The sequence below is a fragment of the Stenotrophomonas sp. MYb238 genome (assembly GCF_009496535.1).
In the GTDB taxonomy this organism is placed as follows: Bacteria; Pseudomonadota; Gammaproteobacteria; order Xanthomonadales; family Xanthomonadaceae; genus Stenotrophomonas.
Map to the genome: position 1 here is coordinate 56,561 of NZ_WIDL01000012.1, position 56,970 is coordinate 113,530.

The 56,970-nt window shown below is 70.7% G+C and carries 50 protein-coding genes and 1 pseudogene (2 of these 51 only partly in view); 17 read left to right on the forward strand and 34 right to left on the reverse strand.

Annotated features, from left to right (window positions below; genetic code table 11):
• Positions 1 to 498: the beginning of an ankyrin repeat domain-containing protein gene (locus CQ393_RS09785; protein ID WP_153191375.1), read on the reverse strand. Its footprint begins 2,832 nt before the window's first position; the window shows 498 of its 3,330 coding nt (coding positions 1-498); it begins with the start codon at positions 496 to 498; its stop codon lies beyond the left edge, outside the window.
• The gene (locus tag CQ393_RS09790) at positions 491 to 766 is read right to left on the reverse strand and encodes a YcgL domain-containing protein (protein ID WP_153191376.1); all 276 of its coding nucleotides are present in this window, start codon (positions 764 to 766) and stop codon (positions 491 to 493) included. Before CQ393_RS09790 ends, CQ393_RS09785 begins: the two co-directional genes overlap by 8 nt.
• A 237-nt stretch (positions 767 to 1,003) precedes the next feature.
• Between CQ393_RS09790 and CQ393_RS09795 the strand changes: the two genes are divergently transcribed.
• The 3 genes from CQ393_RS09795 to CQ393_RS09805 are packed head-to-tail and all read left to right on the forward strand — an operon-like array spanning position 1,004 to position 3,763.
• Positions 1,004 to 2,200 (forward strand): beta-ketoacyl-[acyl-carrier-protein] synthase family protein, encoded by a 1,197-nt coding sequence (locus CQ393_RS09795; RefSeq protein WP_228114427.1) that lies wholly within the window; start codon positions 1,004 to 1,006, stop codon positions 2,198 to 2,200.
• A gap of 5 nt (positions 2,201 to 2,205) precedes the next feature.
• Positions 2,206 to 2,994, forward strand: coding sequence for a beta-ketoacyl synthase chain length factor (locus tag CQ393_RS09800; RefSeq protein ID WP_153191378.1), 789 nt, complete (start codon positions 2,206 to 2,208; stop codon positions 2,992 to 2,994).
• Complete coding sequence (locus tag CQ393_RS09805; protein ID WP_153191379.1) at positions 2,987 to 3,763, forward strand: glycosyltransferase family 2 protein; 777 nt, start codon at positions 2,987 to 2,989, stop codon at positions 3,761 to 3,763. The genes CQ393_RS09800 and CQ393_RS09805 overlap by 8 nt, the downstream gene beginning before the upstream one ends.
• Before the next feature lie 221 nt (positions 3,764 to 3,984).
• On the opposite strand, the gene fabG is transcribed toward CQ393_RS09805, so the two are convergent.
• Genes fabG through CQ393_RS09845 form a run of 8 tightly spaced genes read right to left on the reverse strand, consistent with a single transcriptional unit; the run spans position 3,985 to position 10,434 of the window.
• Positions 3,985 to 4,713: a 3-oxoacyl-ACP reductase FabG gene (gene fabG / locus CQ393_RS09810; protein ID WP_153191380.1), complete on the reverse strand. Its 729-nt coding sequence runs from the start codon at positions 4,711 to 4,713 to the stop codon at positions 3,985 to 3,987.
• Entirely contained in the window at positions 4,710 to 5,174 is a 465-nt protein-coding gene (locus CQ393_RS09815; protein WP_153191381.1) for a phosphotransferase, read from the reverse strand. Before CQ393_RS09815 ends, fabG begins: the two co-directional genes overlap by 4 nt.
• Positions 5,161 to 7,455, reverse strand: coding sequence for an MMPL family transporter (locus CQ393_RS09820; protein WP_153191422.1), 2,295 nt, complete (start codon positions 7,453 to 7,455; stop codon positions 5,161 to 5,163). The genes CQ393_RS09815 and CQ393_RS09820 overlap by 14 nt, the downstream gene beginning before the upstream one ends.
• Before the next feature lie 41 nt (positions 7,456 to 7,496).
• A complete protein-coding gene (locus tag CQ393_RS09825; RefSeq protein ID WP_228114429.1) occupies positions 7,497 to 8,120 on the reverse strand; it encodes a LolA-related protein in 624 nt (207 codons plus the stop codon).
• Positions 8,104 to 9,084 (reverse strand): acyltransferase, encoded by a 981-nt coding sequence (locus CQ393_RS09830; RefSeq protein ID WP_153191383.1) that lies wholly within the window; start codon positions 9,082 to 9,084, stop codon positions 8,104 to 8,106. The genes CQ393_RS09825 and CQ393_RS09830 overlap by 17 nt, the downstream gene beginning before the upstream one ends.
• Positions 9,081 to 9,380: a beta-hydroxyacyl-ACP dehydratase gene (locus CQ393_RS09835; protein ID WP_153191423.1), complete on the reverse strand. Its 300-nt coding sequence runs from the start codon at positions 9,378 to 9,380 to the stop codon at positions 9,081 to 9,083. The genes CQ393_RS09830 and CQ393_RS09835 overlap by 4 nt, the downstream gene beginning before the upstream one ends.
• Before the next feature lie 56 nt (positions 9,381 to 9,436).
• Entirely contained in the window at positions 9,437 to 10,159 is a 723-nt protein-coding gene (locus CQ393_RS09840) for a ketosynthase (RefSeq protein WP_153191384.1), read from the reverse strand.
• A gap of 5 nt (positions 10,160 to 10,164) precedes the next feature.
• Positions 10,165 to 10,434 carry a phosphopantetheine-binding protein gene (locus tag CQ393_RS09845; RefSeq protein ID WP_153191385.1) on the reverse strand — a complete coding sequence of 90 codons (270 nt, stop codon included), beginning with the start codon at positions 10,432 to 10,434 and terminating at the stop codon, positions 10,165 to 10,167.
• A gap of 199 nt (positions 10,435 to 10,633) precedes the next feature.
• Here CQ393_RS09845 and CQ393_RS09850 point away from each other — a divergent pair, with 199 nt between their 5' ends.
• Positions 10,634 to 11,644: a pteridine-dependent deoxygenase gene (locus CQ393_RS09850; protein ID WP_306767957.1), complete on the forward strand. Its 1,011-nt coding sequence runs from the start codon at positions 10,634 to 10,636 to the stop codon at positions 11,642 to 11,644.
• A gap of 829 nt (positions 11,645 to 12,473) precedes the next feature.
• Here CQ393_RS09850 and CQ393_RS09860 read toward each other — a convergent pair.
• A complete protein-coding gene (locus tag CQ393_RS09860; RefSeq protein ID WP_343199915.1) occupies positions 12,474 to 13,820 on the reverse strand; it encodes an AMP-binding protein in 1,347 nt (448 codons plus the stop codon).
• 212 nt (positions 13,821 to 14,032) lie between these two features.
• Between CQ393_RS09860 and CQ393_RS09865 the strand changes: the two genes are divergently transcribed.
• The 4 genes and pseudogenes from CQ393_RS09865 (at position 14,033) to hemF (ending at position 18,966) form a co-directional block, all read left to right on the forward strand.
• On the forward strand, positions 14,033 to 16,396 hold the full coding sequence (locus CQ393_RS09865; RefSeq protein WP_153191387.1) for a S9 family peptidase: 2,364 nt from the start codon (positions 14,033 to 14,035) through the stop codon (positions 16,394 to 16,396).
• A gap of 506 nt (positions 16,397 to 16,902) precedes the next feature.
• Positions 16,903 to 17,286 (forward strand): annotated as a pseudogene (locus tag CQ393_RS09870) (NUDIX domain-containing protein); the annotation flags it as partial.
• A gap of 130 nt (positions 17,287 to 17,416) precedes the next feature.
• Positions 17,417 to 17,995, forward strand: coding sequence for a hypothetical protein (locus tag CQ393_RS09875; RefSeq protein ID WP_343199916.1), 579 nt, complete (start codon positions 17,417 to 17,419; stop codon positions 17,993 to 17,995).
• A gap of 23 nt (positions 17,996 to 18,018) precedes the next feature.
• Positions 18,019 to 18,966, forward strand: a complete 948-nt coding sequence (gene hemF / locus CQ393_RS09880; RefSeq protein ID WP_153191388.1) for an oxygen-dependent coproporphyrinogen oxidase — start codon at positions 18,019 to 18,021, stop codon at positions 18,964 to 18,966.
• A 75-nt stretch (positions 18,967 to 19,041) separates the two neighbouring features.
• Here the strand turns inward: hemF and CQ393_RS09885 are convergent, their stop codons facing one another.
• Positions 19,042 to 19,536 (reverse strand): YetF domain-containing protein, encoded by a 495-nt coding sequence (locus tag CQ393_RS09885; protein ID WP_153191389.1) that lies wholly within the window; start codon positions 19,534 to 19,536, stop codon positions 19,042 to 19,044.
• A 733-nt stretch (positions 19,537 to 20,269) separates the two neighbouring features.
• Positions 20,270 to 23,038 (reverse strand): DNA polymerase I, encoded by a 2,769-nt coding sequence (gene polA / locus CQ393_RS09890; RefSeq protein ID WP_153191390.1) that lies wholly within the window; start codon positions 23,036 to 23,038, stop codon positions 20,270 to 20,272.
• Positions 23,039 to 23,130: 92 nt separating this feature from the next.
• Between polA and CQ393_RS09895 the strand changes: the two genes are divergently transcribed.
• A complete protein-coding gene (locus CQ393_RS09895) occupies positions 23,131 to 23,418 on the forward strand; it encodes a DUF2782 domain-containing protein (RefSeq protein WP_153191391.1) in 288 nt (95 codons plus the stop codon).
• Between the two features lie 737 nt (positions 23,419 to 24,155).
• Here CQ393_RS09895 and CQ393_RS09900 read toward each other — a convergent pair.
• The 20 genes from CQ393_RS09900 to CQ393_RS09995 form a co-directional block, all read right to left on the reverse strand.
• Positions 24,156 to 24,605 (reverse strand): universal stress protein, encoded by a 450-nt coding sequence (locus CQ393_RS09900; protein ID WP_153191392.1) that lies wholly within the window; start codon positions 24,603 to 24,605, stop codon positions 24,156 to 24,158.
• Positions 24,606 to 24,721: 116 nt separating this feature from the next.
• Positions 24,722 to 26,911 (reverse strand): DNA helicase II, encoded by a 2,190-nt coding sequence (gene uvrD, locus CQ393_RS09905; RefSeq protein ID WP_153191393.1) that lies wholly within the window; start codon positions 26,909 to 26,911, stop codon positions 24,722 to 24,724.
• A 38-nt stretch (positions 26,912 to 26,949) separates the two neighbouring features.
• On the reverse strand, positions 26,950 to 28,341 hold the full coding sequence (locus tag CQ393_RS09910; RefSeq protein WP_153191394.1) for an FAD/NAD(P)-binding protein: 1,392 nt from the start codon (positions 28,339 to 28,341) through the stop codon (positions 26,950 to 26,952).
• Positions 28,342 to 28,494: 153 nt separating this feature from the next.
• The gene (rpmG, locus tag CQ393_RS09915) at positions 28,495 to 28,662 is read right to left on the reverse strand and encodes a 50S ribosomal protein L33 (RefSeq protein ID WP_169411268.1); all 168 of its coding nucleotides are present in this window, start codon (positions 28,660 to 28,662) and stop codon (positions 28,495 to 28,497) included.
• A gap of 10 nt (positions 28,663 to 28,672) precedes the next feature.
• Positions 28,673 to 28,909: a 50S ribosomal protein L28 gene (gene rpmB, locus CQ393_RS09920; protein WP_054668347.1), complete on the reverse strand. Its 237-nt coding sequence runs from the start codon at positions 28,907 to 28,909 to the stop codon at positions 28,673 to 28,675.
• A gap of 278 nt (positions 28,910 to 29,187) precedes the next feature.
• The gene (locus CQ393_RS18230; RefSeq protein ID WP_228114416.1) at positions 29,188 to 29,880 is read right to left on the reverse strand and encodes a hypothetical protein; all 693 of its coding nucleotides are present in this window, start codon (positions 29,878 to 29,880) and stop codon (positions 29,188 to 29,190) included.
• Positions 29,881 to 29,937: 57 nt separating this feature from the next.
• Positions 29,938 to 30,567 carry a cation transporter gene (locus CQ393_RS09930; protein ID WP_153191395.1) on the reverse strand — a complete coding sequence of 210 codons (630 nt, stop codon included), beginning with the start codon at positions 30,565 to 30,567 and terminating at the stop codon, positions 29,938 to 29,940.
• Positions 30,568 to 30,780: 213 nt separating this feature from the next.
• Entirely contained in the window at positions 30,781 to 33,954 is a 3,174-nt protein-coding gene (locus CQ393_RS09935; RefSeq protein ID WP_194269641.1) for a CusA/CzcA family heavy metal efflux RND transporter, read from the reverse strand.
• A gap of 19 nt (positions 33,955 to 33,973) precedes the next feature.
• On the reverse strand, positions 33,974 to 34,957 hold the full coding sequence (locus CQ393_RS09940; protein ID WP_228114418.1) for an efflux RND transporter periplasmic adaptor subunit: 984 nt from the start codon (positions 34,955 to 34,957) through the stop codon (positions 33,974 to 33,976).
• The gene (locus tag CQ393_RS09945) at positions 34,954 to 36,225 is read right to left on the reverse strand and encodes a TolC family protein (protein WP_153191397.1); all 1,272 of its coding nucleotides are present in this window, start codon (positions 36,223 to 36,225) and stop codon (positions 34,954 to 34,956) included. Before CQ393_RS09945 ends, CQ393_RS09940 begins: the two co-directional genes overlap by 4 nt.
• 55 nt (positions 36,226 to 36,280) lie before the next feature.
• Positions 36,281 to 36,661: a hypothetical protein gene (locus CQ393_RS09950; protein ID WP_153191398.1), complete on the reverse strand. Its 381-nt coding sequence runs from the start codon at positions 36,659 to 36,661 to the stop codon at positions 36,281 to 36,283.
• Between the two features lie 205 nt (positions 36,662 to 36,866).
• Positions 36,867 to 38,654 (reverse strand): DUF885 family protein, encoded by a 1,788-nt coding sequence (locus CQ393_RS09955; protein ID WP_343199917.1) that lies wholly within the window; start codon positions 38,652 to 38,654, stop codon positions 36,867 to 36,869.
• 157 nt (positions 38,655 to 38,811) lie between these two features.
• Positions 38,812 to 39,150, reverse strand: a complete 339-nt coding sequence (locus CQ393_RS09960) for a lipid-A-disaccharide synthase N-terminal domain-containing protein (RefSeq protein ID WP_153191429.1) — start codon at positions 39,148 to 39,150, stop codon at positions 38,812 to 38,814.
• On the reverse strand, positions 39,147 to 39,869 hold the full coding sequence (locus CQ393_RS09965) for a glycosyltransferase family 2 protein (protein ID WP_153191400.1): 723 nt from the start codon (positions 39,867 to 39,869) through the stop codon (positions 39,147 to 39,149). Before CQ393_RS09965 ends, CQ393_RS09960 begins: the two co-directional genes overlap by 4 nt.
• Before the next feature lie 70 nt (positions 39,870 to 39,939).
• Positions 39,940 to 40,905 carry an SDR family NAD(P)-dependent oxidoreductase gene (locus CQ393_RS09970; protein ID WP_153191401.1) on the reverse strand — a complete coding sequence of 322 codons (966 nt, stop codon included), beginning with the start codon at positions 40,903 to 40,905 and terminating at the stop codon, positions 39,940 to 39,942.
• A gap of 332 nt (positions 40,906 to 41,237) precedes the next feature.
• Complete coding sequence (locus CQ393_RS09975; protein WP_153191402.1) at positions 41,238 to 41,540, reverse strand: helix-hairpin-helix domain-containing protein; 303 nt, start codon at positions 41,538 to 41,540, stop codon at positions 41,238 to 41,240.
• 33 nt (positions 41,541 to 41,573) lie between these two features.
• On the reverse strand, positions 41,574 to 42,488 hold the full coding sequence (locus CQ393_RS09980) for a ParB/RepB/Spo0J family partition protein (protein WP_153191403.1): 915 nt from the start codon (positions 42,486 to 42,488) through the stop codon (positions 41,574 to 41,576).
• Positions 42,488 to 43,285 (reverse strand): ParA family protein, encoded by a 798-nt coding sequence (locus CQ393_RS09985; protein WP_153191404.1) that lies wholly within the window; start codon positions 43,283 to 43,285, stop codon positions 42,488 to 42,490. The genes CQ393_RS09980 and CQ393_RS09985 overlap by 1 nt, the downstream gene beginning before the upstream one ends.
• Positions 43,286 to 43,459: 174 nt before the next feature.
• Positions 43,460 to 44,098: a 16S rRNA (guanine(527)-N(7))-methyltransferase RsmG gene (gene rsmG / locus CQ393_RS09990; RefSeq protein ID WP_153191405.1), complete on the reverse strand. Its 639-nt coding sequence runs from the start codon at positions 44,096 to 44,098 to the stop codon at positions 43,460 to 43,462.
• Positions 44,099 to 44,192: 94 nt separating this feature from the next.
• On the reverse strand, positions 44,193 to 44,780 hold the full coding sequence (locus CQ393_RS09995) for a 4'-phosphopantetheinyl transferase superfamily protein (protein ID WP_153191406.1): 588 nt from the start codon (positions 44,778 to 44,780) through the stop codon (positions 44,193 to 44,195).
• A 96-nt stretch (positions 44,781 to 44,876) separates the two neighbouring features.
• Here CQ393_RS09995 and CQ393_RS10000 point away from each other — a divergent pair, with 96 nt between their 5' ends.
• Positions 44,877 to 45,131, forward strand: a complete 255-nt coding sequence (locus tag CQ393_RS10000; RefSeq protein ID WP_153191407.1) for a GlsB/YeaQ/YmgE family stress response membrane protein — start codon at positions 44,877 to 44,879, stop codon at positions 45,129 to 45,131.
• 55 nt (positions 45,132 to 45,186) lie between these two features.
• On the opposite strand, the gene xth is transcribed toward CQ393_RS10000, so the two are convergent.
• Positions 45,187 to 45,960 carry an exodeoxyribonuclease III gene (xth, locus tag CQ393_RS10005; RefSeq protein WP_153191408.1) on the reverse strand — a complete coding sequence of 258 codons (774 nt, stop codon included), beginning with the start codon at positions 45,958 to 45,960 and terminating at the stop codon, positions 45,187 to 45,189.
• A gap of 143 nt (positions 45,961 to 46,103) precedes the next feature.
• Here xth and CQ393_RS10010 point away from each other — a divergent pair, with 143 nt between their 5' ends.
• From CQ393_RS10010 to CQ393_RS10040, 7 genes are all read left to right on the forward strand, one after another.
• Positions 46,104 to 46,967, forward strand: a complete 864-nt coding sequence (locus CQ393_RS10010; protein ID WP_153191409.1) for a CoA ester lyase — start codon at positions 46,104 to 46,106, stop codon at positions 46,965 to 46,967.
• Between the two features lie 40 nt (positions 46,968 to 47,007).
• Positions 47,008 to 49,416: a sodium:solute symporter gene (locus tag CQ393_RS10015; RefSeq protein ID WP_343199918.1), complete on the forward strand. Its 2,409-nt coding sequence runs from the start codon at positions 47,008 to 47,010 to the stop codon at positions 49,414 to 49,416.
• 94 nt (positions 49,417 to 49,510) lie between these two features.
• Positions 49,511 to 50,392, forward strand: a complete 882-nt coding sequence (locus CQ393_RS10020; protein ID WP_343199919.1) for a LysR family transcriptional regulator — start codon at positions 49,511 to 49,513, stop codon at positions 50,390 to 50,392.
• Positions 50,393 to 50,637: 245 nt separating this feature from the next.
• Positions 50,638 to 52,809 carry a TonB-dependent receptor gene (locus CQ393_RS10025; protein ID WP_194269639.1) on the forward strand — a complete coding sequence of 724 codons (2,172 nt, stop codon included), beginning with the start codon at positions 50,638 to 50,640 and terminating at the stop codon, positions 52,807 to 52,809.
• A 344-nt stretch (positions 52,810 to 53,153) separates the two neighbouring features.
• Entirely contained in the window at positions 53,154 to 55,367 is a 2,214-nt protein-coding gene (locus CQ393_RS10030; RefSeq protein WP_153191412.1) for a TonB-dependent receptor, read from the forward strand.
• A gap of 113 nt (positions 55,368 to 55,480) precedes the next feature.
• The gene (locus CQ393_RS18235; RefSeq protein WP_228114419.1) at positions 55,481 to 56,719 is read left to right on the forward strand and encodes a serine hydrolase domain-containing protein; all 1,239 of its coding nucleotides are present in this window, start codon (positions 55,481 to 55,483) and stop codon (positions 56,717 to 56,719) included.
• Positions 56,716 to 56,970, forward strand: partial view of a ribokinase gene (locus tag CQ393_RS10040; protein ID WP_343199920.1) — the 5' portion only. The gene runs 693 nt beyond the window's last position; the window shows 255 of its 948 coding nt (coding positions 1-255); the start codon lies at positions 56,716 to 56,718; its stop codon lies off the right edge, out of view. The genes CQ393_RS18235 and CQ393_RS10040 overlap by 4 nt, the downstream gene beginning before the upstream one ends.

Below are 56,970 nucleotides of genomic sequence, written 5' to 3' on the forward strand. Positions count from 1 at the left end.
CCAGGCCGGCGCGATCACGGCCGCGCACAGCAGCCACAGCGCCAGCGCCGCGCCCACGCCATGCCAGGAATCCATGCCGCGCGCCGACAGCGCCTGCCAATGCGCGCGCAAGGTGCCGCCGCCGCGCTCCAGCGCCTGCCACAGCGGCCAGGTGCGCCACAGCGCGGCCACCGCGAGGCTTACTGCCACGCACAGCGCCAGCACCGCCTGCAGGCTGCCGCTGTCGTGCAGCGCCGCCAGCGGCCAGGCCACCAGCAGCGCCAGCGCCAGCGCGCCGCCGGCCCACACCGCCAGCAGGCCCGGCAGGTCCTGGCGGCACTGGACGGCCAGCGGCGCGGCGGCGCGCGTGCGCCGCCACCACGACACGCCCAGCGCGAACGCCGGCTGCGCCAGCAGGCCGCATACGGCCGCCGCGGCGCCGCCGGACGCGGTGGCGAGCGCGAGCAGCGCGCCGGCCGCCAGCGCGCCGAGGGCACGGGTACGCAGGACGTCAGTCATCGCGGCCGTCGATGCGGGCGATCTTCACCGGCGCCAGGGGCTGCGGCGGCAGCTGCAGGTGGAACCCGTGCGCGTCCAGGTTGGCGCGCACCAGCGCGGCGTCGGCCTGCGCCAGGCGCCGTTCCGGGGTCAGGGCGATTTCCAGCACGAACGCGAACGGCGCCAGGGCGGCGCCGAGCGTGGCCGGGATCGCGTCGAAGTCATCGCGCTTGGCAAGGTAGACATAGGTGTCCGGCTTGCGTTGGCTTTTGTATACGTAGGCTTGCATGCCCGCGGGCTTTGCCCTGCTTGGGAATGCAAGGGATTGTGTCGGAAACCCGACGCCGGTGAAAGGCATGGACTTACGCCGATGCCGGCTTTTTCGCCGGAGCTTCATTCATTTTCATCAAGAAACGCGCACGCCATCACCCTGGGCGAAAACCGTGCGCTGCGCGGCGCCCCGATATACTCGCGCCCCGTCCAAGCCCCGGAAGACCGCGTGACCGCCGCAACGCCACCGCGCCAGCTGCCGCTGAACATCCTCGCGCACAGCGCCACCACCGCGCTGGGCGCGGGGCTGGAGGCGCAGCGCCAGGCGCTGGCGCAACGCCGCAGCGGCCTGCGCCGCAACGATTTCGGCGCCGACCCGCTGGACTGCTGGATCGGCCGCGTCGACGGCGTGGAGGACGTGGCGCTGCCGCCGGCCCTGGCCGGGTTCGCCTGCCGCAACAACGCGCTGGCCTGGCTGGCGCTGCAGCAGGACGACCTGCTCGACGCGCTGGCCGGCGTCGTCGCCCGCCACGGCGCCGGCCGCGTGGCGGTGGTGATGGGCACTTCCACCTCGGCCATCGGCGCCACCGAGGAGGCCTACGCGCGCCTGCATGTCGACACCGAGGGCGTGGCGCATTTCCCGCCGGACCTGCAGCGCCCGCGCATCCATACCCCGCACGCGCTGGGCGATTTCGTCCAGGCCGCCACCGGCCTGCGCGGCCCCTGCGTGACCGTGGCCACGGCCTGTTCGTCCAGCGCCAAGGTGTTCGCGCAGGCCGCGCGGCTGATCCATGCCGGCTTCGCCGATGCCGCCCTGGTCGGCGGCGTCGATACGTTGTGCGGCAGCGTGCTGTTCGGCTTCCATTCGCTGCAGCTGGTCGCCAGCGCGCCGTGCCAGCCGTTCGACGCGCGCCGCAGCGGACTGTCGCTGGGCGAGGCCGGCGGCTACGCGGTGCTGGAGCGCGCCGGCGCCGGTCCACGGACCGCGCTGCAGCTGTGCGGCCATGGCGAATCCAGCGACGCCCACCACATGTCGGCCCCGCATCCGCAGGGACTGGGCGCGCGCCTGGCGATGCAGCAGGCGCTGCACGGCGCCGGGCTGGAACCGGCGCAACTGGGCTACCTCAACCTGCACGGCACCTCGACCCCGGCCAACGACAGCATCGAGGCCGCCGCGGTGGCCGCGCTGTTCCCGCCGTCGCTGCACGCCAGTTCAACCAAGGGCTGGACCGGGCACACCCTGGGCGCGGCCGGCATCGTCGAATCGGTGTTCGCGCTGCTGGCCTTGTCCGACGGGCTGCTGCCGGGCACGCTCAACAGCGAGGTACCCGACCCGGCCTGCGGCCCGCAGATCCGTTTCGACAACGCGCGGGCGGATATCCGCCATGCGATGAACAACTCCTTCGGCTTCGGCGGCAACAACTGTTCGCTGGTGTTCGGCAGGGCGGAATGAGGCATATGCGCGAAGCGATCGTCGAAGGCATCGGTTTCTGGGGCAGCGGCCTGCCCGACTGGGACGCGGCCTGCGCCTGGGCGCGCACCGGCCAGCGTCCGGCGCAGGCGCCGGCGCGCCCGGCGCCCACGCTGCTGGCCGCCAACGAGCGCCGCCGCGCCCCGGCCACCGTGGCGGTGGCGCTGGAAGCCGCGCAGGCCGCCTGCGAGGCGGCCGGGCGCGAGGCGACGGCGCTGCCGTCGGTGTTCGCGTCCACCCATGGCGAGATGTCGATCACCGACTACATGTGCGCGACGCTGGCCAGCGACCCGCGCGCGGTGTCGCCCACCCGCTTCCACAACTCGGTGCACAACGCCGCCGCCGGCTACTGGACCATCGGCACCGGCGCGCACGTGCCGGCCACCGCGATCAGCGCCGGTCCCGGCAGCTTCGCCCAGGGCCTGGTCGAAGCGATGGCGCAGCTGGCCGCCGGCAGCGAGGCGGTGCTGCTGGTCGCCTACGATGGCCCGTCCTGCGGGCCGCTGGGCGAGGTCGCGCCCAGCGAAGGCCTGCTCGGCGTCGCCCTGGTGCTGTCGCGCGTGCCCTGCCCCGGGCTGCCGGTGCTGCGCATGGAACTGGCGCCGTGCGCCGGCGCGGATGCCGGCGACGAGCCCGGGCCGCTGTCGCGGCTGCTGGCCGGCAACGCCATGCAGCCGGCGCTGCCGCTGCTCGAAGCGCTCGCGCTGGAACACGAACAGGTGCTGCTGCCGGCCGGCGCGGACCAGTGGCTGCGGATCGGCATCGGCCATGGCTGATCCGCGCATGCTGCGCCCGGACGACGTGGCGGTGGTGATCCCGGCGCTCAACGAAGCGCTGCGCATCCGCGAGGTGGTGAGCGGCGCGCTCGAATTCTTCCCGCACGTGATCGTGGTCGACGACGGTTCGGACGACGGCACCGCCGACCTCGTCGCCGACCTGCCGGTCACCGTGCTGCGCCATGCGCAGCGCAGCGGCAAGGGCCAGGCCCTGCGCAGCGGCTTCGCCGAAGCCGCGCGGCGCGGCCTGCACGGAGTGCTGACCATGGACGGCGACGGCCAGCATGCGGCCGCCGACCTGCCGCGGCTGCTGGCCAGCGCCAACCGCCACCCCGGCTGCATCGTCATCGGCGCGCGCCTGCGCAAGCGCGCCTCGCAGCCGCTGTTGCGGCGGCTGGCCAACGAGTTCGGCGACTGGGGCGTGGCCTGGGGCACGCATTACCAGGTCGCCGACAGCCAGAGCGGGCAGCGCTTCTACCCGGCCGACGTGATCGCGATGCGCGAGGTGCCCGGCGAGGATTTCGTGTTCGAGGCGCAGGTGCTGATCTCGGCCGCGCGGCAACTGGGCACGCGCTGCGTCTCGGTGCCGATCGAGTCGCGCTACCGCGCCCCCGGCAGCGACGAATGCTTCCGCCCCAGCCATTTCCGCCCGCTGCGCGACCTGACCCGCATCACCACGCACATCGTGCGGCTGGCGCTGCGCCACGGCCACGTGCGGCAGGTGCACCGTACGATCCGCGCGCATCCGCCGGTCATCGACGAACGGTAGGTGCGCTCTCCGGCGTACGAAGAAGCCCCGGCGGACTGACCCGCTGTTCGCTTCCCATTTCGGCAGCCCGGCAGGACTCTCGGCTGCACGGCGAAGCCGCCGCAGGAACGTGCCGTATGCGGGTGCCCTGGCCGACGAGGCGGATCAGGGCATGGGCGAAGCCCCATGCCCTCTCTCCCAATCCCGAGAGGGACTTTGAGGTCGCGCCGCAGGCGGCGTTCCTATCCCATGCCGCCGTTGATGCCGATCACCTGGCCGTTGATGTAGCCGGCGTCGTCGCCGCACAGGAAGGCGACCAGCGCCGCCACTTCCTCCGGCCGGCCGGCGCGCGCGGCGGGCACGGTCTGCTTGATCAGCTCCGGCGGGAACGCCTCGGCCGCCGTCCGTCCTTCGATCACGCCCGGCGCGACGACATTGACGCTGATGCCGCGGCTGGCCATTTCCCGCGCCAGCGATTTCGAGGCGCCGTGCAGCGCGGCCTTGGCGGCGGCGTAGTTGGTCTGGCCGCGGTTGCCGAGCACCGCCGCCACCGACGAGACGCTGACGATGCGGCCCCAGCGCGTGCGCGCCATCGGCAGCAGCAGCGGCTGGGTGACGTGGAAGAAGCCGTGCAGCGATACGTCGATCACCCGCCGCCACCGCGCCGCGTCCATGCCGGCCATCGGCGCGTCGTCGTGCACGCCGGCGTTGTTGACCACGATCTGGATCGGGCCGTCGGCCAGCAGTCCGTCCAGCGCCGCGGCGGTCGCCTCGCCGTCGGCCACGTCGAACGCCACCGCCTGCGCGCTGCCGCCGGCGGCGATGATGTCCGCGGCCACCGCCTGCGCACGGGCCAGGTTGCCGTTGGCATGCACGATCACGTGCGCGCCGCCGGCAGCCAGGCGCCGGCAGATCGCCCCGCCCAGGTCGCCGCTGCCGCCGGTGACCAATGCGCGTCGTTTCGTATTCATTGCCGGTCTCCCTGCATGTCGTCTCCATCGCTGTCCGGTTGCAGCATCACCGCCGCCCGGCCTTCGGCCAGCACGCGCGCGCCATGGGTGATGCGGAAGCTGTACTGCTGGCTGGTCTCCGCTTCGGCCAGCACCTGCGCGGTCGCCTCGATGGCGCCGTCCAGATCGTCGATGCGCGCGACATGCAGCCGCACGTCGCGCAGCGCCACCAGCACGCCGGGCACCACCGCGCCGCCGCGTTGCTGCACGCGCAGGCCGCCGTGCACCGCCATCGCCTGCGCGCCGTATTCGCACAGGTGGATGGCGCGCAGCTGCCCGTCGCCGCGCAGCGGATGCGCCGGGTCGCGATGGCTGAACGCGCGCAGCGCGATGTCCGTCGCGCTCCAGGCGCTCACCTCGTCCCACAGGCACATGCCGCCCTGGTGCGGCACCAGCCGCAGGATGTCCTCACGCGCCAGCATCGGCGGCCTCCCGCCAGGGATGGCGCGAGACCAGCAGCGCCAGCACGAAGTTGCACACCACGCCCAGCGCCACCGTGCCGCCGATCGCGCGCAGCACCGGGATCGACGACAGCCCCAGCAGGCTGAACACCAGCAGCGTCATCGCGCTGCACACCAGCAGGCCGTGCAGGGTCCGCAGCTGGTCGGCATGGCTGTCGCCGGCATGCTCGAAGAACAGGCCGTAGTCCAGGCCCAGGCCGGCGGCGAGGATCAGCCCGATCAGGTGGAACAGGTTCAGCTCCACGCTGCTGGCGCGGAGCAGCGCCAGCACCACCAGCGTGGTCAGCGCCATCGGCAGCAGCACGCGCAGCACCCGGCGCGGCGAGCGCAGCGCCGCCCACACCGTGGCCGACAGCAGCAGCACCGCCACCGCCAGCGCCAGCAGCACGCGGCCGCGGTACTCGGCCACCAGCGATTCGGACGCGTGCTTGAGGTCCAGCAGCTCGGCGCCGTGCAGGCGCGCGCTGGTCGCCACCGCGGCCACGTCGTGCAGGCCGCTTAACGACACCAGCGCCGTGGCATGGCCGGCGCCCTGCAGCAGCAGGCCGCCAACCGCGGTCGCCAGCGGCGTGCCGTGCAGGTCCTGCGGCTGCAGCGCGGGCGCGCCGCGGGCGCGCTGCACGTCGGCGACGAAGGGTTCGAAGGCGTCGTCGCGGAACGGCGTCCGCGCCACCGCCGCGGCCAGCGCGTCGCGCAGCGTGGCCTCGTCCGGCAGCCGCTGCTGGCGCTGGCGCTGCAGCGCCGCGCTGGGCAGGTAGCGCGCGGCCATGTCGTAGCGGTCCAGCGCGCCGTCGGCGACGAGCTGGTCCAGTACCGGCCGCAACCGTTCGCTCGCGGCCAGCGCCGCCTGCGCGTCGCCGCCGCGCACGGTGATGACGTAACGCACGTCCGGCGCGCCGAGTTCGCTGCGCAGCTGCGCGTCGCGCTGCAGGTCGGCCGGGTCCACCGGCGTCAGCTTGCCCAGGTCGTTCTGCCAGAACGGCCCCGGCGCCCACACCAACACCGCCAGCGCGGCGGCCGCCAGCGCCGCCAGCGACCAGCGCGGGCGCGGCAGCCGCCGGGTGTGGCGCCACAGCCGGGCCAGCCATGCCGAATCGGCGAAGTCGCGGGTCGCCGGGTCCACCAGCGCCGGCAGCAGGTAGCGCGTGGCCAGCGCCGCGGTCGCCAGCGCGGTGATGGTGAACACCGACAGCTGCTTCAGCCCGTCCACGCCGGAGAACAGGAAGGTGAGGTAGGCGATGCAGGTGGCGACCACGCCGGTGCCCAGCGTCGGCCACAGCGCGCGCACGTTGTCCCACGGCGAGCGGCCGGGGCGTTCGTGGCTGAAGAAGTGGATCGGGTAGTCCTGCACCACGCCGATCAGGGTGAAACCGAAGGCGATGGTGATGCCGTGCACGCCGTCGAAGGCCAGCGCCACCGCCGACAGCCCGGCCAGCCCCGCGCTGGCCAGCGGCAGGAAGCCCAGGATCGGCATCTTCCAGCTGCGGTAGGCGATCCACAGCAGCAGGATCATGCCGATCGTGTCGATGGTGCCGATGGTGCCGGCCTCGCGCGCGGTGCGGTTGCCGATCTTCACCGAGAACGCGCCCGGCCCGCTCATCTCCAGGCGGCTGCCGCTGTCGCCGGCGACGCGTGCGAACGCGGCTGCGATGGTGTCCACCGCCTGCTGCTGCGCGCCGGGATCGAAGCCGGCCGCGCGGGTCTGCACCAGCAGCAGCGCCTGCCGTCCGCCGCGGTCGAACCAGACCTCGTCGATGCGCTGCGGCGCATCGGCCGGCTGCAGCGCATCGGCCACGCGCAGCACCTGCAGGGTGGGATCGGACGGCAGCAACGGCTCGACCAGCGCGCCGGCGGGCGAGCCCAGGTCCTGCAGCCGCGCCTGCAGTTCGTCGTGCAGGTTGGCGGCGCTGAACGCATCGCCGGGCAGGTCGTCGATCAGGTAGCGGTAGGGCAACAGGCGTTCGGGGAATGCGTCCAGCCCGGCCTGCCCGCCATTGGCGACCAGTTCGAACTGCGGATCGGCCGCCAGCGCGTCGTGCAGTTGCCGCGACTGTTCGGCCAGCCGCTCCGGCGCCGCGCCGGACAGCGCCAGCAGCAACAGCCGCGCGCCGGGGCCTTCGCCCAGTTCGTCGAGCAGCAGCTTCTGCGCCGGGGTGCGCGCGTCGGGCATGAACCTGCGCAGGTCGCCGCTGACCTGCATGCGCGCGCTTACCCAGGCGGTGAGCAGGCCCAGCAGCAGCATCCAGCCGATCGCCAGGCCGATGCGCCGGCGCGGGGTGAGCTTCAACGGCGGCTCCCGTCCTGGCCTGGCCTGGACGGCGCGGAACCAGCGCGCGCGCCGTCATGGCACAGCGCGGCCAGGGCATCGGCCTGGCGCACGCCGCTGGCGGCGCCGGCCGCGCCACCGAGCAGGGTGCGCTGCAGGTCGCCGCGCGCCGGCTGCGTCTCGATGCAGCGCAGCTCGCCCTCGCGCCCGCGCAACGTCACCGCGCGCACCCGCGCGGCCAGCGCCTGCGCCTTGGGCGTGAGCACCAGCTGCCAGCGCTGCGCGGTGCCGGACGCCTGCAGGCGATAGGCCTGTTCCAGCGCCGCCAGGTCGCCGGACAGCAGCGCGCCGAAGCTGGCCTGCAGGTCCGACAGCTCGGGCACGCGCTGCAGCGCGAACACGCGCGGCGGCTTGCCGGCGCGGGCGATGCTGACCTTGCCGTCGGCGATCGTGGTGGTTTCGGCATAGGGCGCGCGCACCTCGCGCACCAGCGTGGCCGTGTCCGGGCGGCGGTACTGCCCTTCCACCCGCAGCGGTTCCTTCAGCAGCGCCGAGCCGCGCAGTTCGACGAAGCCGGTCTGGCTCGGCGCCGGCTGCGCCAGCTGGCGCAGGATCCACGCCGCATCAACGTCGGCCGCCATCGCCGGCGCGCTGCCGCAGGCGGCCAGGCATGCCGCCAGCATCCAGCGGCGCGGGGAGGGAAGCTTCGGAATGCCAGAAATCATAGAAATTGAACCAGTTCCAGGGAGCGTCGCGCAGATGGTGTTCCAGCCTGGCGGCATAACGGTGAACCAGCGCCGACAAGGCCTCGGCGCGCTGCGCGCGCGGCACCTCGAGCGCCGGCGCGAACGGCTCGAACAGCAGATCGTAGCGGTTGCCGCCGCGGTACAGGCCGAAGGCCAGCATCACCGGCGCCTTCAGCACGCTGGCGATCAGCCACGGCGCGGTGGGAAACGGCGCCGGCGCGCCGAGCAGCGGCGCCTGCAGCGCGGTTTCGCCCGGCCGCGCGCGGTCCACCAGCAGCGCCACCATCGCGCCTTCCTCCAGCGCCTGCTGGATGGCCAGCACGACCGCCGGCCCGCCCTGCCCGGCATCGATGATGCCCGCGGCCAGGCCCGGGTCGAGCTCGGCCAGCAGGTCGGTGATGGCGGCGTTGTGGGCGCGGTCCAGCAGCACCCGCAGCTTCAGGTCCGGCCGCTGCCGGCCCAGCGCGCGCAACGCGTCGAAGCTGCCCAGGTGCGAGCCGAACAGCAGCACGCCGCGGCCTTCGTCCAGCTGGGCGAGCAGCTGCTGCGTGCCGTCGGTGCGGATGTCGAACAGGCCCATGCGCCCGCCGAGCAGGAACACCCGGTCCAGGATGGTCGCGGCGAAGGTGTGGATGTGGCGCGCCACGTCCCACAGGCCGGCGCGGCGGCCCAGCGCGCGGCCGAGGTAGGCGCGCGAGGCGCGGCGCTCGGCCCCGCGCACCAGCAGGAAGTAGGCGGTGATCGGATACAGGCAGAGCCGGGCGATGCCGCGCCCGCCGTGGTGGGCGATGCCGGCGATCAGGCGGATCGCGGCGCGGCCGCCGCCTTCGGGCCGGCGCTTCCAGTCGGCCTCGCTCATGCCGCCGCGCCTTCGGCATCGGCCACCAGTTCGCCGCGCGCCAGCAGTTCGTCGCCGCGCCATACCCGGAATTTCCAGCGCGGCGCCTGGCCGTCCAGTTCGACACTCGCGGTCTGCCCGGGCAGCAGCGGCGCCATGAACTTCACCTGCGGCAGGCGCAGCGCCGCCAACGGCATGCCGGCCTGCGCCTCGGCGGCGCGCAGCACCTGCTCGAGCACCACCACGCCCGGCACCAGCGGCCGTCCCGGGAAATGGCCGGGCAGGCAGGGATGGTCGTGGGCAACGGTGAACTGCATGGCGTGGCGGGCGGCGGCGGCGGCGGCGGCCACAGGATACCCGCGGCCCACGGCATTCAGCGCAGCAGGTCGCGCCAGAACGCCGGGCCGAGCTGGCCCATCTGCCGCACGAACTGGCCGGCGCTGCGGTACGGGCGCTGCGGGAACAGCCGGCAGCGCAGGGCGTATTCGGCGACGAGGAAGCCGCCGATCAGGCCCCAGTCGGCGACGTTCGCGCACCACGACCACTGCGTGTGGCTCAGCGGCCAGCGCGGTTGCCAGCCGAACGCGGCCAGCAGGCCGTCGGGCACCGCGCTCATCGCCAGCGCCAGGTTGATCGCCGCCAGCAGCGCCAGCAGCAGTGCCCAGGCCGCGGTCAGGCGCCGCGTATAACGTTCCAGCCGCGCGTCGACCGGCACCCCGGCGCGCGCGTGCAGGGCCTGCACGATGCGCGTGATCAGCGCGGTGCGGCCCGGCCGCAGCGAGCGCGCGAAGCCCCAGGCCACCAGCAGCGGGAACACCACCGGCGGCGCCAGCAGCAGCATCCACGCCCACGGCGAGCGCCCCAGCCAGGCCAGCAGCAGCGCCGACGCCAGCAGCGCGGCCCAGGCCGCGGTGCGGCGCCGCGCCAGCGCGTCGAGCAGGCACAGCAGCACCAGCCCGAACAGCGCCAGCGCCGCCCAGCCGCCCTCGTTGCGCACGCTGGCCACGTGCGAAAGCACCGGATAGGCCAGCAGCAGCGCGATCCGCAGGACGCTCGCCGCCGATCCGTGGCCGGGCGCGTGGCCGGCCTCGTCCATGGCGGTCAGGCGGTCCGGTTGGCCTGCACGTGCGCCGACAGCGCGCGCAGCGAGGCGAAGATGCGGCGGTTTTCGTCGTTGTCCGAACGCAGCTGGAAGCCGTAGCGCTTGCCGATGGCCAGGGCCAGTTCCAGCGCGTCGATCGAATCCAGGCCCAGCCCGTCGTTGAACAGCGCCGCCTCCGGGTCGATCGCCGCCGGGTCCACGTCTTCCAGGTTCAGGCTCTGGACCAGCAGTTGCGCCAGCTCACGCTCGGCCTCGGTTTGTTGCGACATTGCCACTTCCATGAAGAGAGGATGCGCAACGATCCGGCATCGCCGCCCGCGGCGCAACCGTGGTCTCCACGGCGCGCGCGGTATCATGCCGCTTTCTGCAGCACCGATCCGCCCGCGCGATGACGTTCCCGTTCCCCAGTCTTCCCTCCGTCTCCCCGCTTCCGTCCCCTGCCGGCCGCCGCGCCTGCGGGAGCGCGCGATGAACGCGGTTTCCGGGTTCGCGCCCGCCGCCGGGCTGGAGGTGGACTACGCCGATCCGGCGCGGCTGCCGGCCCTGCTGGCCGATCCGCAGGTGCTGGCGGTGATCGGTTTCCAGGCCGGCGACGCGGCCCCCGCCAGCGACGACCCGCGCTACCTGCAGGTCGGGCTGCAGCCGGAAGGCGAGCCGCGGCTGGAAGTCTGGCGCGGCACCGGCACAGTGCGCAGCGGCCGCGAGGCCGACGGCCTGGCCTGGGCCTGCGACGGCGCGCTGATGTTCGGCGCGCTGCAGATCGACGAATCCCGCCACGGCGGCATCCTGGAGGCCGCCGCCCACGCCTATGCGCGGCTGCTGGCGGCGCTGCCGCGGCAGGGCTATCCGCACCTGCTGCGGATCTGGAACTACCTGGACGCGATCACCGAGGGCGAAGGCGACGACGAGCGCTACCGCCAGTTCTGCATCGGCCGCGCGCGCGGCATCGGCACCATCGACGCCGGCACCCTGCCCGCGGCCACCGCCATCGGCCGCCTGGATGGCGTGCGCGTGCTGCAGGTCTACTGGCTGGCCGCGCGCGAGCCCGGCACGCCGCTGGAAAATCCCCGCCAGGTCAGCGCCTGGCGGTATCCGCGCCAGTACGGCCCGCAGTCGCCCAGCTTCGCCCGCGGCATGCTCGCCGCGCCGGGCAGCGCGCTGCCGCTGCTGCTGTCGGGCACGGCCAGCGTGGTCGGCCACGCCACGCTGCATGGCGAGGACACGCTGCGCCAGCTGGAGGAAACCTTCGCCAACCTCGACGCGCTGGTGGGCACGGCGCGCGCGCGCCTGCCGGCGCTGCCGGCGCATTTCGGCGCGGGTAGCCGGCTGAAGGTCTACGTGCGCGACGCGGCGGATATCCCGGCGATACGGCAGGCGCTGGCGCGGCATCTGCCGCCGGAGGTGCCTTATATCGTGCTGCACGCGGAAGTGTGCCGGCGCGATCTGCGGGTGGAGATCGACGGGGTGCACGGCGCCTGACTGCGGTTGCGGTTGCGGTTGCGGTTGCGGTTGCGGTTGCGGTTGCGGTTGCGGTTGCGGTTGCGGTTGCCCGTGATTTTGCCGTTGCTCCTGATTCTGCTGTTGCCCTGGCTTTTGACTTCCGGGGTCCCCTTCCGCAGCGACGGAGCCGGCGGGGAAAACCCGAAGGGCGGCGTGCATGGATGCACGCCGTTTTTCTACGCGACATGGATGTCGCGTAGAAAAATCCCGTCGGCGGAGTGGACCCGGAGTGCCGCAGGCACGGAGGGCGCGGAGGCAGGGGCGTGCTTTCTCTTGGTTACTTCTCTTTGCACGAGCAAAGAGAAGTAACTCGCTCCTACGAAGCAGGGGCGAAAGCTCTGCTTTCAAACTTCCGCTTTCATGCTTGGCCTCTGCCTCGGTCTCTGCCGACCTGCCATACCGGCAGCACCAGTTGTTTCGGCGACGCGCCGGGACATTTCCTGGCCCTTTGCCTATCGCTTTGGCACAAACATTTAGGAGAAGCCAGAGCAAGGGCAGAAACAGGATCAAAGGCTTTCGCTCCCCCTTCGGGGGCGCGAGCCACCTTTCTTTGCTCGTGCAAAGAAACGTGGCCCAAAGAAACACGCCCCTGCCTACGCGCCCAGCCCGCTGCGCGGGCTGGGTCCACTCCGCCGCCGGGATTTTTCGACACGACATCCCTGTCGTGTCGAAAAACGACGTGCGTCCCTGCACGTCGCCCCTGCGGGGTCTTGTCCGTCGGCTCCGTCGCTGCGGAAGGGGACACGGAAGTCAAAAGCCAGGGCAAAAGCAAAATCACTGCAACAGCAACAGCAACGGAACGGCTGGGTTAGCCCTCGCCCCGCAACAACGCCAACACCGCATCCCTCGGCAACTTCCCCGTCTCATTGCGCGGCAGGCATTCCACCCTGCGCAACGGACGCGGCAGGAACACCGGGTCCATGCCCGCGCGCAGTTCGCGCAGGATGTCCGCCTCCTCGCGCTCCGGCGCCACCACCAGCGCCGCGATGCGGCCCACCGCCTGGCCCGGCTCCGGGTCCAGCTGCACCATCACCGCGTCGCGCACGCCGGGCACCGCCAGCAGGCGCCGCGTCAGGTCGCCCAGCGAGGCGCGCTTGCCGGCGATCTCCAGCAGGTCGGCGCGGCGGCCGCGCAGCAGGAAACGGCCTTCCGGCAACAGCTCGACCAGGTCGGCCAGCAGCACCGCCTCGGGCAGGTGCGGCGCGTGGACCAGGGTGCCGTCTTCCTGCGGTTCCAGGCGCACGCCCGGCAGCAGCGTCCAGGCCTGCTCGCAGGCAGTGCGGCGGCGGGCGAAGATGCAGGTCTCGGTGGAACCGAACACCTCGCGCACTTCCGTGGCGAAACGCGCTTCGGCCGCTTCGGCCAGCGGCGGCGGCAGCGGCGCGGTGGCGGTGACGATGCCGGCCAGCGATGGCAATGCCACGCCCGATTCCACCAGCGCCTTCAGGTGCACCGGCGTGGTGACCAGCAGCCGCGGCGCGGGCACGTCGGCCAGCGCCTGCGCCACGTCCTGCGGGAAGAACGGCCGGCCGGCATGCAGCACCGCCGGCGCCAGCAGCGGCAGCAGCACCGACATCTCCATGCCGTACATGTGCTGCGGCGGCACCGTGGCGACCACCGAGGGCGTGCGCTCGCCCCACAGGTCGGCCAGCGCCTGCAGGTTCTGCGCGGTGCTGGTCACGAACGCGCCCCAGGTCTTGGGATTGGCCGCCGGCGCGCCGGTGCTGCCGGAGGTGAAGCCGATGGCGACCAGCTGCGCCGCATCGAGCGCCGGGATTTCACCCGGCAGCCGCGGCAGTTCCTCCGGCAGCGCGAACCAGCCGGCCGGCAGCGGATCGGGCGCGGTGTCGCCCAGGCACCACGCCTGCGCATGGCGCTGCTGCACCTCGGCCACCACCGCCGGCGCGCGCGAGGGCGGCAGCAGGTTCACCTGGCCGCGCAGGGCGACCGCGCAGAAGCCGACCAGGAAGCGGTAGCGGTCCTCGCACAGGTTGACCGCGTGGCGGCCCGGCGGCAGCAGCGCCGCCACGCCGCGCACGTGCTCCACGAAGGTGGCCAGGTCCACCCGCCACGCGGCCGATGCTGCCAGCGGGCGCGCGGGTGCGCCGACGGCCAGGGGATGCAGGGAAGAAGAAAGCGGATGGACGGCGGGCACGCGGGACGACCTTCAGGGAAAACCGCCGCGGTACGAAGGCGCGGCCGGCGCCCAGCATAGCCGCTGGCGGAAGCCCGGCAACGCCGCGGCGGCACCGGGCACCCGCGCGCCACGCCTTGCCAGCGCTTTGCCGGCCTGCCCATGACCAGTGGCCCAGCCGTTCGCGGGAGCGGGCTGCTAGGCTTTGCCGGTTTTCTCCACCGGTGCCCGCGATGTCCAGACTCCTGCCCCTGTCCCTGCTGCTGTTGACCGCCGTCGGCGGCGTCCATGCCGCGCCCACGCCGATCACCATCGAACAGGCGATGGCCGACCCGGACTGGATCGGGCCGCCGGTGGAGTCGGCCTGGTGGTCGTGGAACGGCCAGCAGGTCGAGTACACGCTCAAGCGCAAGGGCAGCCCGGTGCGCGACACCTTCCGCCAGCCGGTGGCCGGCGGCGCGGCCGCGCAGGTCGCCGACGACCAGCGCGGCACCCTGGACGCGGCCAACCGCGTCTACGACCGGCAGCGCCAGCGCATGGCCTTCGTGCGCAACGGCGACGTGTTCGTGCGCGACCTGCGCAGCGGCGCGCTGACCCAGCTCACCCGCGGCAACGAGCGCGCCACCGGCGTGGATTTCGCCACCGACGGCGGCCTGGTCTGGAACGTCGGCAACAACTGGTACCACTGGAACGCCGACAGCGGCGCGATCGCCCTGGTCGCCCAGCTCAAGGCCGAGAAGAACCCCGCGGAGGCGCCCAAGGCCGACGTGCTGCGCGACCAGCAGATGCGCACGCTGGAAACCCTGCGTCGCGATCGCGCCCAGCGCGAGGCGCTGCGCGAGCAGGGCGAGCGCTGGCGCCAGGCCGACCCGACCCGCGCGCCGGGCCCGGTCTACCTGGGCGCGGACGTGGAGATCGTGGACAGCGCGCTCTCGCCCGACGCCACCCACCTGATCGTGGCGACCAAGCCGAAGAACTTCGAGGACGGCCGCGGCGGCAAGATGCCGCTGTACGTGACCGAGTCCGGCTACGAGGAAACCGAGGACACCCGCACCCGCGTCGGCCGCAACGGTTCGGCGCCGCATGCGCTGTGGTTCGTCGACGCGGCCAGCGGCCAGGTGCGCCCGCTGGCGCTGGATGCCCTGCCCGGTATCGGCGCCGACCCGCTGGCTGCGCTGCGCAAGGCCGCCGGCAAGGAACCGCTCAAGGGCGACCGCACCGTGCAGGTGATGAGCGACTTCATGGGCGGCGGCATCCGCTGGAGCGCCGACGGCAAACAGGCGGCGGTGATGCTGCGCGCCAACGACAACAAGGACCGCTGGATCGTCAGCGTCGGCGACGACGGCCGCATGCAGAACCGCCACCGCCTCACCGATCCGGGCTGGATCAACTGGGGCTTCAACGATTTCGGCTGGATGGCCGACGGCCGCACGCTGTGGCTGCTGTCCGAGGAATCGGGCTTCTCGCACCTGTATACCCAGGCCGGCACCGGCAAGCCGCGCGCGCTGACCAGCGGCAGGTGGGAGACCTCCGCGCCGGTGCCCTCGGCCGACGGCAAGGGCTTCTACGTGCTGTGCAACCAGCAGGCGCCGCACGACTACGAGGTCTGCGGCGTGGATGCCGCCAGCGGCCAGGTGCGCGAGCTGACCGACCTCAACGGCGTGGAGGATTTCTCGCTCTCGCCCGACGGCAGCCAGCTGCTGGTGCGTTATTCCGGCGCCTACCTGCCGCCGCAGCTGGCGGTGGTGCCGGCCACCGGCGGCAGCGCGCGCGTGCTCACCGACACCCGCAGCGCCGAATTCAAGGCGCGCGAATGGATCCAGCCGCAACTCGTCGCGGTGCCCTCCAAACACGGCGCCGGCGTGATCTGGGCCAAGTTCTACGGCCCCGCGCAGAAGGAGCCGGGCAGGAAGTATCCGGTGGTGATGTTCGTGCACGGCGCCGGCTACCTGCAGAACGTGCACCAGCGCTACCCCACCTACTTCCGCGAGCAGATGTTCCACAACCTGCTGGTGCAGAAGGGCTACATCGTGCTGGACATGGACTACCGCGGCAGCGAGGGCTACGGCCGCGACTGGCGCACGGCCATCTACCGCAACATGGGCCACCCGGAGCTTGAGGACTACCAGGACGGCCTGGAATGGCTGGTGCGCGAGCAGCAGGGCGACCGCGACCACGCAGGCATCTACGGCGGCTCCTACGGCGGCTTCATGACCTACATGGCGCTGTACCGCGCGCCGGGCACGTTCAAGGCCGGCGCCGCGCTGCGTCCGGTCGGCGACTGGCACCAGTACAACCACGGCTACACCAGCAACATCCTCAACACCCCGGACATCGACCCGGAGGCCTATCGCGTGTCCTCGCCCATCGAGTACGCCGACGGCCTGCAGGACCACCTGCTGATCGCCCACGGCATGATGGACGACAACGTGTTCTTCCAGGACTCGGTCAACATGACCCAGCGCCTGATCGAACTGCACAAGGACAACTGGTCGATCGCGCCGTACCCGCTGGAACGCCACGGCTTCACCCGTGCCGATTCCTGGCTGGACGAGTACAAGCGCATCCTCAAGCTGTTCGAGGAACAGCTGAAGTAAGCGACAAGGGCGGCCACTGGCCGCCCTTCGGCTTGTCCACGCACGCACCCTACCCGTAGGAGCGACTTCAGTCGCGACGGAGCTTTCCCCGGCAAGTCCCATCGCGACTGAAGTCGCTCCTACCGCAAGGCACGCGACGCATCGCGAGGCTGTTCCGCCCGCAGCACTTCCGGAAGGCCACTTCGCTTCACCCGTCCCTCGTAGGAGCGACTTCAGTCGCGACGGAGCCTTCCCCGGCAAGTCCCCATCGCGACTGAAGTCGCTCCTACCGCAAGGCACGCAGCACATCGCAGGGCTGTTCCGCCCACAGCACTTCCGGAAGGCCGCTCCGCTTCACCCGTCCCTCGTAGGAGCGACTTCAGTCGCGACGGGGCTTTCCCCAGCAAGTCCCCATCGCGACTGAAGTCGCTCCTACCGCAAGGCACGCGGCGCATCGCGGAGCTGTTCCGCCCGCGGCACTTCCGGAAAGCCGCGCGGCACGCCCCCTTCTTCCCCGGACGCCCCGCATGACCTCCCCCATCCGCATCGTCACCGCCGTGATCCTCGACGACGCCGGCCGCGTGCTGGTGGTGCGCAAGCGCGGCTCGCAGACCTTCATCCAGCCCGGCGGCAAGCGCGAGCCCGGCGAGGACGCGCTGCGCACGCTGGGCCGCGAACTGCATGAGGAGCTGGGCGTGACCCCGCGCACCGGAAGCGCTCTGGCCCTGGGCACCTTCGAGGACGAGGCGGTCAACGAAGCGGGACGGCGCGTGCAGGGCGAGTCGTTCCTGGTGCGGGTGGATGGCACGCCGCGCGCGCAGGCGGAGATCGCCGAGCTGGCCTAGATTCCGCTGCACCCGCCGCATGGGGTGACGCTGGCGCCGCTGAGCGAACGCCACGTGCTGCCGGCGGCGGTGCGGCTTCTGCGCTCGGCTACTCCCCGGGAGCAGCCGCCCCACCTCCATGGCGATGCCGGTGGGGCTGGGAAAGTCCCGCGAAGCCGGCGATAGTGCGCTCCACCGTTTCCCGCAGCCTGCCCGCGTGATCCAGCCATCCCTCCCTCCGCTCCGTCCCCCGCGCCCGACGGCCGCCGCCTTCGTCGATGTCACCGCCAGGCTGTCGCTGGTGATGGCCGGCCTGTCCGTCGCCTGGAGCCTGTTCCAGCTGCTGCTGGTGGCGGCACTGGGCCGGCTCGACCCGGTGGGCTGGCTGCAGCGGCAGGGCTTGCCGGTGCCGTCGGCGATGCAATGGGCCGCGCACCACGCGCTGTCGCTGACCCTGCTGATGCTGCTGCTGTCCGTCGCCCTGCTCGCGGTGTCGTGGGGGCTGCTGCGGCGCCACGAGTGGGGGCGGATCGGCTTCATTGTGTTCCTGGTCGTGGTGGCGCTGGCCAACTTCGCCATGCTGCCGCTGGTCGACGGCATGTTCGCGGCGATGCAGTCCATCCTGCCGGCCGGCTTCCTGGACTCGCCCGATGGCAGGGAAGCGCTGGCGCAGATGCAGGCCAGCCGCTGGACCGCATTGATCAGCGCCGGCGTCACCGCGCTGGCCTTCGCCGCCCTGCATGGCTGGCTGGTGATCAAGCTGTGCCGCGACGAGGTGCGCGCGCTGTTCCGCTGAACGCCTGCGCTACAGTACGCGCCATGGACGAATTCGAACGCGTACGCGACTACCTCACCGGCCTGCAGGACCGCATCTGCCAGGCCATCGAATCGGCCGACGGCCGGGCCCGCTTCGTCGAGGACCGCTGGCAGCGCGCCGAAGGCGGCAGTCACTCCCGGCCTCCTGCCTCCCGTGACACGGACCCATCCCTGGGTGGCGGCGGCCGTACCCGCGTGCTGCGTGACGGCGCGGTGTTCGAGCAGGCCGGCATCGGTTTCTCCGACGTCGCCGGTACCCGCCTGCCGCCCTCGGCCTCGGCGCACCGCCCGGAACTGGCCGGCGCCTCGTGGCGCGCCTGCGGCGTATCGCTGGTGTTCCACCCGCTCAATCCCTATGTGCCGACCACCCACGCCAACGTGCGCTACTTCCAGGCCGAACGCGACGGCGAGGCGGTGGCGGCCTGGTTCGGCGGCGGTTTCGACCTGACCCCGTTCTATCCGTTCGACGAGGACGTGCGCCACTGGCACGAAGTCGCGCGCGGGCTGTGCGCGCCGTTCGGCGCGGAGCGCTACGACGCGCACAAGCGCTGGTGCGACGAATACTTCTTCCTCAAGCACCGCAACGAGACGCGCGGCGTCGGCGGCCTGTTCTTCGACGACCTGCATGGCGATTTCGAGCGCGACTTCGCCTACCTGCGCGCGGTCGGCGACGGCTTCCTCGACGCCTACCTGCCCATCGTCGCGCGCCGCAAGGACACGCCCTACGGCGAGCGCGAGCGCGAGTTCCAGCTGTACCGGCGCGGCCGCTACGTCGAATTCAACCTGGTCTACGACCGCGGCACCCTGTTCGGGCTGCAGAGCGGCGGGCGCAGCGAAAGCATCCTGATGAGCCTGCCGCCGCGCGTGCGCTGGGAATACGGCTACCAGCCCGAGGCCGGCAGCGACGAGGCGCGGCTGGCCGGCTACCTCGTCCCGCGCGAGTGGCTGTGACGGAAGCGCGGCCGGACGTCACCCGGCCGCTTCCGTAACCGGCCGGCGGGGCATAGCCAGCGGACGCGACTGTCGCTATTGCCCCCTGGACTGCGTGTCCCGACGCGGCACGATGGTGATGTGGCCGTTGATCTCCAGCAGCGCCAGCTCCACTTCCTCGACGCCGCGGCATCCCTGCTGGCGCAGGGCCGCGTCGAAGTCGGCCTGGGTGATCAGCTCGCGGCGCAGCACCGAGTCCAGCAGGCGGCCGTCGCGCGCGACCAGCACCGGTTCGCCTTCGATCAGCCGCTCCATGCGCCGGCTGCGGGTGGTAAGCCAGCCCACCCCGTAGTTGAGCGCGATCAGGGTCGCCGCCAGCAGCAGCCCGCCGGCCAGCGAGGTGTCCTGCCCGAGCAGCGCGTTCTGTACCGCGTTGCCCAGCAGTACGATCAGCAGCACATCGAATGGCGTGACCTGCCCCAGCGCGCGCTTGCCGGTCAGCCGCACCATTCCCAGCACCACCACATAGACCACCACGGCGCGCAGGATGAACTCCCACCACGGCATCGCCAGCGCAAACATGTCCAACATCTGGACTGCATCCCCGTTCCGGTTCGTCCCCGCCATGATGCCCAGCCTGCCCGCGGCGCGCGACAGGTAGAGCCGCCGCCCAGCGAATTCGCATGCCAAGCCTGCCCGTATCCGTGCCCGGGTAACCGCATGGGAACGGCACAAAAAAAGCCCCGCCGACCAGGGGGGGGTCGACGGGGCTGGAGGAGCGGCGATTTGGGGAGGAATCCCCGCTCCGAGATCTGCTCCAGGGGATGGGAGAGATCCGCGACAGGCGTTGCACCTGTCGAGGGCTATATGACCACCCCGGACATTGATGGATCGTGAAGAACGGCCATTTATTTCAGGACGATTAAGGAGGGATTCATTCCAATGCCAGCGCGCGGATTATTGCCCGCACGCGGCGTTACGCAACGTTCCAGCCGTGGCATTACTGGCGTTAAATAATCGGAAAACCGTGGCATCCGTTACAAACGGAAACTCCGCCATCGCGTAATGCACTGATGTCCATCCGCTACGCGAATACCGGCGTGGGCCACAGGACGCGCCACCCCGATGAAATGAATGGGCTCAGTGCGCTTCGTCCTGCGCATGCATGCCCCTCGGTGGCGAGCATTTCTGCCGCCGCGGCACACGCCAGTGCAGTGAATCGCCCTGACAAGCCGCTTGATGCGCTTCGACCCGCGCCACGCAAGCTTCGGCGACGGACGGCCCTGCCCGGCACGTCGCCACGCGCCAATGAAACGAATGGCCGTCAGTGCGCTTCGTCCCAGTTGCTTCCCACACCGGAATCCACCACCAGCGGCACCCGCAGCTCCGCCGCCGCGGTCATGCGCGTCTCCACCTCGGCGCGCAGCGCGTCGATGAAATCGGCATCGGCCTCGAACACCAGTTCGTCGTGCACCTGCAGGATCATCTGCGCGCGCTCGCGGTGGTCGGCCAGCCAGCCGTCCACACTGACCATCGCGCGCTTGATGATGTCCGCGGCGGTACCCTGCATCGGCGCATTGATCGCCGCGCGCTCGGCGCCGGCGCGCAGGCCCTGGTTGCGGGCGTGGATGTCGTTCAGGTACAGGCGGCGGCCGAACAGGGTTTCCACGTAGCCCTGCTCGCGCGCCTGCACGCGCATGCGCTCCATGAAGTCGCGCACCGCCGGGTAACGGCTGAAATACAGCGCCACGTAGTCCTGCGCCTGGCCGCGGTCGATGCCCAGGTTCTTGGCCAAGCCGAAAGCGCTCATGCCGTACATCAAGCCGAAGTTGATCGCCTTGGCGGCGCGACGCTCGTTCGCGGTGACGTCTTCCAGCGCGCGGCCGAACACTTCGGCGGCGGTGGCACGGTGCACGTCCACGCCCTGCTCGAAGGCGCGGATCAGGCCCGGGTCCTCGGACAGGTGCGCCATGATGCGCAGTTCGATCTGCGAGTAGTCGCAGGCCATCAGCCGGCGCCCGGGCGGCGCGACGAAGGCCTTGCGGATGCGGCGGCCGTCGTCGGTGCGGATCGGGATGTTCTGCAGGTTCGGATCGGACGAGGACAGCCGCCCGGTGGCCGCGCCGGACTGGTGGTAGCTGGTGTGCACGCGGCCGGTATCGGGATTGACCATCTCCGGCAGCTTGTCGGTATAGGTGCTGCGCAGCTTGGCCAGGCCGCGGTACTCCAGGATCACGCGCGGCAGTTCGTGCTGGTCGGCGATGGCTTCCAGCGCCTCCTCGTTGGTGCTGGGCTGGCCCTTGGGCGTCTTCACCAGCGCCGGCAGGCCGAGTTCCTCGAACAGCACCGCGCACAGCTGCTTGGGCGAATCCAGGTTGAAGCTGCGCCCGGCCAGTTCGGTGGCCTTGCGCTGCGCGGCGAGCATGCGCGAGGACAGGTCCGCGCTCTGCCGCCGCAGTTCGACGCTGTCGATGCACACGCCGTTGGCTTCGATGCGGGCCAGCACCGGCACCAGCGGCATCTCGATCTGCCGGTACACCTTTTCCAGCGCCGGCTCGGCGGCCAGCCGCGGCGCCAGCACGCGGTGCAGGCGCAGGGTGATGTCGGCGTCCTCGGCCGCGTACTGGCCGGCCTCGTCGATGCCGACCTGCGAGAAGGAGATCTGCTTGGCACCCTTGCCGGCGACGTCCTCGAACTTGGTGGTGGTGTAGCCGAGATAGCGCTGCGCCAGCGAATCCATATCGTGGCGGGTGGCGGTGGAATTGAGCACGAAGCTCTCCAGCATGGTGTCGTCGGCGTAGCCGCGTACCTCCACGCCATTGCGGCGCAGCACGTGGATGTCGTACTTGCCGTGCTGGCCGAGCTTGCGCCTGCCGGCATCCTCGAGCAGCGGCCGCAGCGCGTCGAGCACCTGCGCCGCCGGCAGCTGCGCGGGCGCGCCCGGATAGTCGTGGCCGACCGGGATGTAGGCGCCCGTGCCCGGCTCGACCGAAAGGCTCACGCCGACCAGCCGCGCGCGCATCGCGTCCAGCGCGTCGGTCTCGGTGTCGAAGGCGAACTCGGCGGCGGCCTGAAGGCGCTCGACCCAGGCGCGCAGCTGTTCATCGGTGAACACGGTCTCGTATTCGCCCTTGCCCGCCATCGCCGGGTCGGTCTCGACCGCCGGTACGCCCTCGCTGGAGCGGGCGAAGCCGGCGGCGGTGCCGCGCAGGCTGACCTTGGCCTCGCCGGCCGCGGCCGGCGCCTCGACGCCGCCCAGCTCGCGCAGCGCCTGGGTGAAGCCATAGCGGCCGTACAGCTCGCGCAGGCTGTCCACGTGCTGGTCGCGCAGGCGCAGGTCGCGCGGCCCCTGTTCCAGTTCCACGTTGGTGCGGATGGTGACCAGGTCGCGGTTGAGCGGCAGCCGCGGCAGCGCGGCGCGCAGGTTCTCGCCGATCTTGCCCTTCATCGTGGCCGCGGCGGCGATCACGCCGTCCAGGTCGTTGTACTCGGCCAGCCACTTGGCCGCGGTCTTGGGGCCGCATTTCTCCACGCCGGGCACGTTGTCCACCGCGTCGCCCATCAGCGCCAGGTAGTCGACGATCTGCCCGGCGCGCACGCCGAACTTGTCCATTACCGCATCGTCAGAATCGGTGCGGCTGCCGGTCATGGTGTTGACCAGCACCACGCCCGGGCGCACCAGCTGGGCGAAATCCTTGTCGCCGGTGGAGATGGTCACCTCCAGGCCGTCGGCGGCGCCGGCCAGGGCCAGGGTACCGATCACGTCGTCGGCCTCCACGCCCGGCACGCGCAGGATGTCGATGCCCAGCGCGTGCACGATGTCGCACATCGGCTGCACCTGCGCGCGCAGTTCGTCGGGCATCGGCGGGCGGTTGGCCTTGTACTCGGCGTACAGGTCGTCGCGGAAGGTCTTGCCCGGCGCGTCGACCACGAAGGCCACGTAGTCGGGCTTTTCCTTCAGCGTGGCGCGCAGCATGTTGACCACGCCGAACAGCGCGCCGGTGGGTTCGCCAGCGGCGTTGGACAGCGGCGGCAGCGCGTGGAACGCGCGGTACAGGTAACTGGACCCGTCGATCAGGACTAATCTGCTCATGCGCCGATTCTACGCGCCGGGCGTTGCGCGACGCGCGCTGGCGCCCGGCGCAGGCATAATCGGACAGGACACCGCCGCGAGGAGCCGCCACGATGAAACACCTGCTGCTGATTCCCCTGCTTGCCCTGGCCGGCTGCGCCAGCATGGGCCGGGACGCCGACGCGCCGCCGGTGGACGTGACCGGCGCCGACGTGACCCGCCGCACCATGGACAACGGCGACACCATCGAGGAATACCGCGTCGGCACCCAGCTGCGCATGGTCAAGGTCACCCCGGCGCGCGGCGCGCCGTTCTATCTCTACGACCGCAACGGCGATGGCCGCATGGACAACGACAAGGACGGCGTGTCGCCGGTCTACTGGAAGCTCTACAGCTGGTGAACCGGCGGCCAGCAGGGGTAGCCCACCTGCCCAGCCCCGTCGCCACGGCGCCTGGTGGGCTGGCGACGCTTGCTGAACCCGTGTCCGGACCGTTGCCTACCTCGTAAAGAAACCCTTCCGCGGGGCTGCTTGTTGTAGGAGCGGCTTCAGCCGCGATGGGGACGTTGGCTGCCCTCGCGACAGCCGCGGGCGCCGCCGGAGATCGCACCGGGCATTCTCCTTGCCGACCGATACAACGCGTCGACATGTCGTGGGATCTACGCGAAAGCCCTATCGCGGCTGAAGCCGCTCCTACGACCAGTCGCGCAGCTACGTGCTCTGCGGATTGCCAGATACCCCGCCTCCCCGTAGGAGCGGCTTCAGCCGCGATGGGGACGTTGGCTAGCCTCCCGACTACCGCGGACGGCGCGGGAAACCGCACCGGCATTTCCCTGGGCGACTGTTACACGGCCCGACATGTAGTGGGAACCTATGCGAAAGCCCGGTCGCGGCTGAAGCCGCTCCTACGGCCGGTCGCGCGGCGGTGTGCTCTTCGCGGATCGCCACATACCCCGCCTCCTCGTAGGAGCGGCTTCAGCCGCGATAGGGACGTTGGCCGCCCTCTCGACTAACGCGGGCGGCGCCGGAAACCGCACCGGGCATTTCCTTGGCCGACCGGTGCGACACGCCGACATGCCGTGGAGATCTACGTGAAGGCCCCATCGCGGCTGAAGCCGCTCCTACGGGTTGCGCGGAGGTCAGCGGATCACCAGCACCGGCACCGTGCTGCGCGCGAGCACTTCGGCGGTCTGGCTGCCGAGCAGGACGCGGGTGACGCCGCGGCGGCCGTGCGAGGTCATCACCAGCAGGTCGCTGCCGCAGGCGTCGGCGGTCTCGATGATGCCGTCGGCGGCATAGCGGTCGAGCACGTGGTGGCCCTGCACCCCGGCCACGCCGGCCGCACGCGCCGCCTCCAGCGACGGCTGCAGGATCTTCTGCGCGGCCGCCTCGCGGTCCTGCTTGTATTCAGGGCTGGCCTCGTAGCCGGCGCTCCAGCCCATGGCGTCGTACATGCCCACGGCCCAGGGCTCGGAGACGGTGACGATGTCGACCGCCGCGCCGAGCTGGGCAGCCAGTTCCAGGCCCTTCTGCAGGCCCTTGCCGGCGAGTTCGGAACCATCGGTCGCGATCAGGATGCGCTTGTACATGGCGGTTCTCCTTGGGAAGGGTGGGAGGACACCATTGCACACCCGATGTTGCCGCCGTGCATTGAGCCGGATCAAACGGCCGGCGCTGCCGCCGGCCCGGGGCAGCCCGGGGCGCCCTACAGCACGGTCAGGTTGGCGTAGGCCATCACCAGCCACTTGCTGCCGGCCTCGGCGAACTCGACCTGCACGCGCGCATGCGCGCCGCTGCCCTCGTAGTCGGTGACCATGCCCTCGCCGAACTTGGGGTGGGACACCAGCGCGCCGAGCTTGACCGGCGGCGCCTCGATGGCGGCATGGCCCATCACCCGGCTGGTGCCGAGCGATGCCGGGCGCGAGACCTGCACCTTGGGCCGCACTTCGTGCAGCAGCTCGCGCGGGATCTCGCGCAGGAAGCGCGACGGCAGGCTGTAGTTGTCCTGGCCATGGATGCGGCGCGACTCGGCGTAGCCCAGCACCAGCTTCTGCCGGGCACGGGTGATGCCGACGTAGGCCAGACGGCGCTCCTCCTCCAGCCGCCCGCTTTCCTCCAGCGAACGCGCGCCGGGGAACAGCCCTTCCTCCAGGCCGGCCAGGAACACCAGCGGGAATTCCAGGCCCTTGGCCGAGTGCAGGGTCATCAGCTGCACGCCGTCCTCGCCGGCCTGCGCCTGGCCTTCGCCGGCCTCCAGCGAGGCGTAGGAGAGGAACGCGACCAGTTCGCTCATGTCGGCGGCGCCCTCCTCGTCCTCGTCGCGCTGGACGAAGCGCGAGGCCACCGACACCAGTTCGTCGAGGTTGTCGCTGCGCGATTCGGAATCGAGCGCGTTGCGGCTTTCCTTGCCCCAGTGCTCGCGCAGCGCCGAGCGCAGCAGCACGTGGTCGATGCGCTCGGCCAGGGTCATCTGCGCGGTCTCGCCGCCGATCTGCTGGACCAGGTTGATGAAACCGGCCAGCGCGTTCTTCGCGCGCGAGGTGAGGTCGTTGCCCTGGGTGGCGAGCATCGACGCCTCCCACAGCGACAGCGACTGCGCGCGGGCGATGCGCCGCACCTCGTCCAGCGTGCGCTCGCCGATGCCGCGCGTCGGGGTGTTCACCGCGCGCTCGAAGGCGGCGTCGTCGTTGCGGTTGGTCAGCAGCCGCAGGTAGGCCAGCGCGTCCTTGATCTCGGCGCGCTCGAAGAAGCGCATGCCGCCGTATACGCGGTAGGGCACCTGTTCGGACAGCAGCGCTTCCTCGAAGGCGCGCGACTGCGCGTTGCTGCGGTAGAGAACGGCGATATCGCCGTAGCTGCCGCCGTCGCGCACCCACTGCCGCGCGCGCTCGACCAGGTAGCGCGCCTCGTCCATTTCGTTGTACGCGGCGTACAGGTCGATCGGTTCGCCGTCGCCGCTGTCGGTCCACAGCTGCTTGCCGATGCGGTCTGGGTTGTGCGCGATGACCGCGTTAGCGGCGTTGAGGATGTTGGCGCTGGAGCGGTAGTTCTGCTCCAGGCGGATGGTCTGCGCGCCCGGGAAATCCTTGAGGAAGCGCTGCACGTTCTCGACCTTGGCGCCGCGCCAGCCATAGATCGCCTGGTCGTCGTCGCCGACCACGAACACGTTGCCCGAATCGCCGGCCAGCACGCGCACGAAGGCGTACTGGATGGCGTTGGTGTCCTGGAACTCGTCGACCAGGATCTCGCGGAAACGCGCGCGGTAATGGGCGAGCAGGGCCGGGTTGTCGCGCAGCAGTTCATGCGCGCGCAGCAGCAGTTCGGCGAAATCCACCAGCCCGGCGCGGTCGCAGCGCACCTGGTACTCGATGTAGGCCTGGCGCATGGTTTCCAGCCAGGCGTCGTGCGGCTCGGGCTGGATGTGCTGCGGGCGGCGGCCCTCGTCCTTCTGCGCGTTGATCCACCACGCGATCTGCTTGTGCGGGAACTTGCCATCGTCCAGTTCCAGCGCCTGCACCACGCGCTTGACCAGCCGCAGCTGGTCGTCCGAGTCCATCACCTGGAACGCCTCGGGCAGCTTGGCATCGGCCCAGTGCAGGCGCAGCAGGCGATGGGCCAGACCGTGGAAGGTGCCGATCCACATGCCGCGCGCGCCGTTGCGCAGCTGCAGGTCGATGCGGTGGCGCATCTCGCCGGCGGCCTTGTTGGTGAAGGTCACCGCGAAGATGCCGTGGGTCGGCACGCCATGCACTTCGTTGAGCCAGGCGATGCGGTGGGTCAGCACGCGGGTCTTGCCGGAACCGGCGCCGGCAAGGATCAGGTAGTGGCCGGGAGCAGCGGAAACGGCCTCGCGCTGGGCCGGGTTCAGCCCGTCGAGCAGGTGGGAAACATCCATCGGCGCATTCTACGGGAAAGCCCGCGGGCGGCGGCCGTTCAGCCCCGCAGCCGGCGCAGCGCGGCTGCCGCGGCATGCGCGGCCTGCCCGCGCAGTTCCGGTATCGCCAGGCTCTCCCACAGGCGGCCGATGCGCAGACTGCCGACCACCTGTACGCGCGGATCGGCCACGCCGTCGGCGTCGAGCAGGCTGCCGTCCGCGGCGGTGTCGATGCCGATGCCGTGCGGCCCCGGGCGCGCGGCGCCGCTGCCCAGCATCTGCTGCAGCAGCGGGTTGCGCATGGCCTGCGCGCGCATCTCCACGCCGGTGGCGTTGACGACGCAGTGCGCATCGAGCTGGAACGGCTGCCGGCGCGGGTCGAGCGCGCCCAAGTGCACGCAGGCGCCCTCGGCGATCGCGGTTTCCAGACGGCCGCGATGCAAGTGCAGGCGATCCTGGCGCCGCAGTTCCATCAGCTGCGCATGCACCGGCGCGGCGATGCGGTGCCGGTGCACGTCCCAGTAACGCACCACGTGGCGCAGGAAGCGGCGCTGGTCGTCGAAGGACAGCGACTGCCACAGCGCCTGGCCCAGCGGCCGGATGCGCTCCATCACGTTCTGCCAGGGAATGCCGCGCAGCGCGGCCTCGTCGGCATGGCGGCGCAGCGCGCGCACGCGCTGGCGCAGGGTCATCGCCAGCAGCGGTTCGGGATCGTAGTCGGCGGCCGGCCCCTTGGCATGCGGCAGCGGCAGCAGCGCATGGCGCGAGAGCACGTGCACCTGGCCGCGATGCCCGATGGCGGCGAGCGAGACCACGCTGTCGGCCATGCTCAGCCCGGAGCCGACGATGGCCACGTCGGCGGTCGCGGCGATGTCCTGCACCGCGTCGAAATCCCAGGCCTCGATGCGCTTGCCCGGCGGCAGCGCACCGGCGCCGCGCGCCGGCAGCGGCCGCAGCGCATTGCCGGCGCACAGCGCCACCGACGCGGCCAGCAGCGGCTGACCGTGGTCCAGCTGCAGTGCGATGCCGTCGGCCTGCTTCTCCAGCGAGAGGACGCGCGCGGCGCGCAGGTCCAGCTGCGCCGGGCTGGCGTCCACCGCCTCCTGCAGGCGCTGCCGCAGATAGTCCGCGTAGTGGTGGCGGGCGACGAAGGTCTGCGCCAGGGTGTCGCGCGCGACGCCGGGCAAGGCATCGCGCGCGACCAGGTAGTCGAGGAAATCGTCGGGCCGGTCGGGAAAACCGCTCATCTTGCCGGCGGGCACGTTGAGCAGATGCTCGGGATACCGCGTGGCGTAGGCCACGCCGCGGCCGAGCGGCAGCTGCGGCTCGATGAGCGCCACGCGCAGCGCGGCGGTGGCGCCACGCAGCACGCCGATCGCGGTGAGCACGCCGGCGGCGCCGCCGCCGATGATCGCGATGTCGCAGGCCTGCGTCTGGTCGGAAACTGTCATGCGCCGATTGTAGGCGATGCCGCCAGCGCGGCCTGATGCCGCCGCCGCATGTGCTGATGGGACACGCTGATGGCGTTTTCCCGGCCCCGGAAACACGGAACCCGCCTTGCGGCGGGTCCGGTGCGGAACGGCTGCCCAAGCAATCCGTGCGGATTACTTGATCTTGCCTTCCTTGTACAGAACGTGCTTGCGGACCACCGGGTCGTACTTCAGGAATTCCATCTTCCCGGGGGTGTTCTTCTTGTTCTTGTCCGTGGTGTAGAAGTGGCCGGTACCGGCCGAGGAAATCATACGGACCTTATCGCGCTTGCCTGCCATGATGTTTTACTCCTCAGACCTTTTCGCCGCGGGCACGCAGCTCAGCCAGAACGGAATCGATGCCGTTCTTGTCGATGGTGCGCAGTGCATGCGCGGAAACACGAAGCTTGACCCAGCGGTTCTCGCTGGCGACCCAGAAACGGCGCTCGTGCAGGTTCGGCTGGAAGCGACGGCGGGTCTTGTTGTTGGCGTGCGAGACGTTGTTACCCGTCTGCACCTTCTTGCCGGAAACTTGGCAAACTCGGGACATTGCGCACCTCGGTAATGTCGGTTGTCTCTTCCTTGGCCAGGAAGAGGGCGGCCCCGGCGGTTGTCCGCCACACGTCACGGGAGTCAGGGGTACGCTGCAAGGCGGCTGGACGACGTGCTTCCGGCCGCCGGCCTCGGGATTCCGGGCACAGCGAGCCGCGCATTATGCGCGATGGCCGCGGCGATGGCAAGTTGTCCACAGCCCCCGCCAGCCGGTCCCGGGCCAGGCGCGGGGCCGCGGCTCCCGGCACGCCTGCCGGGCAGCGGCCGCAGAAGGGCTCACTCGGGCGCGAAGGACAGCGTGCGCCGCCAGCGCAGCGGCGTGGTCGCGCGCGCCGGGTCCGGCGGGAACAGGGTCAGGTAGCCGGCCGCGATGGCGCGGTCGCGGATGCGTTCGCCGACGCCTTCGGCGACCTCGACCTCGACATGGGTCACCCGCCCCTGCGGGTCCACATCCATCGCCCAGACCAGCCGGCCGCTCCATTCAGGTCCCGGAATCGAAGGGTCGTAATTCGGGCGGCCGGCCACGTAGGGAATGCCGCGCTCGAGGTAATGGGGCGAATCCTCCAGGCGCGGATCGACGCGGATGGTGGCCGCATTGGTGCGGCCGTCGCCAAGCAAGGCGCGCGCCGTCCACTCCCCCGCCGCGCCACCTTCGCCGAGGTCTGCGCGATGGCACTGCTTGGTGCCGCGGTAGTCGTCGTACCGGTGCAACGACACCCGTCTGCCGTCGGCATCGAGCAGTTCCAGCTGCAGGCCGCCCACGTCGGCGGGTGCGGCATTGGCGGCCACGCAGATCTGGTGGTCGTGGTCGCCCTGCACGACGAACTGGCGGGTCTGCTGGCGGGCAATGGAATCGGCCGGCGGCTTCGACCACAGGAACTCGATGTAGATGTCGCGGTCTTCCGCCGCGGCCGTACCGCCCGCGCACGACGATAACAGACCCACTACCGCAAGACGGCGCAATCGCATGACCCGCTCCCAGGATGTATCGCCCGACTCTAGCCAGCGGCGACGGCGGGCATCAAGTCAGGACGCCGGGCGCGACGCGCGCAGTTCGCGCCAGGCCGCACGCGCCACCGTCCATGCCGAACGCAGGAACAGCAGCAGCAGCGCCACGGCGATCAGCAGGTCCGGCCAACCGGCGCCGAACGCCCACACCGCCAGCGCCGCGAGGATCACCGCGCTTCCTTCGTAGACATCGTTCAGCGAACACATCCAGGCCGACGCCAGGTTGATGTCGCCCTGCCGGTACGGCCACAGCAGGCGCAGGCACAGCAGGTTGGCGGCGAGGTTGAGCAGTGCGGCGATGCCCATGCTCTCGAACAGCGGCAGGTGCGGATGCATCAGCTTCCAGCCGATGCCAACCGCCACCGCGATGGCCGCGCACAGGATGAAGGCCGCCTTGAGCAGGGCGACCCGCGCCTTGGCGGCGAGGCTGGCGCCGACCACCGCCAGGCTCAGCGCATAGGTCAGCGCGTCGCCCAGGTTGTCCAGGCTGCCGGACAGCAGCGAGGCCGAGCCGCTGTGCCAGGCCGCGGCCATCATCATCGCGAAGGTCAGCAGGTTGATCGCCAGCACCCAAACCAGCACGCGCCGCTGGCGTGCCTGCATGCGCTCGACCTCCAGGGTTTTGCCGCAGCCGCAACAGTCGCTCATTCCGGTTCCATGCAGGGCATCGGCGCGGATGTTCGCACCGATGGAGGAAAAGTTGCAGTGCCTGCGGCAATGCAGGGTGCGTATCGAAGCGCAGGATGCCGGCGACGTCGGGGCCGCCGCCGGTAGTTTCCTCGAACGCTTTCATCGCATTCCCGGCGCATCACCCGGGGCTCTCGCGCATACGACCTCGCCCTAGCGCAGGCAAAACCGGACTCAACGCTCCCCGCGGTGCAGCCAGCGATACAGCACCGGCAACACCAGCAGGGTCAGCAGGGTGGAGGACACGATGCCGCCGATCACCACGGTGGCCAGTGGGCGCTGCACCTCCGAACCGGCGCCGACGTTGAAGGCCATCGGCACGAAGCCCAGCGAGGCCACCAGCGCGGTCATCAGCACCGGCCGCAGGCGGCCCAGCGCGCCTTCGCGCACCGCTTCGGGCAGCGGCCGCCCCTGTTCGCGCAGGCTGCGCACGAAGCTGATCATCACCAGGCCGTTGAGCACCGCCACCCCGGACAACGCGATGAAACCCACGCCCGCGGAGATCGACAACGGGATGCCGCGCAGCGCCAGCGCCAGCACGCCGCCGGTCAGCGCCAGCGGCACGCCGCTGAACACGATGGCCGCGTCCCTGCCCGAGCCGAACGCCCAGAACAACATGGCGAAGATCAGCGCCAGCGTCGCCGGCACCACCACCGCCAGGCGCCGGCTGGCCGAGATCAGCTGCTCGAAGCTGCCGCCGTAGTCGATCCAGTAGCCCGTCGGCAGCGGCACGCCGGCATCGATGGCCCGCTGCAGGTCGGCGACGAAGCCGCCCAGGTCGCGGTCGCGCATGTTGGCGGTGACCACGATGCGGCGCTTGCCGTTGTCGCGGTTGATCTGGTTGGGGCCTTCGCTGGTGTCGATGCGCGCCAGTTCGCGCAGCGGTACCGTGCGCGGGTTGCCGGTGAGCGCGCCGGCGGCGCCGCCGCGGCTCAGTTCGTCGGCATTGCCGCTGGCCAGCGCGGCTTCCAGCGACACCGGCAGGTCGGCCAGGGCCGCCGGATCCTGCCGCAGCTCTTCCGGCAGGCGCACCACGATGTCGAAGCGGCGGTCGCCCTCGAACAGCTGTCCCGCCACCTGCCCGCCCACCGCGGTGGCCACGGTGGACTGCACCTGGCCCGGGTTGAGGCCGTAGCCGGCGAGTTTCTGCCGGTCCGGGGTGACGGTGAGCAGCGGCAGGCCGCTGGTCTGCTCCAGCCGCACGTCGGCGGCGCCGGGCACGCCCGCGGCCACCTTCTCGATGCGCCGGCCGACGTCCATCAGCGTGTCCAGGTCGTCGCCGTAGAGCATCACCGCGACATCGGCGCGCACGCCGGAGATCAGCTCGTTCATGCGCATCTGGATCGGCTGGGTGAACTCGTAGTTGTTGCCCGGCAGTTCCTCCACCGCTTCCTCCAGCTCGACCAGCAGGCGCGCGCGCGGCTTGCGCGGGTCCGGCCATTGCGCGCGCGGCTTCATCATGATGAAGGTGTCGGCCACCGAGGGCGGCATCGGGTCGGACGCCACTTCCGGCGTGCCGATCTTGGAGAACACCTTGGCCACTTCCGGGAACTGCAGCAGGCGCAGTTCGATCTGCCGCTGCATCTGCACCGATTGGGTCAGGCTGGTGCCGGGAATGCGCATGGCGTGCATCGCCACGTCGCCTTCGTCGAGGTTGGGCACGAATTCGCTGCCCAGGCGTGTCGCCAGCAGGCCGCAGCCGATCACCAGCACCAGCGCGCCGGCCATCATCCAGCGCCCGCGGCGCAGGGCGACGTCCAGCAGCGGCTGGTAGCGCCGGCGCAGCCAGCCCATCAGCCGGTTCTCCGTCTCCTGCACGCGGCCGCCAAGGAACAGCGCGATCGCCGCCGGCACGAAGGTCAGGCACAGCAGCATCGCGCCGCTCAGCGCCAGCACCACGGTGATCGCCATCGGGTGGAACATTTTTCCTTCCACGCCGGTGAGGGCGAAGATCGGCAGGTACACGGCGGTGATGATGCCCAGGCCGAACAGGCTCGGGCGGATCACCTCGGCGGTGGCGGCGGCGGTCTCGGCGAAGCGTTCGGCGCGCGTCATCGCCCGGCCCAGCGCATGCGTGCGCTGCCCGAAGCGGCGCAGGCAGTTCTCGATGATGATCACCGTGCCGTCCACGATCAGGCCGAAATCCAGCGCGCCCAGGCTCATCAGGTTGGCCGACACGCCGCCGCGCGCCATGCCGGTCAACGTGAACAGCATCGCCAGTGGGATCACCGCGGCGGTGATCAGCGCCGCACGGAAGTTGCCCAGCAGCAGGAACAGCACCACGATCACCAGCAGCGCGCCCTCCAGCAGGTTCCTGGCGACGGTCTGGATGGTGCGGTCCACCAGCGCGGTGCGGTCGTAGCTGGCGGTGACGGTGACCCCGATGGGCAGGCTGCGCTGCGCCTGCTCCAGCCTTGCCGCCGCGGCCTGCGCCACGGCGCGGCTGTTGGCGCCGACCAGCATCACCACCGTGCCCATCACCACTTCGTGGCCGTCCTGGGTGGCGGCGCCGCTGCGCAGTTCCGGGCCGTCGGCGACGGTCGCCACGTCATGCACGTGGATGGGTACGCCTTCGCGGCGGTCGAGCACGATGTCGCCGATCTGCGCCAGGTCGGCGACCTGGCCGGGAACGCGCACCAGGAACTGCTGGCCGTTGCGCTCGATGTAGCCGGCGCCCACGTTCTGGTTGTTGGCCTGCACCGCGGCGGCGACGTCCTCCAGGGTGAAACCCAGCGCGCGCAGCCGCGCCGGGTCAGGGGTGAGGTGCACCTGGCGCTGGAACCCGCCGATGGTGTTGACCTCGGTGACGCCGGGCACGGTGCGCAGCTGCGGGCGGATCACCCAGTCCTGCAGGGTGCGCAGGTCGGTAGCGGTGTAAGCGCTGCCATCGGCCTTGCGCGCCTCCGGGTCGGCGTCGATGGTGTACATGAAGATCTCGCCCAGGCCGGTGGCGATCGGCCCGAGCTGCGGGTCGAGGTCCTCCGGGAGCTGCGAGCGCGCCTGCTGCAGGCGTTCGGCCACCTGCTGGCGGGCGAAGTAGAGATCGGTGCCGTCGGCGAACACCACCGTCACCTGCGACAGGCCGTAGCGCGACAGCGAACGCACGCTCTCCATCTTCGGCAACCCGGCCAGCACCGTTTCCACCGGGAAGGTGATGCGCTGTTCGGTTTCCAGCGGCGAGTAGCCTGGCGCGGCGGTATTGATCTGCACCTGCACGTTGGTGATGTCGGGCGTGGCGTCGATCGACAGCCGGGTGAAGCTCCAGCCGCCGAGCAGCACCAGTGCGCCGGTGAGCAGCAGCATCAGCCAGCGGTGGGCGATGGCGGCGCCGACGATGCGTTCGAGCAGGCCGGGGCGCAGCGCGCGGTCAGTGTTCATGGCCCGCTCCCGCCTTGCCGATGTCGGCCTTCACCGTATAGCTCTGTTCGACGACCACCTCCTCGCCGGCCTGCAGGCCGGCGGCGACCGCCACCTGCCGCGCATCGCGCGCGCCGAGCGTGACCGGCCGCGCCTGGTAGGTATCGCCGGTGCGCACGAACACCACGTCGCGGCCGTCCATGCTCTGCAGCGCGCTCAACGGCACCACGACGTCGGCCGGCGCGCTGGCCACGACGATGCGCGCGCGCACCGCCGCGCCCGGCCGCCACAGGCCGTCGGCGTTGTCCACGGTGGCGCGCGCCACCGTGCTCTGGCTGGCGGTGGCGGTGCCCGGCAGCACGCGTTCGAGCGTGGTGGCCTGGCTGACGCCATCGGTCATGCGGGTGACGGTGACCGGCACGCCGGCGGTGATGTGCTGGGTATCGGCGCCGAAGATGTGCAGGTCCACCCACAGCTGCGAGAGGTCGCCGATCTCGAACAGCAGCTGGCCTTCGCCGGCGACGCCGCCCACCTGCGCCTGGCGCGACAGCACCACGCCGGAGATCGGCGCGCTGACGCCATAGGTGGTCAGGCTGAGGTTGCTGTCGATGCTGGCCAGCGGCTGGCCGGCGCGCACGCGGTCGCCGACGTTGGCCCGCAGCGCGCGGATCGGACCGGGGAAACGCGCGGTGACCTGCGCCATGCGCCCGTCGATCGGCGCCAGCAGGCCCTGCACGTCGTGCTCGTCGGCGATGGTGCCCGGGCCCACGGCAGCGCTGACGATGCCGGCAGCCTTGGCGCGCGCGGCGGGAATGGTGGTCTGCCCGGGCGCTTCGTCTTCCTCGTCGTGGTCGTCGCCCTCGGCATGCGCGTGGCTGCCCTGGGCGGCGTCCTTGCCTGCGGCGGGATCGCCGCCGCAGGCAGCGAGCGCGGCCAGCAACACGGCCAGCGCGGCCAGGCGGAACATCGGGGAAGCGGTCAGGGGGGCCTTCATGGCGTGTTTCCTTCGGAAGCGGTGGCGACCAGCGGTTGGCCGGTCAGGCGCTGGATCTCGATCAGGGCGGTCTGCGCGGCGAGCGCGGCATCGAGCTGGCGCTGCCGCGCCTCGATGCGCATGGCCTGCAGCTGCGCCCATTCCAGGTAGCTGATGGCGCCGGCGCGCCAGGCGGTTTCGGCGGCCTTCTCGGCGCGTTGCAGCTGCGGCAGCACGTCGCTGTCCATGCGCGCCACTTCCAGCCGCGCGGTGCCGTAACGGCCGTGGGCCTCGGCCAATGTTGCGTACAGCTGCAGCGCGCGCGATTCGCGCTCCAGCGCACTCATCGCCAGTTCGGCCTGGGCGGCGCGGATTTCCGGCCCGGCGCGGCGGGCGCTGCCCAGCGGCAGGCTGAAGCCGCCGACCAGCGCGGTGTCGTTGCTGTCGCGGTTGTTGCGCACGCCCAGCTGCCAGGACAGATCGCTGCGCAGCTGGCTGCGCGCCAGCTGCAGCTGCGCCTCGCGCACGCGCGCTTCGCCGGCGACCACTGCCAGTTCCGGCGTGTCGGACAGCAGCGTCGCCAGCTGCTGGAAATCCTGCAGCGCCGGCAGCTGCAGCGGATCGCCACTGACTGCGCCGAAGTCCGCTTCGCGTGCGTTCCACAACGCGGCCAGCGCCATCCGCGCGGCGCGTTCGGCTTCATTGGCGCGGTCACGATCCAGTTCGGCCTGGGCCAGCGCCGCCTGCGCGGTCATCAGCGTGGATGCGGGCGAGGCGCCGGCCTGCAGGCGCAGGCGTGCGGCGGCGACTGCGCGGCGGCGCTGCTCGATGTCGTCCAGCGCGATCCGGCGCTGGCCGCGCGCGGCGGTGATGGCCAGGTAGCGGCGCGCCACTTCGGCCATCAGGTCCAGGCGGGCGATCTCGCGCTGCGGGGCCAGCACGTCGATATTGGCCTGCGCCAGCGTGCGGCGCGCGTCCAGCTTGCCGCCGCGCTCGAGCACGCCGGCCAGCGAGACGGTGACCTCGGCAGCGTCGAAGCCGCGGCCGCCGCCGCTGCCCAGGGCGTTCTCGACTTCCACGCCGAGCACCAGCGGCGGCGTGAAGCCGGCGCCGTCGAGGCGGGCCTGGGCGGCGGCGCGCTGCAGCTCGGGCAGGCGCAGGTCGGGATGGGTGCGGGCGACGCGGCCGACCGCTTCGTCCAGGGTCAAGGGTGCAGGCGGCGACGGCACCTGCGCGACGGCGCACGGTGCGATCGCCAGGGCCGCAAGCGCGGCCAGGCGTTTCCACATGGGGAATCTCCGGTTTTCGGCGAGGGATCGGGACGTCCGCGCGGCGGACGCGGGATCAGGCCGGAATCGGAGGGCGCAGCAGGCTTTCCGTCGGCGCCGGGCGCCAGCGGGTGTCGTGCGGGGTGGTGCAGGTGGCGACCGGCGGCATCGCCACGTCCCATGCCGCAACGGCGAACGGCAGCACGCCGCCGTGGCCGTGGCAGTGGCCGCAATGCACGAGCGCGTGCAGCAGGCGGGCGCCGTCGGCTTCGTCGTGGCCGCTGTCGGCGTCCATCGCCGGATCGTGCACGGCGACCGGATGATCGGCGTGGCTCATCGCGTGCAGCTCGCCCAGCGCCGACGCCAGCGCGCCGCCGGCGGTGCCGAGCGCGACCACCGCCAGCACCAGCAGGCGGAGCAGCAGCGACGGCGGGCGGCGGCGCAGGAACGCAATCATGCGCGGCAGGGTAGCGGCGGCATGTCGCGTTACACAATCGCAAGGGTCGCGGGAGTGTGCGGACCCGCTGCGCTCACCGCATTCGAATCGCAGGAGCGGCTTCAGCCGCGACGCGCTTCGCCGGGAAAGCGCCGGTCGCGACTGAAGTCGCTCCTACGGGGTTACGGCGTGCTGACGCTCCCTGGGACCGCCACGCACGACCGCATCAGGCCTTCTTGCGTTCCTCGATGTAGGCCTTGATCTGCCGCTCCAGCACCGGCAGCGGCACCGAGCCCTGCTTGAGCACGGCGTCGTGGAAGGACTTGACGTCGAACCTGTCGCCCAGCTCCTTCTCGGCCTGCGCGCGCAGCTTGACGATGGTGATCTCGCCCAGCTTGTAGCTCAGCGCCTGCGCCGGCCAGGAGATGTAGCGGTCGACCTCGGTGGTCACTTCGTGTTCGCTCAGCGCGGTATGGTCGCGCAGGTAGGCGATGGCGCGCTCGCGGCTCCAGCCGTAGTGGTGCACGCCGGTGTCGATGACCAGGCGGCAGGCGCGCCACATCTCGTAGGTCAGGCGCCCGAAATCCTCGTACGGGGTTTCGTAGATGCCCATCTCGATGCCGAGTTTCTCGCTGTACAGGCCCCAGCCCTCGCCGTAGGCGGAGATGTAGGCGCCGCGGCGGAAGTCCGGCTGTTCGCCCTGCTCGGCGGCGAGCGCGCCCTGCAGCGCGTGGCCCGGGTCGGATTCGTGCAGGGTCAGCGCCGGCAGGTTGTACAGCGGGCGCGCCGGCAGGTTGTAGGTGTTGACCCAGTAGGTGCCCATGCCGCCGCGGCCGGCGGTCCAGAACGGGGCGATGTCCGGCGGCACCGGCACGATGGTGAAGCGTGCGCGCGGCAGGGTCATGTACTTGCCGATCACCCCGTCCACGCGCTTGGAGATCCACGCCGCGCGCCACAGCAGTTCCTCCGGCGTCCTGGCATAGAACTGCGGATCGGTGCGCAGGAACTCCAGGAAATCGGCGAAACGGGTCTGCTCGCTCTTTCCCTTGAAGTCGACCTTGTCGATGATCGCGTTCATCTCCTGCTGGATGCGGTTGACCTCGCTCAGGCCCAGCGCGTGGATCTGCTGCGGGCTCATGTCCAGCGTGGTGTATTCACGGATCTGCTGCCGGTAGAACGCCTTGCCGCCCGGCATCTTCTCCGCGGCCAGGGTGGTGCGCGCCTGCGGCACGTATTCCTCGCGGAAGAACGCCAGCAGCTTGCCGAAGGCGGGGATCACGCTGCCGCCGACCGCCTGTTGCGCCTCCTCGCGCAGCTTCTGCTGCTCGTCGGCGGGAATGCCCGCCGGCAGCTTCTTGAACGGCGCGTACAGCGGCGATTCGGTCGGGTCCTTGAGCTCGGCCACGGTCGAGATCGACACGTCGCGGCCTTCCAGCACCGCGCGCGGCACGCTGAAGCCGCGCTCCAGGCCGGCGCGCATGTTGGCGGTCTGCTGGTCGAAGTAGCGCGGCACGTCGTTCAGGCGCGCGATGTAGTTGCGGTAGTCCTGCGCGGTCTTCATCTCGCGCCGGGCCATGAAGCCCAGGTTCGACCAGAACGAGGAGTCCGAATTGAACGGCATCTCGTAGGCGCGCAGGCGCACCTCGTCGGCCAGGTTCTCCACCTGGTACTTGTAGATCGCGTAGTTGACCTGGTTCTCGGCCGAGAGCGTGGCCGGGTCGACGGTCTTGAGCTGCTCCAGCACCTCGTCCCACACCTTCAGCCGCGCCTGCTGCGCCTCGGCGCCGACATCCGGCAGGCGGGTGGCGTTCGCCGGGGCGTCGCCGTCCTCGCTGGCCTCGCCGCCGCCGGCCTGGCGCCAGGCCCATTCCTTCTCGTAGATCGCCTTGAACCGGGCATCGGCGTCCTGCGCGGCCAGCGCGGCGGGTGCCGATGGCTTCGAGGGCGCGGCGTGGACGACGGCGCCCGGCAGGGCAAGGGCGAGCAGCAGGGCGACGGACAGGGTGGTTTTCACGAACGGCGGACTCTTCGGGAAACAGACCCGGATCATGTCACCGGCGGCCCATCCGTGCATGGATCGAAAGTCCTGCCCCACGTAGGAGCGCACTTCAGTGCGCGATGGGGCGTTACCGGCAAAGCCCCATCGCGCACTGAAGTGCGCTCCTGCGCGCTCAATGCCCGGCCTTGTCGCGCTTCCAGCCGCGGTGGCGGATGTCCAGGTACAGGCTGTACAGCGCGGTGAAGGTGGGGAACAGGTTGCCGAGGATGCCCACCGCGTCGTTCTTGCCGAAGATGAAGTAGCTCAGCGTCATCAGGCTGCCGACGATGCTCATGTACCAGAACAGGCGCGGGATCACCGGCTTGCCCTGGCGCTTGCTGGCGACGAACTGCACCAGCCAGCGGCCGCCGAACATCAGGGTGCCGGTCAGGCCGACCAGCTTCCACGGCGACATGTGCACGCCGGTCCACTCCAGCCAGGGCAGCGGCTGGCTCATGAAATCCATGCTCAGACCTCCTCCACCGCCGTGCGCCGGCTGCGCGCGATCAGCCAGGCCACCCCGCGCAGGTCGCGGATGCCGACCAGGGCGCGGCCGAGGTTGTTGTACTTGGACACGCCGGCGGTGCGGTGGCGGTGGTTGACCGGCACGCTCACCGTCTTCCAGCCGGCGCGCTGCATCAGCGCCGGCAGGTAGCGGTGCATGTGGTCGAAATACGGCAGGTCGAGGAAGGCGGCGCGCTCGAACAGCTTGATGCCGCAGCCGGTGTCGGGGGTGTCGTCGCGCAGCATGCGCGCGCGGATGGCGTTGGCCCACTTGCTGGCCCAGCGCTTGGAACCCGAATCCTGGCGGTCGACGCGCCAGCCGGCGAACAGCCTGACCTCCGGCGCGGCGGCATCGCGCGCGGCCAGCAGCTTCGGGATGTCGGCCGGGTCGTTCTGGCCGTCGCCATCGAGGGTGGCGATCCACGGCGCGCGTGCCGCCTTGACCCCGGTGCGCACGGCGGTGCTCTGCCCGCTCTGGCCGACGTGGTGCAGCACGCGCAGCTCCGGGTTGGCCGCCTTGAGCGACTGCAGCACCTGCAGGGTGTCGTCCTTCGAGTCGTCGTCGACATAGACGATCTCGAACGCCACCCGCCCGCGCAGCGCGGCGGTGATCTCGCCGACCAGGGGCGCGACGTTGTCGCGTTCGTTGAAGACGGGGACGACCACCGAAAGCGCGGGTTGGTTCATCGCGGGGATCCGTTCGTGCGGTAGGGAAAAGACCGCGCATTTTCCAGCGCGCGGCTTGATGGAAGATGAGTCAGGCGGCGTCGCCGAAGTAGTCGCGGCACCAGGCCACCACCGGCGGCAGCCCGGCCTCGATCGGCGTGGCCGGGTCGAAGCCGAAGGCCCGCCGCGCCCGCGTGGTGTCGGCCATGGTCTCCACCATGTCACCCGGCTGCATCGGCCGGTAGACCTTCCGCGCGGGGCGGCCGGCCGCCGTGGCGATCACCTCGATGAAACGCTCCAGCTCCACCGGCGTGTGGTTGCCGAGGTTGAATACCCGGTGCGGCACGGCGTCCTCCGAAGGATGGTCCAGGGCACCGAGGATACCGGCGACGATGTCGGAAACATGCGTGAAGTCGCGGCGCATGCGGCCTTCGTTGAACACCTCGATCGGCCGCCCGGCCAGCAACGCGCGCGAGAACAGCAGCGGCGCCATGTCCGGCCGGCCCCATGGGCCGTACACGGTGAAGAAGCGCAGGCCGGTGGCGCGCAGGCCGTACAGCTGCGCGTAGGTGTAGGCCATCAGCTCGTTGGCGGCCTTGGTCGCCGCGTACAGCGAGCGCGGCTGGTCCACGCGCTGGTCCTCGGAGAACGGCGGCGTAGCCGAATCGCCGTAGACCGAGCTGCTCGACGCATAGACCAGGTGCCGCACGCCACGGTGGCGGCACAGCTCCAGCATGTTGACGAAGCCGACCAGGTTGCTGTCGACGTAGGCATGCGGGTTCTGCAGCGAGTAGCGCACGCCGGCCTGCGCGGCCAGGTGGATCACGCGCGTGGGCTGGATCTGGTCGAACAGCGCGGCCAGGCCGTCGCGGTCGGTCAGGTCCAGCGTGCGGATGTCGACCTGCGGGCACAGCGCGGCGACGCGGTCGCGCTTGATCTGCGGGTCGTAGTAGTCGTTGTAGTTGTCCAGCCCGACCACGCGCTCGCCGCGCGCGGCCAGGGCCTGGCAGGTGTAGGCGCCGATGAAGCCGGCGGCGCCGGTGACGAGGATGGTCATCTGGTTATTCCGGAATTGCTCGATTGAAACCCCTCTCCCTCCGGGAGCGGGGTCGGGGTGAGGAGCGCGGCAAGGAAGCGTCCGCTGCCAGGAACGCGTCGCCACGCACCAGCCCGGGTAAATCGCCAAGGCGACGCCTGGTTGTTCACCCTGCGGACGCGTGGCGACGCGTTCCCCATGGTAGCGGCCGCAGGATCCCTGTGGCGTCCCTCGTCCGGCGCTTGGCGCCACCTGCATCCGGCACATCCTGCGCCTCTCCCTGCGGGCAGCTTCGCCGTGCGGAACGGCAGCCCTGCCGTTTCGTCTGCCGGAGGGAGAAGGGAAAGGGCGGGCTACAGCGTCATCGGATCCTTTGCCAGTGTCTGCTTGCGCTCGGCGCTGTACGCCCACCACGGCTGCGGCGCCTCCCCGGCCATGAAGCGCACGATCGACAGGAACACGTCGATCACGCAGGGGTCGTGCACCACGCCGGTCTTCAGGCACAGCTGCGCGTACATGTCGTAGGGATCGCGCCCGCGCAGGTGCGCGGGAACACGGATCCCGATCAGACGGAGATCCTTTTCACAGGCCGGCCCGACATTCGGCAGGTCGGTCAGACGCAACAGGTGATTGCGGTCGACCTTGGTGGGGTTCATTGCCTTGCATGCACCTCGGAGGTGGATGGAACGTCAGCCGTGCTGACGGGTACGCAGCCTTTCCAGCACGCCGTCGAGCGTATCCAGGTCGGTGTAATGGATGACCAGCCGGCCCTTGCCGCCGCGGCCGTGGTTGATCGCGACCCTGGTGCCCAGCGATTCGGACAGCTCGGTTTCCAGCGAGGCGATGTCGGCCTGCGGCGCGGCCGGCTTGGGCTTGGCGTTGCGCGCGCCGGGCACCTTGCCGGCGGCGAACTGCTGGGCGCGGTGCTCGACCTCGCGCACCGACCAGCCTTCGTCGGCGGCGTCCTGCGCCAGCTTGGTCGCCAGTTCCGGCGCCAGCGTCAGCAGCGCGCGGGCATGGCCCATTTCCAGGCGGCGGCTCTCCAGCAGCACGCGCACGCCGATGGGCAGGTCGATCAGGCGCAGCAGGTTGGATACCGAGGCGCGCGAGCGGCCCACCGCCTGCGCGGCTTCGGCGTGGGTCAGCGAGAATTCGGAGATCAGCCGCTGCAGCGCTTCGGCTTCCTCCAGCGGGTTGAGGTCCTCGCGCTGGATGTTCTCGATCAGCGCCATGGCGATGACGGTGCGGTCTTCCAGCTCGCGCACCACCACCGGCACTTCGTCCAGCCCGGCCAGGCGCGAGGCGCGCCAGCGGCGCTCGCCGGCGACGATCTCGTACCTGCCGCCCTCGACCTGGCGCACCAGGATGGGCTGGATCACGCCCTGCGCCTTGATCGACTCGGACAGCTCGGACAGCTTGGCCTCGTCCATCTCCCGGCGCGGCTGGTACTTGCCCGGCTGCAGCAGGTCGATCTGCAGCTTGCGCAGCACTTCGCCCGGCTGCGGCTCGGCCACGGCCGCCACCGATACCGGCGTCACCGCGCCCTTGGGACCCAGCAGCGCGTCCAGGCCACGGCCCAGGCCACGTTTCTTTGCAGCGCTCATCAGACAGCCTCCACGGCCCTGACGGCCCTGTTGCGTTCGTCGGTGCGGCGGATCAGTTCTCCGGCCAGACCGAGGTAGGCCACGCCGCCGCGCGAGGTGCGGTCGTAGCCGACGATGCTCTGGCCGTGGCTCGGCGCCTCGGCCAGGCGCACGTTGCGCGGCACGATGGTGCGGAACACGCGGTCGCCGAAATGCCCGGTGAGCTCGGCCGACACCGCGTTGGCCAGGTTGTTGCGCACGTCGAACATGGTGCGCAGCACGCCTTCGATCTCCAGGGCCGGGTTCAGGCTGGCGCGCAGCGCCTCGATGGTCTCCACCAGCGCGCTCAGGCCTTCCAGCGCGTAGTACTCGCACTGCATCGGCACCAGCACCGAGTCGGCGGCGGCCAGCGCGTTGAGGGTCAGCAGCGACAGCGCCGGCGGGCAGTCGATCAGGATGAAGTCGTAGTCGCCGCGGATCGGCGCCAGCGCGCGCTTGAGCCGCTGCTCGCGGCCCTCCTGCTCCATCAGCTGGATCTCGGCCGCGGTCAGGTCGATGTTGCCCGGCAGCAGGTCGTAGCCTTCCGGTGCCTTCACCCGGATGTCGGCTGCACTGCTCTCGCCCAGCAGCAGGTCACAGGTGGACGCGGCCACCTCGCGCTTGTCCACGCCGCTGCCCATGGTCGCGTTGCCCTGCGAATCCAGGTCGACCAGCAGCACGCGCCGGGGCGCGGCGGCGAGGGCGGCGGCCAGGTTCACGGCGGTGGTGGTCTTGCCGACGCCGCCTTTCTGGTTGGCGATGGCGATGATGCGGGCCATGCGGGTGGGCCTCATGGGCTGGAAGGTTGGGACTGGGCATTATGCGGGCTGGCGGCCGGATCGGGGAAATCCGGCCCGGCCCCGCCTTCCGTAGGAGCGGCTTCAGCCGCGATGGGGACCTCCCGGTAAAGCCTGTTCGCGGCTGAAGCCGCTCCTACGGGAGGGCACGTGGCCTCAGGTGCGGCTGCACACCACCAGGTGGCGCTCGCCCACCAGTCCCGGCACCTGCAGCGGACGGACCTCCAGCACGCGCCAGTCGGCGGGCAGCGCGGCGATCTCCTCGTGCGGGTGCACGCCCTTCATCGCCAGCAGGTGGCCGCCGAGGCGCAGCAGGTGGCCACCGACCGCGACGATGCCGGCCAGGGTGTCCATGGCGCGGGCGGTCAGATTGTCGTAGGCGGCCGGCTCGTCCAGCGCCTCGGCGCGCGACTCGGCCACGCGGGCGTTGCCCAGGCCGAGCTGGCGCACGGCCTCGCGCAGGAAACGCGCCTTCTTGCCGTTGCTCTCCACCAGCGTCACCCGCAGCTGCGGGCGGGCGATGGCCAGCGGGATGCCGGGCAGCCCGGGACCGGTGCCGAGGTCGGCCAGGGTGCCGGACTCGATGTGCGGCACCATCGCCAGCGAATCGAGCAGGTGGCGGGTGACCATCTCGTGCGGGTCGCGGATGGCGGTGAGGTTGTAGGTGCGGTTCCAGCGCACCAGCAGCGCCAGGTAGGCCAGCAGCGGCGGCGCCAGCGCGGCGTCCAGGCCCATGGCCTGCAGCCCGCGCTGCAGTTCGTCGGCCACGCCGGGCGGGAGGGAGGTGTCGTTCATGGCGGAATTATGTAGGAGCGCACCCTGGTGCGCGATGGGGCTTTGCGCGGGCAAGCCCCATCGCGCACTGAAGTGCGCTCCTACGAGTACGCGCCTACGCGGGGTACCACGCCAGCGCGGCGCGGAAGTCCGCCGCCGCCTGCCATTCGTGCAGGTGCCAGCGCGCGGCCTCGCCCAGCCCGGGGTCGCACCAGGCCAGATGCAGGGCCCCGTCGTCGCCGGGGGCAAAGCGCAGCCGGTGCAGGCCGAAGGAAATGCCATGGCCGTGCGCCTTGAGCAGGGCTTCCTTGGCGCACCAGACGCGGAAGAACCAGTGCTCGCGGGCGGCATCGTCCAGCCCGTCCAGCCAGGCGATCTCGTCGGGATGGAAGAAGCGGGCGATCACCTGGCGCATCTGCTGGCGCGGGCGCTGCTGTTCCAGGTCCACGCCCAGCCGGACGCGTTCGCCCAGCGCCACCAGCAGGTGGCCGCCGCTGTGGCTCCAGCCGGTACCGTAATGCGAGAGCCCGCCGATCAGCCAAGGCCGGCCGCGCTCGTCGCGGGTCAGCGGCAGCGCCTGCGGCGTGCTGTCGAGTTCGGCGGCCAGCAGCTCGCGCGCCTGCGGCTCGCCGCGGGTGCCGGGCACGTGCGGCAGCTGCCAGACCCGCACCTGGCCGAACCGCCAGGCCTGAACCGGCGCCATCAGTCCCGGACCCCGGTCCACAAACGCTTCACGCCCGATCGTCTTGACTGCACGGGTCGCACCGCTCCGGGTGCATCGACGAAAGGAGACATCGGCATGGGCATCATCATCTGGTTGATCGTGGGCGGCGTCGTCGGCTGGCTTGCCAGCCTCATCATGCGCCGCGATGCGCAGCAGGGCATCATCCTGAACATCGTGGTGGGCATCATCGGCGCGATGATCGCCGGCTTTCTCTTCAGCGGCGGCAGCATCAACGGCGCCATCACCCTGCGCTCGTTCCTGTTGTCCCTGCTCGGCGCGGTGATCCTGCTGGGCATCGTCAACCTGTTCACGCGCAGAAGCGTGCGCTGATCCGGCACGCCCGCAGGCAACGGAGCCCGGCCGGCGACGGCCGGGCTCCGCCGTTTCAGTCCTTCGCCAACTGCACCCACGCCGGGGCGTGGTCGCTGGGGCGGTCCCAGGTACGCGGTTCGCGGTCGATGCCGGCAGCCACCGCCTGCGGCCTGAGCGCCTCGGACACCAGGGTCAGGTCGATGCGCAGGCCCAGATCGCGGCGGAAACCCGCCGCGCGGTAATCCCACCAGCTGAAGATGCCCGCCTCCTCGTTGTGCAGGCGGAAGCCGTCGTGCAGGCCCAGCTGCAGCAGCCTGCCCAGCGCGCCGCGCTCGGCGGTGGAAGTGAGGATGTGGTCGCCGTTCCACACCGCCGGGTCGTGCACGTCGCGGTCGTCCGGGGCGATGTTGAAATCGCCCAGCACCACCAGCTTTGGGTGCTTCAGCAGCTCGGCGGCGATCCAGTCGTGCACCGCGTCCAGCCAGCGCAGCTTGTAGGCGTACTTCTCGGTGCCCACGTCCTGGCCGTTGACCACGTAGAGGTTGACCACGCGCACGCCGTTGACGGTGCCGGCGATCGCCCGCTTCTGCTCGTCGTCGAAACCGGGGATGCCGATCTGCACGTCCTCGATCGGGTCGCGCGCCAGCAGCGCCACGCCGTTGTAGGTCTTCTGCCCGGCGAACACGTTGCGGTAGCCCAGCTCGAGCAGGCGCGTGTCCGGGAACTTGTGGTCCTCCAGCTTGGTTTCCTGGATGCCGACCACGTCCGGGGCGAAAGCGGCCAGCCACTGTTCCAGGTGCGGCAGGCGGACATTGAGCGAATTGACGTTCCACGAGGCGATTTTCATGGCGCGATTCTACGGCCTGCCAGCGCGCGCCGGACCGGCGGCGGCCGGGCCACTGCAAACAAACGCTATCGCATGAATGTCCGGGAACGCACTTTTTCAGCGTTCCGAATCGCGCAGACTGCCCCGCAGGATGAGGGGAAACCATGCGTAGCAAGCTGTTCGTGCCCGGCGCCCGCCCGGAACTGTTCGACAAGGCGATGGCCGGCGCGGCCGATGCCCTGTCCCTGGACCTGGAAGACTCCGTGCCCGAGGCCGGCAAGGCCGCAGCGCGCGTGCAGGTCGCCGCGTTCCTGCGCCGCGATGACGTGGCCGCCAGCGGTCGCTTGCTGATCGTGCGCAGCAACGGCGCCGCCAGTGCCCACTTCGCCGCCGACCTGGCGGCGGTGGCGCTGCCCTCGGTCTGGCTGCTCAACCTGCCCAAGGTCGAATCCGCGGCGCAGGTGCGCGACGCAGCCGCCGCGCTGGAGCGCGCCGAGGCCGGCAACGGCGTCACGCGCCCGATCGGCCTGCTGCTCAACATCGAGACGCCGCGCGGCCTGCGACAGGCCGCGGAACTGGCCGCCGCGCACCCGCGCGTGGCCGGCCTGCAGCTCGGGCTGGGCGACCTGTTCGCGCCCAACGGCATCGCCCGCACCGCGGCCAACGTGCACGCCACGCTGTTCGCGCTGCGCATGGCAGCGGCCGAAGCCGGCGTGTTCGCCTGCGACGGCGCCTTTCCCGACGTCGGCGACGACGAGGGCTTCCGCGCCGAGGCGCGGATGGCGCGCGAGCTGGGCTTCATCGGCAAGAGCTGCATCCATCCGCGCCAGGTCGGGCTGGCCAACGCGGCCTTCGACGTGTCCGACGATGCGGTCGAGGAAGCCCGCCGCATCGTCGCCGCCGCCGCGGCGGCAGCCGCGCAGGGCCGCGGTGCGTTCCTGTTCGAGGGACGCATGATCGACCTGCCTTTCCTGCGCCGCGCCGAGGCGCTGCTGGCCGGCGCCAGCCGCACGCGCGCCGCCTCCTGACCCTCCATTTCGAGCCATGCCGATGCCGATGCCTGCCGCCGTGCCCGCCTTCCCCCTGCCCCGACGCCTGCTGCGCGGCCTGCGCCTGTTCGCGGCGGCGGCGCTGCTGGCGCTGGGCGGCACCGCGGCGGCGGCGGCGGAAAACCTGAGCACCGTGACAACCGGAAGCCTGGCGCCGTTGCCGGCCGATGCCGGCCAGCCGACGCTGCTGGCGATCGACGGCCGCGACGTCGCGCTGGCCGCCGGCAAGGCCTGGGCGCTGGGCAGCGACGGCAAGGCCTGGCAACCGCTGGCGCTGGCGCCGGCCGTGACCAGCGCCGACATCCGCATGGCGGTCAACGCCGGCGGCCAGACCTGGCTGCTGCGCGGTACCACCGCCACCGACGACAGCGACCGCCTCCAGGCCGTACGCCTGCAGGGCGACACCCTGGCGCTGGGGCGCACGCTCGCGCTGCCGGTGGCGCTGGGCCAGGCGCAGGCCGCCGCGCTCGGCGACGTGCTGTACGTGGCCGGCACCGGCGCCGATGGTTCGATGCACCTCTACCGGCACACGCTGGCGGCCGAAACGGGCGGCTGGCAGGCGCAGCCGGCTTGGCCGGCCGGCGGCCGGCTGGTGGCGCTGCAGGGACAGAAGGGCGGCCTGTACGCGGTCATCGGCGATGCCGGCGGCGACGCGCTGTGGCGCTGGACCGCGGACAGGGGCTGGCAGCAGGCGCCGGCGCCGGAAGGGCACATCCTGCCCGGCTCGCTGCGCGCGCTCGGCCAGGCGCATCTGCTGATGCTGGTGCGCGATGCCGATGCCATCGGCCTGCGCACCTTCCACACCATCACCAGCGCCTGGGCCACGCTCGACACGCCTGCGGCGCCGGCGCCGCAGTCCATCGCCGCGCGCGGCAACGGCCTGGCCTGGACCGGCGCCGACGGCAGCGTGCACTACGCCGAGGTGCAGGGCGGCAAGCACCTGCTGGGCTGGCTGGACTGGAGCGTGATCGTCGTCTACCTGATCGGCATGATCGGCATCGGCGTGTATTTCTACCTGAAGGACCAGACCGCCTCGGAATCTGACTTCTTCGTCGGCGGCCGCAGCATCCCGTTCTGGGCGGCGGGCATCAGCCTGTACGCCACCAACACCAGCTCGATCAGCTTCATCGCCATCCCGGCCAAGGCCTACGAGACCAACTGGCAGTACCTGACCAACAACCTGGTCGCGGTGCTGGGCCTGATGTTCGTGGCGGTGTGGATCGTGCCGCTGCTGCGGCGGCTGGACCTGATGAGCGTGTTCTCCTACCTGGAGACGCGTTTCCACCCGGCCATCCGCATGCTCGCCAGCGCGCTGGCCATCGCCATGCAGGTCGGCAGCCGGTTGAGCGTGATCCTGTTCCTGCCGGCGCTGGCGATCGCCACCATCACCGGCATCGACGTGGTCTGGAGCATCCTGATCATGGGCGTGTTCACCATCATCTACACGGTGATGGGCGGCATGCGCGCGGTAGTGTGGACCGACTTCGTGCAGGTGTTCGTGAAGATGGGCGGCGCGATCTTCGCCATCGGCTTCATCGTGTGGACGCTGGGCGCCGACTTCGACGGCATCCGCGAAGCGGCGATGGCCGAGAACAAGACCAAGCTGCTGGACTTCAGCTTCGACCTGACCAAGGCCACGGTATGGGGCTTCATCTTCCTGGTCGTGTTCGACGTGGTGCTGACCTTCCCCAAGGACCAGGTGCTGATGCAGCGCACGCTGGCGACCAAGTCGGACAAGGAGGCCGGGCGCTCGATCTGGATCTTCGCCGCGATCATGATCCCCGGCGGCTTCATCTTCTACAGCATCGGCACCGCGCTGTGGATGTACTACAAGCACAACCCGGGACGCCTCGACCCGCTGCTGCCGATCGACGCCACCTTCCCGCTGTTCATCGCCGCCGAGCTGCCGCCGGGCGTGACCGGGCTGATCATCGCCGGCATCTTCGCCGCGGCCATGTCCACGCTGTCGAGCATCATCAACAGCGTGGCGACCCTGCTGTCGGTGGATTTCTACGACAAGCTGGCCAGGAACCCGACCGAACGCGGCAGCGTGCGCTTCGCCGAGATCATGACCGTGGTCGTCGGCCTGGCCGGCATGGGCCTGGCGCTGGTGCTCTCGCGCTACGACATCCACTCGCTGTTCGACGTCTCCATCGAACTGGCCGGCCTGCTCGGCGGCGGCTTCGCCGGCGCCTACACGCTGGGCATGTTCACCCGCCGCGCCAACTCGCCGGGCGTGGCCATCGGCATCGCCGGCAGCATCGCGCTGACCCTGCTGGCGTGGTCGTTCGACCTGGTGCACCCGTACTTCTACCTGGGCATCTCGATCCTGCTGTGCATCGTGATCGGCTACCTGGCCAGCCTGTGTTTCCCGGCGCCGGCGCGCTCGCTCAAGGGCCTGACGATCTACCGCCAGGACGCCACATGAACGGCGCGCGCGCATCCTGCGCGACCATGACGTTGGTCGGATGCCGCGCGCCATGCCCTGCTGTAGGTTTGCCCCGGACCCAGAGGGCATAGCCGTGGAAACCCAGTTCCTCAACACGTTCGTCACCGTGGTGGACCGCGGCTCGATGGCCGCGGCAGCGCGCTCGCTGCACATCACCCCGGCCGCGGTCGCCCAGCAGATCCGCACGCTGGAGCGCGAACTCGGCGCGCCGCTGATCGCCCGCGCCGGGCGCACGGTCAGCGTCACCGCCGAGGGCGCGCGCATCCTGCAGCGCGCGCGCGACCTGCTGCGCGACGTGTCCGACCTGCGCAGCGTGGCCAACGAGAGCGGCATGGCCGGCGAACTGCGGCTGGGCGCCTGCCCGACCGCGCTGGCCGGGCTGGTGCCGGACATCCTGGCGCGCATGGTGGCCAAGTTCCCCGAGATCAACGTGTTCATCCGCCCGGGCTATTCGGCCGACCTCTACGGCGCGGTGGAAGCCGGCGACCTGGACGCGGCGATGGTGCTGCAGGCGCCGTTCTCGCTGCCCAAGACCTGCGACTGGCAGCTGCTGCGCGAGGAGCCGATGGTGGTGCTGGCGCCGGCGCGGCTGGCCGGGCGCGACCCGCACGACCTGCTGCGCGACGAGCCGCTGATCCGCTACGACCGCCACGAATGGGGCGGGCGCCAGGCCGACGAATACCTGCGCCGCGTCGGCATCGTGCCGCGCGAACGCTTCGAGCTCAATGCACTCAACGCCATCGCGGTGATGGTGGACCGCGGCCTGGGCGTATCGCTGGTGCCGGACTGGGCGCGGCCCTGGCCCGAAGGCCTGGCGGTGGCGCGGCTGCCCTTGCCCGAACCGTGCGAGCCGCGCCGCATCGGCATGGTCTGGTCGCGTTCGTCGGTGCGCATCCGCCAGGTCAACGCGCTGCTGGACGAAAGCCGCGCCGCGCTGTTGCCCGGCCGCGCCTGAGAGGCGCCGGCGGCCGGTCGCCGTGGCTGCGATCGGCAACAAACCCTAGGCAATGAACATACCAACGCGCGCTTCTATCGTCATGAAGCCGCACCTAGTCTTCGCCCATGACCGGCCAACGCGTGGCCAGGCTCCGCAGAGAGTCGCCACCACGCCGGTACGGCGGGCGCGAGCCCGGATGTGTTTCCCGGCGCGCGCGGCTCCCCGGCCGTCGACGCCGCAATCCACTTCGGGGGGAGAGAACCATGACCAATCCAATCAGCGCACGCAGCGGCGCGACGGCCAGGACGCACCTGTCGCTGGCCGTCGGCCTCGTGCTCGCCACGGTCGCCGCGTCGGCGGCCGCGCAGGACGCAACCACCCAGCCGGCCAACCAGGACGCGATCAACCTGGACAACGTGATCGTCACCGGCACGCGCGCGCCCAAGGCCGTGGACCGCATTCCCGGCGCGGTCAGCATCGTCAGCCTGCAGGAAGTGCAGAACTCGCTGAGCCTGACCGAGGACGCCACCGCGGTGCTCACCCGCACCATCCCGGGCTATTCCGAATCGACCCAGGCGCTGACCAACTCCGGCGAGACCCTGCGCGGGCGCATCGCGCTGCGCCTGTTCGACGGCATCCCGCAGACCTCGCCGCTGCGCGAGACCAACCGCGCCGGCAGCTTCACCGACCTGGGCGTGATCGGCCGCATCGAAGTGGTCAACGGCCCGTCCGCGGCCGAAGGCGTCGGCGCCGCCGGCGGCATCATCAACTACATCTCCAAAACGCCGGAAGAAGGCAGCCACACCACCGTCAACACCCGCTGGAGCACCCAGGGCCGCGACGACAGCGACGGCTGGAAGGTCGGCCTGAGCTTCGGCCACAAGGAGGACGCCTACGACCTGCTGCTGGCCACCTCCTTCGTCGACCGCGGCATGGCCTACGATGCCCGGGGCCGCAAGATCGGCATGCGCGGCTCGGGCACGATCAACGACTCCGAAGCCAGGAACCTGTTCCTCAAGCTGGGCACCAACTTCGGCGAGGCGGACATGCAGCGCCTGCAGGTGTCGGTCAGCCGCTTCAACCTGACCGGCAAGGGCAACTACACCGGCGTGATTGGCGACCGCGCCAACAACGTCACCTCGACCTCGGTGCCCGGCACGCCGCTCGGCGCCAAGACCGAGTTCAACGACTTCAACCAGCTGGCGCTGTCCTACAGCCATTCGGACTTCTTCGGCGGCACCCTGCTGGCCGACGCCTACCGCGCCGACCAGCACATGCGCTACCCGGCCGAGGACGGCGCCGACCGCCAGGATCCGCTGATCGCGCCGATCGGCACGCTGATCGACCAGTCCGAGGTCAACTCGGACAAGAAGGGCTTCCGTACCTCGTGGACCCGCGGCGGCCTGTTCAACGTGGACGGCCTGGAACTGCGCCTGGGCGTGGACCGGGTGAAGGACACCACCGACCAGCGCCTGGCGCTGACCAACCGCGTGTGGGTGCCGCCGATGGAGTACACCTCCACCGCGCCGTACACGCAGCTGAGCTGGGACATCGGCGACCTCACCCTGAGCGCCGGCGTGCGCCGCGAGAGCGGCGAACTGCACGTGGACAGCTACACCACCACCTACTACAACAAGCGCGTGTTCGTCGAAGGCGGCACCCTGAAGTACCGCGAGACCCTGCCCAACGCCGGCCTGGTCTATCGTTTCACCGACACCCTGTCGGCCTACGCCTCGTACTCGGAAGGCTTCAGCCTGCCCAACGTCGGCATCCCGCTGCGCAACATCAACAAGCCGGGCTACAAGGTCGACGGCATCCTCGACCTGCAGCCGATCGTCGTGGAGAACAAGGAGATCGGCTTCAACTGGCGCGCCGGCAACGCCTCGGCCAGCGCCTCGTACTACCGCAGCTATTCCGAGCTCGGCGTCTCGCTGAGCACCGACCCGGTGACCGGCGACTTCGTCATGAACCGCGGCCCGGTGCGCATCAACGGCATCGAACTGACCGGCAGCTACGACTTCAGCAGCGACCTCAGGCTCAGCGCGATGTACTCGCACATCGTCGGCAAGACCTGGTTCGTCAAGAACGGGCCGCTGGACAAGCGCATGGGCGCCAACGACGTCAGCCCGGACAAGATCGGCATGAACCTGTTCTGGCGCTTCGCCGCGCAGGCCGACCTGAACCTGGGCGCGACCACCCTGCTCTCGCGCACCATCAACCAGGGCCGCAGCGGCGCCGAGCACACTTCCGGCCGCACCCTGCTGGACCTGAGCGTGAACTACGACACCGGCCGCTTCGGCAAGCTGACCCTGGGCCTGGAGAACCTGCTGGACAAGCAGTACATCCTCACCACCTCCGAGGCCAGCAACGCCAACGACGACTGGATGGCCGGGCGCGGCCGGGTGATCTCGCTCTCGCACACCATCGCGTTCTGACCGTCGCACCCACGGCGGCGTCCCGGGAACGGGGCGCCGCCGGCTTCCGTGCGCCCTTGCGACGACGGCCCGGCCGCCCATCGCACCACTGCAGGATGCGGGCGCGGCGCGCCGTCCGGGCGCCGCCGATCCCAAACAAATGCTAGCCGATGAACATACGAATCCACGCATCTATCGCCGTGGAGCCGCATCTAGTCTTCGGTCATGACCGGCCAATGCGTGGCAGGGCTCCGTAGAGGGCCGCCATCCGCGCCGGCACAGCGGGCGCGAGCCCGGACGCGATATCCGGCGTGCCCGGCTCCCCGGTCGGCGTCGCCACAATCCACCTCGGGGGAGGGAAGACCATGATCAAGCCGCTTTGCACAGCAATCGCCATCGCGTTGGCCGCGGGCCTGGCGCCCGCGTCGGCGCAGGCCAACGACGACCAGGACAAGGAGGCCGAGGTCACCCGGCTGGACCGCGTCATCGTCACCGGCACCCGCGCGCCCAAGTCCGCCGACAAGATTCCCGGCGCCATCAACGTGGTGACGAAGGAGGACATCCAGACCACCCTGCTGGTGACCGAGGACGCGACCGCGGTGCTGGCGCGCACCGTGCCGGGCTACTCGGAGGCGTCGCAGGCCATGAGCAACACCGGCGAGAACCTGCGCGGCCGCATCGCGCTGCGCCTGTTCGACGGCGTGCCGCAGGGGTCGCCGCTGCGCGAGGGCACGCGCAACGCCACCTTCACCGACATGGGCATCGTCGAGCGGATCGAGGTGATCAACGGCCCCTCGGCATCGGAGGGCATCGGCGCGGCGGGCGGCATCATCAACTACATCTCCGCCCAGCCCAGCAAGGAAGGCAGCCAGTTCCGCCTGCTCACGCGCTATTCGTCGCAGTTCAAGGACGACAGCGCGGGCTGGAAGGTCGGCATGAACTTCATGCACAAGCAGGACAACTTCGACGCGGTGGTCGGCCTTTCGCGCATCGATCGCGGCATGGGCTACGACGCCGACGGCGTGCGCCTGGGCATGAACACCAGCGGCTCGGTCAACGACTCGGTCGCCAACAACCTGTTCGTCAAGGCCGGCTTCAACTTCGGCGAGGCCGGCGAGAAGCGCCTGCAGGCCAGCTACAGCGACTTCACGATCGAAGGCAATGGCAACTACCGGCAGGTGGATGGCTGCCGCTACGAACCCGGCTGGTGCGAGAACCCGCACCCGAACACCTCCGAACGCGGCCATCTGTTCGAGACCAAGGCCGAGTTCAACGATTTCAGGCAGTTCAACCTGATCTACTCCGACAGCGATTTCCTCGGCGGCACGCTGGTGCTCAACGGCTATTGGGCCGACCAGGCGATGCGCTACCCGCCGGAGGACGGCAACGACCGCCAGGACCCGCAGATCCCGGCGAACGGCCCCGACGGCCGCATCTGGGACCAGTCCGAAATCCGCTCCGACAAGCGTGGCCTGCGCGCCTCCTGGACACGGCCGGACCTGTTCAACATCGAAGGGCTGGAACTGCACACCGGCGTGGACTGGGTCAGGGACACCGCCGACCAGCGGCTGGCGCTGACCGACCGGCTGTGGGTGCCGCCGATGGAGTACACCAGCCTTGCGCCCTACGCGCAGCTCAGCTACGAGCTCGGCCCGGTGACGATCAGCGGCGGCCTGCGCCGCGAGGACGGCGAACTGCACGTGGATTCCTACACCACCACCTGGTACCGCGGCCGCAAGTTCGTCCAGGGCGGCACCCTGTCCTACAACGACACCATGAAGAACCTGGGCGCGGTCTGGCAGATCACCCCGAAGCTGTCGGCCTTCATCGCCTATGGCGAGGGCTTCGGCCTGCCCAACGTCGGCATCCCGCTGCGCAACGTCGACACCGACGGCCAGACCGTGGACGGCATCGTCGATCTGCAGCCGATCATCGTGGACAACAAGGAAATCGGCTTCAACTGGTATGGCGAGCGCATGTCGCTCGGGGCGTCCTACTACGAGTCCAACGCCGATTTCGGCAGCTCGCTCTCCGTTGACTGGCGCACCAACGACTTCGTGCTCAACCGCGCCCCGACCCGCATCCGCGGCTTCGAGGTGACGGCCGACTGGTACGTCAACGACGACTGGAAGCTCTCGGCCCTGTTCGCCCATACCGCCGGCTGGACCTCGTTCTGGCCCTCCGACCTGGAAGGCCGCTGGGGCGCGGGCGGGCTGAACAAGCCGATGGGCGCGCTGGACACCAATCCCGACAAGCTGGTGCTGACCGCACGCTGGAAGTTCTCGCCGAACGGCGACGTCACCCTGAGTTCGGCCACGCAGATGTCGCGCGACCTGTACGGCAGCGACTACCACGAACAATGGGACGAACTGAAGGAATACGAGGAACACACCACCGGCTACACCCTGTTCGACCTGGGAGTGAATTACCGTGTCGAGAAGCTCGGCCGTTTCTCCCTGGGCGTCGAGAACCTGGCCAACAAGCAGTACATCCTGACCTGGTCGCAGGTGCCCGGTTTCCGCAACTATTGGGCCGGACGCGGGCGGATGTACTCGTTCACCTACGAGTACACGTTCTAAGCGATGGCGGCGGCAGGAGACCCTCTCCGCCGCCGCCTTCATCGCCCGGCTGCCGCGGACAGCCGGGCGATGCCGTCGATGCACCGCTCCCTTCGCGGGAAATGGAGGAAGGCATGACCTCGTTGTACCGCCGCACTGGCCTGCGGGCGCTGCTGGCCCTCTGCACCGCGCTGGTTCCCTTCATCGCCGCCTCCGCGGACCCGCCGCAGCCCGACACGCGCGCGTGGCTGCAGCGGGAAGTCGTGGACGTCGGGTATCCCGGCGCGCGCGTGCTGCTGTGGCACGGTGACGCGGTTGTCCGCGACGAGACGCTCGGGTTCGCCGACATCGCGCATGCGCGGCCGCTGTCCGATGACGCGATCTATCGCATCTATTCGATGACCAAGCCGGTGGTGTCGGCCGCCGTGCTGCGCCTGATCGGCGAAGGCCACGGCACGCTCGACGATCCGGTGGGCAAGCACCTGCCGGAACTGGCGGGACTGAAAGTGATGGGCGTCACCGGCATCGGCCGCGCTCCGGCGCGGGCCCTCACCATCCGCCACCTGCTCACCCACACCACCGGCTTCCCGGTCGGCGACGGCAAGGCCGCGCGCCGCCGCCACGAGGCGAGGCTGGAATACAGCCTCGACCTGGCCGCCTACGTCCAGCGGCTGGGCAAGGTGCCGCTGGAGCGCGAACCCGGCACCCGCTTCGCCTACGACAGCATCGCCACCGAGGTGCTTGGCCGGCTGGTCGAGGTATGGAGCGGGCAACCGCTGCCGCTCTACCTGCACACCACGTTCTTCGTGCCGCTCGGCATGGTCGATACCGGCTTCGAGGTGCCGGCCGGGCAGCGCGACCGCATCGTCGAACTGAGCCGCATCGACGACGAAGGACGGCTGGTGCTGTCCGACGAACCGACCGCGCGGTATCCCGGCACCCGGCCGCGCCCGTATTTCAGTGCGGCCGGCGGCCTGTATTCCACCGCATCGGACTACCTCCGCTTCGCGCGCATGCTGTTGGCGCGCGGTCGCCTGGACGGCCACGAGTTCGTACCGGCCGCGCTGGTCGATGAGATGTTCCGCGACCAACTCGCGCCGATGGGGTTGGCGGTCCCCTACATCGACGAGACGCCGGGGCGCGGCTTCGGCCTGGGCCTGTCGGTGCTGCTCGACCCCGCCGCGCAGGGGCGCGAGGGCGCGGCCGGGCAGGTGGGCTGGACCGGCGCGGCATCCACCGCGTTCGTGATCGACCCGGCCACCGGCAGCATCGGCGTGCTGATGCTGCAACACCTGCCCGGCAGCCACCCGCGCGAATTGCCGCGCGTGGCCCGCGCCTTCTACAACCACCTGCAGCAGGTGATCGCACCGTGACCCCTCCCGCGAGCGTCCTCGTCGCCGGCTCGGCCAATCTCGATTTCGTGGTGCGCGCGGCGCATGTGCCGGCGCCGGGCGAGACCGTGCTCGGCCGTGAATTCCGTACCTTTCCCGGCGGCAAGGGCGCCAACCAGGCGGTGGCCTGCGCGCGCGCCGGTGGCGCCGATACCCGCATGCTGCTGGCGCTGGGCGAGGACGATTTCGCCAAGCCCATCGAGGCCTCCCTGCTCGATGCCGGCGTGAAGCTG

Coding starts and splice junctions, on each gene's coding strand:
- CQ393_RS09830 (WP_153191383.1), bottom strand. CDS start 9,084: ATGAGCGAGGCCGACTGGAAGCGCCGGCCCGAAGGCGGCGGCCGCGCC.
- CQ393_RS09900 (WP_153191392.1), bottom strand. CDS start 24,605: ATGTACAAGCGCATCCTGATCGCGACCGATGGTTCCGAACTCGCCGGC.
- CQ393_RS09885 (WP_153191389.1), bottom strand. CDS start 19,536: ATGTTGGACATGTTTGCGCTGGCGATGCCGTGGTGGGAGTTCATCCTG.
- CQ393_RS09995 (WP_153191406.1), bottom strand. CDS start 44,780: ATGGCGCCGGTTCAGGCCTGGCGGTTCGGCCAGGTGCGGGTCTGGCAG.
- CQ393_RS09970 (WP_153191401.1), bottom strand. CDS start 40,905: ATGACCATCCTCGTCACCGGCGCCGCCGGCTTCATCGGCGCCTACACC.
- CQ393_RS09845 (WP_153191385.1), bottom strand. CDS start 10,434: ATGTCGCAACAAACCGAGGCCGAGCGTGAGCTGGCGCAACTGCTGGTC.
- polA (WP_153191390.1), bottom strand. CDS start 23,038: ATGAGCAGATTAGTCCTGATCGACGGGTCCAGTTACCTGTACCGCGCG.
- uvrD (WP_153191393.1), bottom strand. CDS start 26,911: ATGGATGTTTCCCACCTGCTCGACGGGCTGAACCCGGCCCAGCGCGAG.
- rpmB (WP_054668347.1), bottom strand. CDS start 28,909: ATGTCCCGAGTTTGCCAAGTTTCCGGCAAGAAGGTGCAGACGGGTAAC.
- xth (WP_153191408.1), bottom strand. CDS start 45,960: ATGAAAATCGCCTCGTGGAACGTCAATTCGCTCAATGTCCGCCTGCCG.
- CQ393_RS09950 (WP_153191398.1), bottom strand. CDS start 36,661: ATGATTGCGTTCCTGCGCCGCCGCCCGCCGTCGCTGCTGCTCCGCCTG.
- CQ393_RS09985 (WP_153191404.1), bottom strand. CDS start 43,285: ATGGCCCGCATCATCGCCATCGCCAACCAGAAAGGCGGCGTCGGCAAG.
- CQ393_RS09910 (WP_153191394.1), bottom strand. CDS start 28,341: ATGACAGTTTCCGACCAGACGCAGGCCTGCGACATCGCGATCATCGGC.
- CQ393_RS18235 (WP_228114419.1), top strand. CDS start 55,481: ATGACCTCGTTGTACCGCCGCACTGGCCTGCGGGCGCTGCTGGCCCTC.
- CQ393_RS18230 (WP_228114416.1), bottom strand. CDS start 29,880: ATGCGATTGCGCCGTCTTGCGGTAGTGGGTCTGTTATCGTCGTGCGCG.
- CQ393_RS09965 (WP_153191400.1), bottom strand. CDS start 39,869: ATGAACCAACCCGCGCTTTCGGTGGTCGTCCCCGTCTTCAACGAACGC.
- CQ393_RS09865 (WP_153191387.1), top strand. CDS start 14,033: ATGTCCAGACTCCTGCCCCTGTCCCTGCTGCTGTTGACCGCCGTCGGC.
- CQ393_RS09895 (WP_153191391.1), top strand. CDS start 23,131: ATGAAACACCTGCTGCTGATTCCCCTGCTTGCCCTGGCCGGCTGCGCC.
- CQ393_RS09835 (WP_153191423.1), bottom strand. CDS start 9,380: ATGCAGTTCACCGTTGCCCACGACCATCCCTGCCTGCCCGGCCATTTC.
- CQ393_RS09980 (WP_153191403.1), bottom strand. CDS start 42,488: ATGAGCGCTGCAAAGAAACGTGGCCTGGGCCGTGGCCTGGACGCGCTG.
- CQ393_RS09930 (WP_153191395.1), bottom strand. CDS start 30,567: ATGAGCGACTGTTGCGGCTGCGGCAAAACCCTGGAGGTCGAGCGCATG.
- fabG (WP_153191380.1), bottom strand. CDS start 4,713: ATGAATACGAAACGACGCGCATTGGTCACCGGCGGCAGCGGCGACCTG.
- CQ393_RS09820 (WP_153191422.1), bottom strand. CDS start 7,455: ATGCTGCTGCTGGGCCTGCTCACCGCCTGGGTAAGCGCGCGCATGCAG.
- CQ393_RS09805 (WP_153191379.1), top strand. CDS start 2,987: ATGGCTGATCCGCGCATGCTGCGCCCGGACGACGTGGCGGTGGTGATC.
- hemF (WP_153191388.1), top strand. CDS start 18,019: ATGGACGAATTCGAACGCGTACGCGACTACCTCACCGGCCTGCAGGAC.
- CQ393_RS09940 (WP_228114418.1), bottom strand. CDS start 34,957: ATGAAGGCCCCCCTGACCGCTTCCCCGATGTTCCGCCTGGCCGCGCTG.
- CQ393_RS09800 (WP_153191378.1), top strand. CDS start 2,206: ATGCGCGAAGCGATCGTCGAAGGCATCGGTTTCTGGGGCAGCGGCCTG.
- CQ393_RS09790 (WP_153191376.1), bottom strand. CDS start 766: ATGCAAGCCTACGTATACAAAAGCCAACGCAAGCCGGACACCTATGTC.
- rsmG (WP_153191405.1), bottom strand. CDS start 44,098: ATGAACGACACCTCCCTCCCGCCCGGCGTGGCCGACGAACTGCAGCGC.
- CQ393_RS09825 (WP_228114429.1), bottom strand. CDS start 8,120: ATGGCGGCCGACGTTGATGCGGCGTGGATCCTGCGCCAGCTGGCGCAG.
- CQ393_RS10030 (WP_153191412.1), top strand. CDS start 53,154: ATGATCAAGCCGCTTTGCACAGCAATCGCCATCGCGTTGGCCGCGGGC.
- CQ393_RS09850 (WP_306767957.1), top strand. CDS start 10,634: ATGAACGCGGTTTCCGGGTTCGCGCCCGCCGCCGGGCTGGAGGTGGAC.
- CQ393_RS10010 (WP_153191409.1), top strand. CDS start 46,104: ATGCGTAGCAAGCTGTTCGTGCCCGGCGCCCGCCCGGAACTGTTCGAC.
- CQ393_RS09975 (WP_153191402.1), bottom strand. CDS start 41,540: ATGAACCCCACCAAGGTCGACCGCAATCACCTGTTGCGTCTGACCGAC.
- CQ393_RS09840 (WP_153191384.1), bottom strand. CDS start 10,159: ATGGACGAGGCCGGCCACGCGCCCGGCCACGGATCGGCGGCGAGCGTC.
- CQ393_RS10000 (WP_153191407.1), top strand. CDS start 44,877: ATGGGCATCATCATCTGGTTGATCGTGGGCGGCGTCGTCGGCTGGCTT.
- CQ393_RS09815 (WP_153191381.1), bottom strand. CDS start 5,174: ATGCTGGCGCGTGAGGACATCCTGCGGCTGGTGCCGCACCAGGGCGGC.
- CQ393_RS09945 (WP_153191397.1), bottom strand. CDS start 36,225: ATGTGGAAACGCCTGGCCGCGCTTGCGGCCCTGGCGATCGCACCGTGC.
- CQ393_RS10025 (WP_194269639.1), top strand. CDS start 50,638: ATGACCAATCCAATCAGCGCACGCAGCGGCGCGACGGCCAGGACGCAC.